This is a genomic window from Clostridium oceanicum, from assembly GCF_039521385.1.
GTDB lineage: Bacteria > Bacillota > Clostridia > Clostridiales > Clostridiaceae > Clostridium_F > Clostridium_F oceanicum.
Map to the genome: position 1 here is coordinate 346,029 of NZ_BAAACG010000006.1, position 57,671 is coordinate 403,699.

Annotated in this window: 46 protein-coding genes (2 of these 46 cut by a window edge); 43 read left to right on the plus strand and 3 right to left on the minus strand. The window is 27.6% G+C overall.

All coding sequences use genetic code 11. The annotated features are described in order from the left end of the window. The 22 genes from ABDZ71_RS05155 to speB all read left to right on the plus strand — a co-directional run. Positions 1-1,500: the 3' portion of a sigma-54 interaction domain-containing protein gene (locus ABDZ71_RS05155; protein WP_343759507.1), read on the plus strand. Its footprint begins 534 nt before the window's first position; the window shows 1,500 of its 2,034 coding nt (coding positions 535-2,034); the start codon falls outside the window, past its left edge; its stop codon occupies positions 1,498-1,500. A gap of 549 nt (positions 1,501-2,049) precedes the next feature. Continuing rightward, positions 2,050-3,165, plus strand: coding sequence for an amidohydrolase (locus ABDZ71_RS05160; protein ID WP_343759509.1), 1,116 nt, complete (start codon positions 2,050-2,052; stop codon positions 3,163-3,165). Between the two features lie 153 nt (positions 3,166-3,318). Then, positions 3,319-4,728, plus strand: a complete 1,410-nt coding sequence (locus ABDZ71_RS05165; protein ID WP_343759511.1) for a YfcC family protein — start codon at positions 3,319-3,321, stop codon at positions 4,726-4,728. Positions 4,729-5,383: 655 nt separating this feature from the next. Further along, complete coding sequence (locus ABDZ71_RS05170; RefSeq protein ID WP_343759513.1) at positions 5,384-5,593, plus strand: hypothetical protein; 210 nt, start codon at positions 5,384-5,386, stop codon at positions 5,591-5,593. 25 nt (positions 5,594-5,618) lie between these two features. Then, positions 5,619-6,701, plus strand: a complete 1,083-nt coding sequence (locus tag ABDZ71_RS05175; RefSeq protein ID WP_343759515.1) for a hypothetical protein — start codon at positions 5,619-5,621, stop codon at positions 6,699-6,701. A 524-nt stretch (positions 6,702-7,225) separates the two neighbouring features. After that, positions 7,226-8,281, plus strand: a complete 1,056-nt coding sequence (locus tag ABDZ71_RS05180; protein WP_343759517.1) for an AEC family transporter — start codon at positions 7,226-7,228, stop codon at positions 8,279-8,281. 48 nt (positions 8,282-8,329) lie between these two features. Continuing rightward, positions 8,330-9,328 carry a 2-hydroxyacid dehydrogenase gene (locus ABDZ71_RS05185; protein ID WP_343759518.1) on the plus strand — a complete coding sequence of 333 codons (999 nt, stop codon included), beginning with the start codon at positions 8,330-8,332 and terminating at the stop codon, positions 9,326-9,328. Between the two features lie 246 nt (positions 9,329-9,574). Continuing rightward, positions 9,575-10,516 (plus strand): AEC family transporter, encoded by a 942-nt coding sequence (locus ABDZ71_RS05190; RefSeq protein WP_343759520.1) that lies wholly within the window; start codon positions 9,575-9,577, stop codon positions 10,514-10,516. Positions 10,517-10,611: 95 nt separating this feature from the next. Further along, a complete protein-coding gene (locus tag ABDZ71_RS05195) occupies positions 10,612-12,183 on the plus strand; it encodes a sensor histidine kinase (protein WP_343759521.1) in 1,572 nt (523 codons plus the stop codon). Then, a complete protein-coding gene (locus tag ABDZ71_RS05200; protein ID WP_343759522.1) occupies positions 12,183-12,860 on the plus strand; it encodes a response regulator in 678 nt (225 codons plus the stop codon). The genes ABDZ71_RS05195 and ABDZ71_RS05200 overlap by 1 nt, the downstream gene beginning before the upstream one ends. A 247-nt stretch (positions 12,861-13,107) precedes the next feature. Further along, complete coding sequence (locus ABDZ71_RS05205) at positions 13,108-13,416, plus strand: PTS sugar transporter subunit IIB (RefSeq protein WP_343759524.1); 309 nt, start codon at positions 13,108-13,110, stop codon at positions 13,414-13,416. A gap of 1 nt (position 13,417) precedes the next feature. Then, the gene (locus ABDZ71_RS05210) at positions 13,418-14,806 is read left to right on the plus strand and encodes a glycoside hydrolase family 1 protein (protein ID WP_343759525.1); all 1,389 of its coding nucleotides are present in this window, start codon (positions 13,418-13,420) and stop codon (positions 14,804-14,806) included. Between the two features lie 9 nt (positions 14,807-14,815). Beyond that, positions 14,816-15,475: a deoxyribose-phosphate aldolase gene (deoC, locus tag ABDZ71_RS05215; RefSeq protein WP_343759527.1), complete on the plus strand. Its 660-nt coding sequence runs from the start codon at positions 14,816-14,818 to the stop codon at positions 15,473-15,475. 2 nt (positions 15,476-15,477) lie between these two features. After that, positions 15,478-16,770, plus strand: coding sequence for a PTS sugar transporter subunit IIC (locus ABDZ71_RS05220; protein WP_343759529.1), 1,293 nt, complete (start codon positions 15,478-15,480; stop codon positions 16,768-16,770). Positions 16,771-16,810: 40 nt separating this feature from the next. Continuing rightward, positions 16,811-17,458: a ribulose-phosphate 3-epimerase gene (gene rpe / locus ABDZ71_RS05225; RefSeq protein WP_343759531.1), complete on the plus strand. Its 648-nt coding sequence runs from the start codon at positions 16,811-16,813 to the stop codon at positions 17,456-17,458. Between the two features lie 24 nt (positions 17,459-17,482). Beyond that, positions 17,483-19,447 carry a BglG family transcription antiterminator gene (locus ABDZ71_RS05230; protein ID WP_343759533.1) on the plus strand — a complete coding sequence of 655 codons (1,965 nt, stop codon included), beginning with the start codon at positions 17,483-17,485 and terminating at the stop codon, positions 19,445-19,447. A 26-nt stretch (positions 19,448-19,473) separates the two neighbouring features. Continuing rightward, complete coding sequence (locus ABDZ71_RS05235) at positions 19,474-19,791, plus strand: PTS lactose/cellobiose transporter subunit IIA (protein ID WP_343759534.1); 318 nt, start codon at positions 19,474-19,476, stop codon at positions 19,789-19,791. Positions 19,792-19,827: 36 nt separating this feature from the next. Continuing rightward, positions 19,828-20,277, plus strand: a complete 450-nt coding sequence (gene rpiB, locus ABDZ71_RS05240; protein WP_343759538.1) for a ribose 5-phosphate isomerase B — start codon at positions 19,828-19,830, stop codon at positions 20,275-20,277. A 512-nt stretch (positions 20,278-20,789) separates the two neighbouring features. Next, positions 20,790-22,244: an aminotransferase class I/II-fold pyridoxal phosphate-dependent enzyme gene (locus ABDZ71_RS05245; RefSeq protein WP_343759540.1), complete on the plus strand. Its 1,455-nt coding sequence runs from the start codon at positions 20,790-20,792 to the stop codon at positions 22,242-22,244. A 158-nt stretch (positions 22,245-22,402) separates the two neighbouring features. Continuing rightward, the gene (speD, locus tag ABDZ71_RS05250; protein ID WP_343759952.1) at positions 22,403-22,810 is read left to right on the plus strand and encodes an adenosylmethionine decarboxylase; all 408 of its coding nucleotides are present in this window, start codon (positions 22,403-22,405) and stop codon (positions 22,808-22,810) included. Positions 22,811-22,889: 79 nt separating this feature from the next. After that, entirely contained in the window at positions 22,890-23,744 is an 855-nt protein-coding gene (gene speE / locus ABDZ71_RS05255) for a polyamine aminopropyltransferase (RefSeq protein ID WP_343759543.1), read from the plus strand. Further along, the gene (gene speB, locus ABDZ71_RS05260; protein WP_343759545.1) at positions 23,731-24,579 is read left to right on the plus strand and encodes an agmatinase; all 849 of its coding nucleotides are present in this window, start codon (positions 23,731-23,733) and stop codon (positions 24,577-24,579) included. The genes speE and speB overlap by 14 nt, the downstream gene beginning before the upstream one ends. 302 nt (positions 24,580-24,881) lie before the next feature. Here the strand turns inward: speB and ABDZ71_RS05265 are convergent, their stop codons facing one another. Further along, entirely contained in the window at positions 24,882-25,817 is a 936-nt protein-coding gene (locus tag ABDZ71_RS05265) for an HD-GYP domain-containing protein (RefSeq protein ID WP_343759547.1), read from the minus strand. Positions 25,818-26,240: 423 nt separating this feature from the next. On the opposite strand from ABDZ71_RS05265, the gene ABDZ71_RS05270 reads away from it, so the two are divergent. The 18 genes from ABDZ71_RS05270 (at position 26,241) to ABDZ71_RS05355 (ending at position 49,623) form a co-directional block, all read left to right on the plus strand. Next, positions 26,241-26,969 (plus strand): N-acetylmannosamine-6-phosphate 2-epimerase, encoded by a 729-nt coding sequence (locus ABDZ71_RS05270; protein ID WP_343759549.1) that lies wholly within the window; start codon positions 26,241-26,243, stop codon positions 26,967-26,969. Continuing rightward, positions 26,969-28,243, plus strand: a complete 1,275-nt coding sequence (locus tag ABDZ71_RS05275) for a PTS sugar transporter subunit IIC (RefSeq protein WP_343759551.1) — start codon at positions 26,969-26,971, stop codon at positions 28,241-28,243. The genes ABDZ71_RS05270 and ABDZ71_RS05275 overlap by 1 nt, the downstream gene beginning before the upstream one ends. Beyond that, positions 28,236-28,997 carry an HAD-IIB family hydrolase gene (locus ABDZ71_RS05280; RefSeq protein WP_343759553.1) on the plus strand — a complete coding sequence of 254 codons (762 nt, stop codon included), beginning with the start codon at positions 28,236-28,238 and terminating at the stop codon, positions 28,995-28,997. Before ABDZ71_RS05275 ends, ABDZ71_RS05280 begins: the two co-directional genes overlap by 8 nt. Further along, on the plus strand, positions 28,990-29,298 hold the full coding sequence (locus ABDZ71_RS05285) for a PTS sugar transporter subunit IIA (RefSeq protein ID WP_343759555.1): 309 nt from the start codon (positions 28,990-28,992) through the stop codon (positions 29,296-29,298). Before ABDZ71_RS05280 ends, ABDZ71_RS05285 begins: the two co-directional genes overlap by 8 nt. A 2-nt stretch (positions 29,299-29,300) precedes the next feature. Beyond that, positions 29,301-29,603, plus strand: a complete 303-nt coding sequence (locus ABDZ71_RS05290; RefSeq protein ID WP_343759557.1) for a PTS sugar transporter subunit IIB — start codon at positions 29,301-29,303, stop codon at positions 29,601-29,603. Further along, positions 29,603-31,120 carry a DUF4127 family protein gene (locus ABDZ71_RS05295; protein ID WP_343759558.1) on the plus strand — a complete coding sequence of 506 codons (1,518 nt, stop codon included), beginning with the start codon at positions 29,603-29,605 and terminating at the stop codon, positions 31,118-31,120. Before ABDZ71_RS05290 ends, ABDZ71_RS05295 begins: the two co-directional genes overlap by 1 nt. Positions 31,121-31,353: 233 nt before the next feature. Beyond that, positions 31,354-32,199, plus strand: coding sequence for a MurR/RpiR family transcriptional regulator (locus ABDZ71_RS05300; protein ID WP_343759560.1), 846 nt, complete (start codon positions 31,354-31,356; stop codon positions 32,197-32,199). Positions 32,200-32,955: 756 nt separating this feature from the next. Continuing rightward, entirely contained in the window at positions 32,956-37,734 is a 4,779-nt protein-coding gene (locus tag ABDZ71_RS05305; RefSeq protein WP_343759562.1) for a calcium-binding protein, read from the plus strand. 533 nt (positions 37,735-38,267) lie between these two features. Next, complete coding sequence (locus ABDZ71_RS05310; protein ID WP_343759564.1) at positions 38,268-39,803, plus strand: phytoene desaturase family protein; 1,536 nt, start codon at positions 38,268-38,270, stop codon at positions 39,801-39,803. A gap of 3 nt (positions 39,804-39,806) precedes the next feature. Further along, complete coding sequence (locus ABDZ71_RS05315) at positions 39,807-41,018, plus strand: flavin reductase family protein (RefSeq protein ID WP_343759565.1); 1,212 nt, start codon at positions 39,807-39,809, stop codon at positions 41,016-41,018. 20 nt (positions 41,019-41,038) lie between these two features. Further along, positions 41,039-42,298, plus strand: coding sequence for an FAD-dependent oxidoreductase (locus ABDZ71_RS05320; protein ID WP_343759567.1), 1,260 nt, complete (start codon positions 41,039-41,041; stop codon positions 42,296-42,298). 478 nt (positions 42,299-42,776) lie between these two features. Continuing rightward, positions 42,777-43,016, plus strand: a complete 240-nt coding sequence (locus tag ABDZ71_RS05325) for a hypothetical protein (protein ID WP_343759569.1) — start codon at positions 42,777-42,779, stop codon at positions 43,014-43,016. Between the two features lie 370 nt (positions 43,017-43,386). Then, entirely contained in the window at positions 43,387-44,505 is a 1,119-nt protein-coding gene (locus ABDZ71_RS05330) for a helix-turn-helix domain-containing protein (protein ID WP_343759570.1), read from the plus strand. Between the two features lie 372 nt (positions 44,506-44,877). Continuing rightward, positions 44,878-45,657, plus strand: a complete 780-nt coding sequence (locus ABDZ71_RS05335) for a zinc ribbon domain-containing protein (protein ID WP_343759572.1) — start codon at positions 44,878-44,880, stop codon at positions 45,655-45,657. Between the two features lie 19 nt (positions 45,658-45,676). Beyond that, a complete protein-coding gene (locus tag ABDZ71_RS05340; protein ID WP_343759573.1) occupies positions 45,677-47,122 on the plus strand; it encodes a zinc ribbon domain-containing protein in 1,446 nt (481 codons plus the stop codon). 241 nt (positions 47,123-47,363) lie between these two features. Beyond that, a complete protein-coding gene (locus tag ABDZ71_RS05345) occupies positions 47,364-48,269 on the plus strand; it encodes a helix-turn-helix transcriptional regulator (protein WP_343759575.1) in 906 nt (301 codons plus the stop codon). A gap of 122 nt (positions 48,270-48,391) precedes the next feature. After that, positions 48,392-48,847, plus strand: coding sequence for a GyrI-like domain-containing protein (locus ABDZ71_RS05350; RefSeq protein WP_343759577.1), 456 nt, complete (start codon positions 48,392-48,394; stop codon positions 48,845-48,847). Positions 48,848-48,870: 23 nt separating this feature from the next. Beyond that, positions 48,871-49,623, plus strand: coding sequence for a GNAT family N-acetyltransferase (locus ABDZ71_RS05355; protein WP_343759954.1), 753 nt, complete (start codon positions 48,871-48,873; stop codon positions 49,621-49,623). Positions 49,624-49,816: 193 nt separating this feature from the next. On the opposite strand, the gene ABDZ71_RS05360 is transcribed toward ABDZ71_RS05355, so the two are convergent. Further along, the gene (locus ABDZ71_RS05360) at positions 49,817-50,743 is read right to left on the minus strand and encodes an indoleacetate decarboxylase activase (protein WP_343759579.1); all 927 of its coding nucleotides are present in this window, start codon (positions 50,741-50,743) and stop codon (positions 49,817-49,819) included. Between the two features lie 130 nt (positions 50,744-50,873). Next, positions 50,874-53,492 carry an indoleacetate decarboxylase gene (locus ABDZ71_RS05365; protein ID WP_343759581.1) on the minus strand — a complete coding sequence of 873 codons (2,619 nt, stop codon included), beginning with the start codon at positions 53,490-53,492 and terminating at the stop codon, positions 50,874-50,876. Positions 53,493-54,221: 729 nt separating this feature from the next. Here ABDZ71_RS05365 and ABDZ71_RS05370 point away from each other — a divergent pair. The 3 genes from ABDZ71_RS05370 to ABDZ71_RS05380 all read left to right on the plus strand — a co-directional run. Next, positions 54,222-55,550, plus strand: coding sequence for a glycine/sarcosine/betaine reductase component B subunit (locus tag ABDZ71_RS05370; RefSeq protein WP_343759583.1), 1,329 nt, complete (start codon positions 54,222-54,224; stop codon positions 55,548-55,550). Between the two features lie 15 nt (positions 55,551-55,565). Then, the gene (gene grdH / locus ABDZ71_RS05375; protein ID WP_343759585.1) at positions 55,566-56,879 is read left to right on the plus strand and encodes a betaine reductase selenoprotein B; all 1,314 of its coding nucleotides are present in this window, start codon (positions 55,566-55,568) and stop codon (positions 56,877-56,879) included. A 75-nt stretch (positions 56,880-56,954) separates the two neighbouring features. Continuing rightward, positions 56,955-57,671 carry the 5' end (the start) of a glycine betaine uptake BCCT transporter gene (locus ABDZ71_RS05380; RefSeq protein ID WP_343759588.1) on the plus strand. 777 nt of this gene lie beyond the right edge of the window, so only the first 717 of its 1,494 coding nucleotides appear in the window; its start codon is at positions 56,955-56,957; its stop codon lies off the right edge, out of view.

The following is a 57,671-nucleotide window of genomic DNA, read 5'->3' on the forward strand; positions in this document are numbered from 1 at the left end:
GAAGAACTAGAAGAAAAATTTATACTTTATGCAGATACTATAATGCCAATAAGTCATGGACTTCATTCTACATTTGCTAGCACAAGTAGAATCAAGAATTTAATGAATACAGTATTAGATATTGTTGATAATGGAGTTATTATTACCGATAGAAACTATAAAATTGTTCATTATAATGAGAGCGTTAAAAAAATGTTTTCTACAAACAGGAAAAAATCTGAAGATTTTAAGTACTACAAAGATATTATTCCTAAAGAATTTTGGGATAAAATTTTAAAAGAAGAAATAGTAGAAAATGTTTTTATGGAATCTTTTGAGATACATAAGAGTTTTCTTGTAACTAAGAGGACTATAAATTTATATAAAAGAATAAATGGATATGTGATTCTTGTAAAAGATATTACGGATATTCAAAATTTAGAAAATAAATTAAGAAAGCAATTAATAGAAAAGGGATATGTAGCAAAATACAAATTTAAAGATATATCAGGAACTAGTAAAGTTTTATTAGAATGCATTAATAAAGCAAAAAAGATAGCTAAAATTGATGCGCCTGCATTGATTATGGGAGAAAGTGGTACAGGAAAAGAATTATTTGCGCAGTCTATACATAATGTTTCTAAAAGATCAACTAGACCTTTTGTAGCAATTAATTGTGCTGCCCTTCCATCTACTCTTTTAGAAAGTGAATTATTTGGATATGAAGAAGGATCTTTTACAGGAGCTAAAAAGGGAGGAAAAAGAGGACTTTTTGAGCTAGCACATACAGGAACAATATTTTTAGATGAAATTGGGGACGTTCCAATAAATGTACAAGTGAAACTTTTAAGAATACTTCAAGAAAAAGAAGTTATGAGAGTTGGAGGATCAAATATTATTCCAGTAGATGTAAGGGTAATTGCTGCAACTAACCAGGATTTAAAAGGCTTAATAGAAAAAGGTACTTTTAGAATGGATCTATACTATAGACTTAACGTATTGGGATTACATTTGCCTCCTTTAAGAGATAGAAAAGAAGATATAAAATGTTTAATAAAAGATATATTAGATGAATTAGGATACAGCAATAAAAAAATTGATGATAATGTAATGAATATACTTTTAAATTATTCTTGGAAGGGAAATGTAAGAGAGCTTAGAAATTGTGTAGAGTATATGGCTTATATGGGTGGAGACTTACTTACAAAAGATGATTTACCAGAAGATATAAAAAGTGTTAGTTTAAACACTGAAACCTCTACTATTAAATGCTTTGTATTTGATGATTTACTTTATACTGATAGAAAAATTGCTTTTTATATATTAAATCTTTTAAATAATAAAAGCTGTGGTAGAAGAGCTATTTATCAAAATGCTATTGCAGAGGGACAAAATATTTCAGAGCATGATGTTAGAAAAATAATGACATATTTAAATGAAAAAGATTTAATTATTTATGGAAAAGGTAGAAGTGGAGCTAAGTTAACTAATAAAGGGAGGGAAATTCTTAAACATTATTAGCTAATATATATAAATAAATTATTGAACATTACTGATTAAAAGAGTAGATAAGTATTAAGTATTATTAATTAGTAGGTATAAAGAAGTTTTTAAATATCATTAATTAGTAATAGGAAAAAAAGTAATTAACTATTATTAATTAAAAGAATAAATAAGTAATTAAATATTATGAATTTACGGGAGAAAGTGGGTTAAACACCCATAAATCTCCCGCTTTTTATTATATTGATTTCAAAATAACTATAAATATAAAAATTTTTTAAAATGGAAACGATTTTAAAGGATAAATATATAATTTCTTTAGTAAAAAGTTATCTATATAGTATTGGCATGGATTTTGCTACTAATAAGTATATAGGGCACATTAAAAAAATAAATAAGTAAGAATGTTAGTTTTATTTTTAAAATACTTCTTCTTTAGAACTTACTAATAGCAAACTATTAGAAAAGGCTAAGTTGTTGTATTTCATAAAATATTCCTTGTATCTTTCACTTATTATTTATTTTAATATACCTAATGATCCCACTAAGAAGTTAGGAGATGAAAAAGTGAAAACAACTGAAGAGAAGAGCTACGTGGAAAGAGCATATGACTATCTTCATACAATCCCAGAAATAGGATTTGAAGAATTCAAAACATCAAAGTATATAGCAGAGCAGTTAAAAAGTTTTGGATTTGATGTTGTTGAAGAAGTTGGTAAAACAGGAGTAGTTGGTAAATTAGATGCTACAGAGAAAGGTCCTGTTTTAGCAATTAGAGCAGATATGGATGCTTTGCAGTTTGAAAAAGATGGAGAAAAATATAATGTCCATGCCTGTGGTCATGATGCTCATTCAGCTATGGTTCTAGCTACTGCCAAAAATATAGCTGAAAAAAAAATAGAAAGGGGGAACTTAGTAGTTATATTTCAGCCAGCTGAAGAAAAGTTAGATGGCTCAAGAAGTGTAATTAAAAGCGGCTATATAGATGAAATAGAAGAAATAGTAGGAATACATTTAAGGCCTATTCAAGAAGCAAAATTAGGGGAAGCTACTCCTTCATTAGTTCATGGAACTAGTTATCAAATAATTACTAAAATAAAAGGTCTTAATGCCCATGGAGCTAGACCACATTTAGGGGTAAATGCGGTAGATGCAGCAGCTTTAGTAGTAAATTCTATAAATGCAATAAGACTTGATCCTAGAGTATCTCACTCTATTAAAGTAACAAGACTTATAGCAGGAGGAGATACTATTAATTTAATTCCAGATGAAGCGGAACTTGCTATGGATTTAAGAGCTCAAACAAATGAAGTAATGGAAGAGATGATTTTAAAAGCAAAAGAAGCAATTATAAATAGTGCAAAATCAATTGGTGCAGAAGCAATTATTGAATTTGTTGGAGGGGTACCGGCAGCTCAATATAATGATGAAATGACATCAGTTGCATATGAGGCTATAAAGGAAGAATTAGGAGAAGTTTTAGAACCATTATATACAACAGGAGGGGAAGACTTTCATTTTTATACAAGAGAAATGAATGTGAAATCAGCCTATATCGGATTAGGAGCAGATTTAACTCCAGGATTACATCATGCTGATATGACCTTTGATAAAAAAGCATTAAGTATTGGGGTAAATATACTTAATAATGTTGTAAAAAATAGATTGGGGTTAAAAAAATAAATTTAAAGTTACAAAATAGATTAGTTTTATTAAATAGGTAGATTTTAAATTACAAAGGGGATCAAATTTCTACTATAAAAACAAATTTTTTAAATTATATATTTTTAGTATATGGACTTATATTATAATTTTATATTTTTAGGGGGCAAACAAATGAAAACACAAGATGTGAAAAAACAAAAGAAAAAGTTTTATGTACCAAATACTTATACACTTATTATGATATTTATAATGATTGCGGCTATAGCAACTTATATTGTGCCAGCAGGCCAATATAATATGATTAAAGATCCAAACACAGGAAAATCTATGATAGATGCCAGCAGTTTTAGTTTTATGGAAAGAACACCAGTTAGTATAGGAGATTTTCTACTGTCTATACCAAAGGGAATGAATGCAGGAGCAGCAGTTATATTTTTAACTTTTCTAGTTGGAGGGTTTTTCCAAGTAGTTAATGATACAGGAGCTATAGATATAGCTATAAACGCATCAGTTAATAAATTACAAAAGAAAGCACTTTTAGTTATTCCTATTATTATGGTTATAATGTCTGTATTAGGATCTTTAGGTATTGTAGTTAACGCAGTTATAGCATTTATACCTATTGGGATTGCTCTATCTAAAAAACTTAAATTAGATCCATTAGTTGGAATTGGAATAATGTATCTTGGAGCATATTCAGGATTTGCAGCATCTCCAATGGGACCTTATAATACAATAATTGGACAAACAATAGCAGGTCTTCCATTGTTATCAGGGTTCGGATTAAGAGCAATAGTATGGGCAATACTTTTCTTAGTAACAACTTGGTATGTTTATCGTTATGCAAACAAGGTTCAAAAAGATCCTAATGGTGGTGTTCTTGGAAAATTAAATTGGGATGACTATGTAGAGAGTAGTAAAGAGGCAAATGATAAATTTACTATTAGGGAAGTACTTGTATTATTAACGTTAATTGTTGGATTTATAGTATACGGTTATGGAGCTTATAAATTAAAATGGGGACTTAATCAATTAAGTGCTATGATGTTAGCTGTAGCTTTAATAAGTGGACTTGTAGGAAGAATGCATCCAGATGATATGGCTAAATCCTTTATAAAAGGTGCTCAAAGCATGGTTTATGGAGCATTAGTAATCGGATTTGCAAAATCTATAACAATCATTTTAACAGATGGGCATATAATTCACTCAATCATCTATTATATGACTATACCACTTACAAAAGTTCCTCCTATGTTTTCTGCTATTGGAATGTTTTTATCTAACTTAGTATTCAACTTTGTAGTTCCTTCAGGATCAGGACAAGCAATGATTGTTATGCCACTTATGTCACCAATGGCAGATGTTGTTGGAGTTACAAGACAGATAGCAGTTTCAGCATATCAATATGGTGATGGATTCTCAAATATTATTATACCAACTTCAGGAGTGCTTATGGCAGCCTTAGGAGTTGCAAAGGTTCCATATGAAAAATGGCTAAAATTTGTTGCACCAATATTTCTTATATGGTCATCAATTGGGGTTGTAGTTATGGTTGTTGCTACTCTTATTGGGTGGTCTTAAAAAATAAAATAAAATTTATTAAGATATGAAAACTCGTTATTACTTTTTAAAAGAAAGTAATAACGAGTTTTTTAAGCAGCGAACCCAAATCTATGATTTGGTGTGAGTCGCTTACTCAAATGAAGAATGAGTTTGAGTTTCATAAATTCCGAACCCAAATTTGTAATTTGGTGTGAGTCGGTTAAGTAGAGAACCTAAATCTTCGATTTAGTGTGAATCACTTACTCATTTGAGGAACGAAAAGGAGTTACATTAGCAATATTAGTAATATAAGTAATACAGAAGAATGAATCTGAGTTACCTAAACCTGAAACTAAAATCTCTAATTTAAAGCAAATCATCTAATCCCCCATTTCAATTCTAAAATAGAAAACTGAAATTTTAGATTCTAATTAAATCATTTATTTGTGATTGGTTTTCTTTGGATATTCTTTTCTATGATACAATAAGCCTTATTTGTTATATAGGTAAAAAGGGAAATGTTTTATCAAAATGAATGTTTGGCCTTAGAAAATTTCATATTAATAGATAAACTTAGTGATTTGCTATTTACTTAAATAATTGGATATGCTACTATTGAACTAAGAATTTTTTAAGTTAATTAAATTAAATTCACTAAATTAACTTAAAAAATTATTTAAAGGGGGAAAGTTACATGAGCGATTTTTTTAAGTATATGGTAAATTTAATAGTTGATTCTATTATTGTTATAGATCTTTCAGTTTTTTTCTTGTACTATAATTCTAGTTTGAAAGCTAGTGAACTTATAGGATGTGGTCTTACCTTGTTTGTAATATTTAATGCATTTGGAATAAGACATTGGTTTAAAAATAAGGGAAAGAAGCAAATTAAGATTGTAAATTAGCTTAATATTGCATGGAGGTTTTCTTATGAAGGTTAAAGATAGCTTAAAAAATATAAGAAAAGATTTATTAAAAGAAATTGATAGTATTGATTCTCCAATGACTTTTTATAATGTTCAATATAAAATAGCTTCTGAGATTATAGAAGGGGAAAATAATTATAGAAATACTTTTTTAGAAGAGTATAGAGAGCATGTTCTTTTACTTAGAAATTATGGAGATACATTGCCTTTTAGAATATTGTCTCCTTATACTATTCAAAAATTATATGATGTAGAAAATAAACTTCATTTTTTAAGTGATGATAAAGATAATACATTAAATATATTAAATAAGGCAAAAGAGTATGCAAAAAAAGGTAGCATTGTTATAGTTGGATTTGTTACAAATTATATAAATACTTGTGATATTCTTGTATGTGACGATATAGAAAATCCTATTACTATAAATTTAGAAAAGGAAAATTCATGGGAAAATATAATTAATTTAAGTAATATAAAAAAGGAAAAAGAAATACATATATTAAATTCAAAGAAAAATATAGATTTAGCTAAAAAAGAAATATTAAATAGGCATAAATATTTAAAAGAAGAATCTATAAGCTATAACTTTAAAGTTGTAAATGATGTTGTTAAAAGATGTTTGAAAAATGAAGAAGCCTCTGGAGTAATTGATGAAGATGATGTTATTTGGGCCTTCCAATATAAAGGTGAAATACCAGAGATGCCAAAGTCAATAAGTAGCAAAATTAAAAATTATAAGTTACCTGTAGTAGGATGCCATTTTAGAGTTTTAGATGAACCAGAACTTATGATAAGTCCTCCTACTTGTTGGCCAATAGATTTTGAATGCAGATTCTTACTTATGGAAGGAAATGTAGCTTTAATGCACTATATTGATGCAGAAGGATTTAAAAAATCTAATAAACCAGAGAATTTTGTTAAAGACATTTTATATAGAAATGGTAAGCTTAAAAAGAATTGTATTGTAGTTGAAAATAATAATAAAGAAAAAATATATTCCTGTAAAGTAGTTAATAGTGTTGTTTACGGATACTCTAATATAGGAGAAACTGCAAATTTAATAATAAACTATGGCATGAAAGCTTAAAACAAAAATAAAATCCTGTAGATTCATATTTTATGAATCTACAGGATTTTTTTATCTGAGTTTTTAAAGGCAGTATTGGTTTTAAAAAATATAATTTATCTTAAGGTTTCTATTTTTATTATGTAAATAATGATATTAATCTTAAATTATTTTTGGATAATTAAAAATTAATCGTTAAATACATAACACAAATATTCCTTTTATAAAAATAAACTTGGTAATATTTAAGCTTACAGGATAAATATACATAAAAAATCTCCTTTAATAAATTAAAAAACAGCTTAATTAAGTTAAATAACTTAATTTATTTAAGTTATTATTAAAAAAATTAGTTAACATGTACTATTTAAATAAGATGAGATAGTATAAAAATTGTCAAAGAGAAAAGCTTTTCTAAATTAAAAGAGATGAATTTTATTTTGTTTTGCTTTTCAAGGTTAAAAAATAAACAAGTTACATCTAAGGATTAATACTTATATTTTTAATTTATTATTTTAATTTTAAATTTTAGGAGGTAGAAAAGAATGAACATTATGGAAATAGTTACGAAAATAGCTACGGATTCTAAAATTGTAGGAGCTATAGCTTCATCAGTTTTAATAATCTTATTTGGTTATTTTCTAAGAAAAAAGGAAGTATTTAAAGATTCAACATCAAAAATTGTAAGTGAGGTTGTTTTATCAGCTGCACTTCCAGCATTAGCTTATAACTCTTTTATGAAGGACATAGATGGTAATGCTTTAAAACAAGCAATGAATCTTCTTATATGGGGATTTATAATGTATGTATTATTAATAATTATAACAAAGGTATTATACGTTAAATTTAAAGGTGATAAAAAAGAAGTTTTAAGAGTACTTACTATATTTGGATCTACTACATTCTTTGGTATTCCAATAACACAAGCAGTTTATGGAGCTACTGGAGTAATGTATGCGTCAATACTTAATATTTCATATAGAGCTTTCTTATATTCTTATGGATATGTTAAAATGTCTGGTCTAAAAATGGATAAAGAAAACATTAAGAAAATAATTTTTAACCCTATCGTTTTAGCTACACTTTTCGGTATGATCATTTGGGTAGTACAAAAATCACTTCCACAAGTAACTATAACAGAAGGCGGAAAAACAGCAAGTTATGCTTTCTTAAGAATAGATAAAACAGCAGTATGGCTTCATACTCCTTTGACTTATCTTGCAAAATTATGCTCCCCATTAGCTTGGCTTGCAATAGGATGTAAACTTGCTAAAATCTCTTTAAAAGAAGCAGTATCTTCAAAAGAATGTTGGTACTATACACTTACAAAAGTAATATTAGTTCCTGCTTTAAATATTGTAGCTTTATATTTATTAACAGTTACAGGTATATTACAGTTTTCACATATGGCTTTAGCTACAGTTGTTATAGCAATGGCAACACCTACAGCTACAGTTGCAGCAGCATTTTCTATTAGTTTTGATAAAGAAGCACTTACCACTTCAAACTGTTCATTCTTATCAACTATATTTAGTATAGTCCTTATGCCTATATGGATTGTAGTTTTAGAAGTAATAAAACAATTAGGTATGTTTGCTTAAATTTTCAACTTAGTATTTTAAATTATTCACTTTATGGGAGGTAGAATTATGTCAACAAAGATTGTGTGTTATGGAGTTAGAGATGTAGAAGTTAGTTATTTTAATAAATTAAATGAATTTGGGTACGAAATTGAATTAGTTAGTGAATTTTTAAATTATGAAAATGCTACTAAAGCTATAGGTGCAGATGCAGTAATGATAAGAGGAAATTGTAAAGCTGATAGAAGAAATATAGAATTTTTAGCTTCAAAGGGAGTTAACTATATTCTTACAAGAACTGTTGGATTTAACCATATAGATTTAGATGCAGCAAAAGAATTTAAAGTTAGAGTAGCTACAGTTCCAGTTTATTCTCCAAATGCTATAGCAGAACTTGCAGTTACACTTTCTATGATGCTTTTAAGAAATACAGCATATGCTGCAAGTAAAACTAGAGAAAAAGATTTTACTGTAGATTCTAGAATGTTTAGTAAAGAAATAAGAAATTGTACTGTAGGAGTAATTGGAACTGGTAAAATAGGACTTACTAGTGCTAAACTTTTTAAAGGCCTTGGTGCAAAAATGATTGCATATGATGTTTTCCAAAGCGATGCTGCAAAAGAAGTAGTAGAATTTATGAGCCTTGATGAAGTACTTTCTAAAGCAGATATAATTACAATACATGTTCCATACATAAAAGGTGTAAATTATCATATGATTAATGAAGAATTTATATCTAAAATGAAAGATGGTGCTATACTTATAAATACTGCAAGAGGAGAACTTCAAGATACAGATGCTATATCAGAAGCTTTAGAAGAAGGAAAACTTGGAGGATATGGTACAGACGTATTTGAAGGAGAGTCAAGCTTTTTCTCTAAAAATTTAAGAGGAAGAGAACTTGAAAATAAAGCAGTAGATAAGTTGGTTTCTATGTTCCCTAAAGTTATCGTAACGCCACATATAGGATCATTTACAGATCAAGCTTTAACTAATATGATCAGTGTTTCATATAACAATATGAATGATTTTATTACATCTGGAAAATGTGGTAACGAAATAGCTTAACTTATAAATCACTAGAATTTTTCTAGTGATTTATTTATATATAAGGTAAGTTATGTATTAGATTTATTTGTATATAAATTAAAAAATAAAATCATTAAAAATACTTATGCGAAAAATGTAGAAATATGTTATGATGTTTTAAAATATAAAGTTGTCCATAAATATTTAAAAGGATTAAAAATAATACTTATAAGGGTGTACAAAAAAGAATATTTTAGTAAGGGATAACAGGAAGGAACAAAATAGATGAGTTTTGTTATGAAAATAGTATATTTTGTTATTGACTTGATTGTACCATTATATGTTGGATATCTGTTGGCTAAAAATAAAAAAGGTAATGGAAAGATATATGATAAGATGCTTTATGGGAATATATGGGCAATGGTTCCCCTAATGGGAATTCTAAGTTTTTGGTCTATTAATTTAAGTATAGATATAATATGGTTGCCTATTATTGGAGTTATAATGCAAATAATACCTGCTTTACTTGGAATTTTAGGAATAAAAAGATATAAAGAACCTTCAGTTCAAGGAAGTTATATTATTTCAGTTATGTTATCTAATCGTAAAGTTGCAGGGTCACTTTCTGTGTTTATTTTATTTGGTGAAGTTGGATATGCATACGCACAATTTGTTTTAATGCTAAGTAGCATTACAGTTTATATGATCTGTTTTCCTATAGCTCAATATTTTTATAGAAAGCAAAGGGGAGGTAAACAAAATAAAGTTTCATTAAGAAAAATACTTATTAATAAAAATCAGTTGCCTATTGTTGGCATATTTATTGGTATTATTTTAAATATGTCTGGGATTAAACGTCCAATAATTCTTGGAGATTTATTTCATATAATTATACATATTAGTGCATGGATGTCCTTAATACCTGTAGGATATTCCCTTAATTTTGGAAAGATAAAAAAATACAAAGGAGAAGTATTAAGAATTTCAGTGATTAAATTTATAATAACACCTCTTGTAACATTTTTAATTGCAAAATTAGTAGTTTCTGATCCTATTATGATAGCTACTATAGTTATTCTTGCCTGTTCTCCAGTAGCTATAAATGCAGTGGTAACAGCTAAAGTTAACAAAATTAATGTGCATTTAACAATGGCCTCTTTTATTGGCACTATGATTATATATTTAATTTTTGTATATCCAGCAATTTTATTATTTTTTAATCATTAGATAATTAAATATAAAGTTAAAAAACTATTAACAATATATGTATTGAATTTGGCGAAAAATGTAGAAATATGTTATAATATTTTAAAATATATAAAGTGGTGATAACTATAAAAGGTAAATTTGAAAGAAAGATAGTAATAAGATCAATTCTTATAGCAGTTATACCTATTATAATATCTTACGGTATATTTTTATATGATAGAACTACATCAATAAACGAAAGCATAAGAGAAAACTTATATACTATAGCTTTTACTGTAAGTAATATTGATAAAGTAGGGGAAAAACTCTATAAAAAAGAAAATGATATGACAATACAAAAGATTGCAAAAAAGTATGTAGATAACGTAGATAACGCAGATATAATAGTAATTGCAGATATAGATGGAAGAAAATATTCTCATAATGATGTAAGTCAAATAGGAGATATATTTATAGGAAAAGATAAAAAAGATGTATTAGAAAAAGGAACTGCTTATTATGCAGTAACTGAAGGATCTATAGGGGTTACCTTAAGAAGGTTTGAACCAGTTTTTTATCATAATAAAAGAGTTGGCTTTGTTATGGTAGGTAAGTATAATAGCAATGTAAAATGGCTTACTTGGGAAACTCAAATATTATACTGTTTATTACTTATCATTATAATATTAGCTACATTAGTTTTTTCTAGATACTTTGTAAAAGGCATAAAGGAATCTATGCTTAATATGGAACCGGAAGAGATAGCAAGATTGTATAAAGAAAAGAAGATAATTATAGATACTATAAGTGATGGAATAATAGCTTTAGATAACAATAATAATGTAGTTGAAATAAACGAAAACTGTTCTATACTATTTGAAGATTTTTCTTTGGAAAGAGTACTAAAAAAGGTAAAACCATATTTGGAATCAACGGAAGTAATTAAAATGAGAGAAATAAGAATTAATGGTAATAATCTTTTTGTAACAATCAATCCTATATATGAGCAAGGAAAATATTTAGGAAAAGTTATTATATTTACAGATAAAAAAGGAATAAAGAAAATTGCCAAAGAAATAACTGGAGTAGATGAAATTGTTAAGGATTTAAGGGCAAGTATTCATGAATTTAAAAATAAACTTCATGTTATATTAGGACTTATAAATATAGAAGAATATGATGTAGCTAGAAAATATATAAGAAGTACTCAAAAAACTCAAGAAAGTAATTACCAAAAGTACTCATATATAGAGGATTATTATATTAGGGCAATGATAACAAGTAGGCAGCTTATGGCTAAAGAAAAGAACATTAAATTTAGTATATCAGAGGATTCCTGTCTTTATGAAAAGCATGGTCCAATTTGCAATGATGATCTTATAACTATACTTGGAAACCTAATAGAGAACGCTTTTGAGGCCTGTGTTTGTGAAAATAATGACAATAAAGAAGTTAAAGTTATATTAAAAGAGGATGATGAAAAAATATATATTGAAGTTATAGATAATGGAGTGCCAATACCTTTTGATATAAAAGAAAAGATTTTCCAAAGAGGAGTTTCTTCAAAAAATACTAATAAGAAAAATTCTGGAATAGGACTATATCTTATAAAGACTAAAGTAGAACTTCACGAAGGAATTATAAATTTAAAAGAAGAGGAAAATAAAAAAAGATTTATAATAACTTTATTTAAGGAGGAAAGATAATGAAAAATGTAGTCATTGTAGAAGATGATCCTATGGTTGATTTAATAAATAAAAGTTATGTAAATTTAATAAAAGGATTAAACTATTTGGCTTCTGTTACAGAAGAAGAAGAAATAATAAATATATTAGATAGTGAAAATGTAGATTTGATTATTTTAGATGTATATCTTCCTAAGAAAAGTGGACTAGAAATATTAAAAAGCTTAAGAGCAAAAGGATACCTTGTGGATGTTATAATGGTAACTGCAGCTAACAGCAGAGAAGAGATTAAAACAGCCTTTGCCTATGGAGCATTAGATTATCTTGTAAAGCCCTTTGAATTTGATAGATTTAAAGAAGCTATAAAAAAATACATGTCTATAGAAAAAGTTTTAGGTAATAGTAAAGAATTTAAGCAAAAGGAAATAGATAATATTTCATGCCTTGAAAAACAGCAAAAATTACATCTTCCAAAAGGACTTCAAAGAAGAACATTAGAAAAGATAACTAAGGTTTTAGAAAAAAACACATCTAAAACTTGGACTATTAGAGAGGTATCTTGCAAAACAGATATTAGTAATGTTACTGTTAAAAAATATATGGACCATTTAGAGAATATAAATAGAGTTAAGGTTACCCCCTTTTATGGTAATGTAGGAAGACCAGAATATAATTACATATATTTAAAAGATAAATAAGAAATGGGTAGTTTATAATAGTTTCATTTTAAATAAAATATGGAAATTTTAAATATTAACTGATGAAAGTACTAAGGAGTTATGTATATAATACCTTAGTACTATTTATATAAAAAATTATCTGAATTTTAGAAAAATAGAATTAAAATAATTTCCGCTTATCCATATGATTATGGAAAAAGAGTTTGTTTAAACATTTACATAGATATAATACAATTGAACTATAGAAAATAAGAGGAGGGTTCATATGAATATATTATTAGTTTGCTCAGCAGGGATGTCAACAAGTTTGTTAGTAAGTAAAATGAGAAAAGAAGCAACAGCACAAGAGAAGGATTATAAAATATGGGCATTATCTATAGATGATGCATACGAGGAATATGATGATGCTGATGTTATACTTTTGGGACCACAAGTAACCTTTTTGTTAGATGAAGTAAAAAATGAATCTAAAAAGCCAGTAGAAGTAATTGAAAGAACTAATTATGGACTTTGTAATGGTAAAGCAGTTTTGGTTCAAGCAGAGACTTTATTTAAAGAAAGTGAGGAAAAATAATATGAATTATGAATTTCCAAAAGATTTTTGGTGGGGAGCTGCAATATCAGCAACACAAGTAGAAGGTGCAGGTTTTGAAGAGGGAAGAACAGCAAGTATTTTTGATGAATTTTTTAAAAATGATCCATGGAGATTTGAAGATATGAATCATGGTCCAGAAAAAGCTGTAGATTTTTATCATAGATATAAAGAAGATATAAAGAAGGCAAAAAAAATTGGTCTTAAAACTTTAAGATTTACTATATCCTGGTCAAGAATTTTACCACAGGGTATAAAAGGAAAAGTAAATGAAAAGGCGGTTGAGTTTTATAATAATGTAATTGATACTCTTATTGAAAACGATATTGAACCATTTGTTGGATTAATGTGTTTTGATCCTCCAGCCTATTTAAAGGATGGGGAAAAACTTTGGGATAGAAGAGAAGTGGTAGAAGAGTATGCATTTTACGGGAAAACTTGCTTCGAAAATTTCGGTAAAAAGGTTAAAAAGTGGTTTACTGCTGTAGAAGGAGCGGTGCACATAGAATTAGGATACCAAGGCTACTATCATCCTCCATTAGTAGTAGATTTAAAAAGATTTTTTCAAGCTTCCTTTAATTTTTTATTAGGTTCAGCAAGATGTATAGAGGAGTATAAAAAATTAGGATTAGACGGAGTTATTGGAACAATAAATGCTGTATATCCTGTTATACCTATGGGAACTCACAAAAGAGATTTAGATGCAGCTAAATGTGCAGATTTAATTAAAAATAGATTTTATTTAGATACATTTATAAAAGGGAAAATACCAGAAGAATTATTTGAATTTTGGGAGAAATACGATTTAACTCCTCAGTTTAAAGATGAAGATTTAAAGGTTATTAAAAATAACACAATAGAAATCTTAGGGGTAAATTATTATGATCCTGTTAGAGTAAGAGCACCTAGATTTATTAAAAATCCTGATGCACCATTATCTTTAGAGCATTTCTTTGAACAAGTTCATACAAACGGTGGAAGAAAAGCTTTTGGAAGAGAAATATATGAAAGAGGCCTTTATGAAGCACTGATAAAAATAAGAGATGAATATAATAACATACAATGCTATATATCAGAAAATGGTGTGAGAATGAAAGAAGAAGGTAGATTTAGAAATGCTGAAGGCGTTATAGAAGATGATTATAGAATAGATTTTATAAAAAATCATTTGATTATGTTACTAAAAGCTAGAAATGAAGGTTGTAATGTAAATGGATATCATCCTTGGACGCTTATGGATAACTGGTCTTGGATTAGATCTATGACTTATAGATATGGTCTTATAGAAGTAAATAAAGATACAATGGAAAGAACAATAAAGAAAAGTGGATATTGGTACTCTGATACAATAAAAAACAATGGTTTTAATTAGGAGGAGAAAATGAATATATCAAAAACAATAGATCATACGGTGTTAAAGACCTTTACTCAAAAAAAGGATATAGAAAGATTTTGTCTTGAAGCAAAAGAAAATAATTTTGCTTCAGTGTGTATAAATCCATGTTGGATTTCTTATGCAAAAGAATTGCTTAAAGATACTGATGTTAAAGTTTGCACTGTTATAGGGTTTCCTATAGGTGCAAATGATACAAAAGTAAAAGCCTACGAGGCTAGTGTTGCTATAGCAAATGGTGCTGAAGAAGTGGATATGGTTATAAATGTGGGAAAACTTAAGGATAGGGAATTAAGTTATGTAGAAGAAGATATTAAATCAGTAGTAAAAGAAGCAAAGGAAAAAGCTTTAGTAAAAGTTATAATAGAAACTTGTTTACTTACTGAGGAAGAGAAAGAGATAGCTTGTAGATTAGCGGTAAAAGCTGGTGCTGATTTTGTAAAGACATCAACAGGATTTTCAACTGGGGGAGCAACCGTTGAAGATATAAAACTTATGAAATTTATAGTAGGGGATAAGGCTAAAGTTAAAGCTAGTACAGGAATTAATTCTTTAGAAGATGTAAAAAAAATGATGGAAGTTGGTGCTACAAGGTTTGGTACAAGTAAAGGAGTTAGAATATTAAAAGAGTATAAAAGGGAGGAATAAATGTGGAATCAAAAGTAATAGGGTTATTAGAAAAAAAGTTAATGCCAATTGCTAATAAAATGAACAGAAATAAATTTCTCGCATCTGTTAAAGATGGTTTTTTAATTACAGTTCCAATAATCATATTTGGAGCTATATGTACCATTATTCCAAGTTTACCTTATTTAAATAAAGTTATAGGAGAAACTGGAGTTGATACTTTAAGAGGTTTATTAGGACATGCATCTAGTATAACTATGAATCTTACAGCACTTATCATATCTTTCAGTATTGCTTATAATCTATGTAGACGTTATAAGGTAGATTCCCTCTTTGGTGGATTTATTGGATTGCTATCATTTTTAATGCTAATACCTTTTTCAACAGAAGTAGAAGGCAAAATTATAGAAGGTGTTATTCCAGTAAGTTCTTTAGGAGCTCAAGGAATGTTTCTTGCAATGATAGCTTCTATTTTTTCAGCAATAATTTATAAAACAATAGTCAAAAAGGGCTGGACTATAAAAATGCCCGAGGGAGTTCCAGAAGCAGTATCTAGATCTTTTTCATCTCTTATACCTATGACAATTACATTAGCTGCATTTTTACTTATTAGAATAGGTTTTACATATACAGGGTATAAAGATGCACTTACATTTATTTATCAAATATTGCAAATACCTTTAATGGGACTTGGAAATAATCTTATATCAACTCTTATAGCAGTATTTTTTATAAATTTATTTTGGTTCTTTGGATTACATGGAACTATAATTGTATACTCAGTTCTTGATCCTATTTGGATGTCTTTATCACAACAAAACTTTGATCTTATTGCTTCAGGACAGCAAGCAACAAATGTAATAAATAAGCAATTTATAGAAACGTTTTTTAATGGATTAGGTGGTCCCGGTGGCATATTTGGAGTAGTTTTAATATTACTTTTCATATGCAAAAGTAAGCAGTTAAAAGAACTTGGAAAGCTTTCAGCTCCAGCTAATTTATTTAATGTAATGGAAACAGTAGCCTTTGGTCTTCCAGTAGTTTTAAATCCAACGGTAATAATTCCTTTTATACTGTGTCCTTTAATAACAACAACAATAGCTTATTTTGCAACCATATCTGGATTAGTTCCAATAGCAACAGTAGCAGTACCTTGGACAGTTCCGCCTATTATAAATGGAATAGTAGCTACTGGATCTTTAGCAGGAGGAATATTACAAATAGTTAATATAGCTATAGCATTTATAATATGGCTTCCTTTCATAAAATCCTTAGATAGACAAGCTTTAAAAAATCAATTAGATAAAGATAAATAAATTAATTTATTAAGAAAACAGATAGAAAGGAGAATTTATTTTGCCAAAATATTATGCGTCTATGATGTGCGCAGATATGAAAAAATTAGAACAAGAAATATGGAGTTTAGAAGAAGCTTTAATTGATGGATATCATTTAGATGTTATGGATGGATCATTTGTTCCTAATTTTGCATTAGGATTAGGGGATATAAAAGCAATTAGAAAGCTTACTAAAAAAACATTAGATGTGCATCTTATGATTAATAATCCAGAAAATCATATAGATTTATTTATTAACTTAGGTGCAGATATGATTTCTTTTCATTTAAATTCAACAAAGCATGTAGATAAATTAATAAATAATATATCAAGTAAAGGAGTTAAGGTTGGAATAGCATTAAATCCATCTGAAAGCTTAGAAGAACTAAGATATATCATAGAAAAGCTAGATTTTGTACTTGTTATGGGTGTTAATCCTGGTTTTGCAGGACAAAAATATATAGAATATACAGATGAAAAAATAAGGGATTTAAAAAAATTAATTGACTCAAGAAATTTGGATGTGAAAATTTATTTAGATGGAGCAGTTACAAAGGAAAGGGTTAAATATCTAAATGAAGAAGGTGTAGAAGGATACATACTAGGTACATCTTTATTATTTAATAAACCTGAAGATTATAAAAGTATAATAAAAAAGATTGTTTAAATTATAAAGGAGTAATGTATAACTATGAGTTTAATCAAATTATCTAGAAAAGATAGGATATTATTTGATTTGATAGATAGGCAAGGTTATATAAGTTCAGGTGCGTTATCAAAGAAATATGGCGTGTCTGAAAGAACTATTAGAAGTGAAATAAAAGTTATAAAAGAATATTTAAGTAAAAGAGAATTAACTTTAAAAAATATAAATAACAAAGGATATTTGATATGTAAAGATAAAAGAATTGATATAGAAAAAATAGAAGCTATAAAAAAGAAGCTGTTATCAAATAAAAATGATTCTATACCTAATACTTCTAAAGATAGGGTTGTATACATATTAAGAAGATTTCTTCTTTCTAATGATTATATAAAAATAAGTGATTTGGTGTCAGAACTATATGTAAGTAAAACTACAATTTCAGCAGATATAAGATTAGTTAAAGAAAAGCTAAAAGAATTTGACTTAAATATGAAAAACAAATCACATCATGGATTAAAAGTTATAGGAAAAGAAGAAAATGTTAGGCGGTGTATATTAAAATATAGCTTAGATTCAAGTGAAAATAGTATTTATAAAAAAACTTTTAAACTTGAAAACAATGCTCTTAAAGATATAGACATAAATAAAATAGAGAGAATAATAAAAGAAGAAGTAAAAAGAGTCAATTTTCAAATCTATGATATATTTTTAAATAACTTAATAATTCACATAGCTATTACTATTAGAAGAATAATAGATAACTGTTATGTTCAATGTGATATAAACGTGGAAAATAAAAATTTAGATAAAGATATTTTGCTTTCAAATAATATAATAACCAGGTTAAGTGATGAATTTAATATTGATTTTCCTGAAAGTGAGAAAAAATATATATTAGTTCATATAGCAGGTAAAAAAATTACTAACATAGTAGAATCAGAAGATATTTTTTCAGATGCTACTTATATACTTACAAATAGATTATTAGGTTTAGCAACTCAAGTATATCATTATGATTTTATTTCTGATCATATATTAAGAAAAGATTTATATGTGCATTTAAAAGCAGCTCAAAATAGAATGAAATTAAAAGTTAAACTTAGAAATCCTATGATAAAAGAAATAAAGAAGAGTTATCCTTTAGCATTTGAAATAGCTATATATATGTGTAGCGATAAAGATTCTGGATTAAATAATTTATCAGAAGATGAAATTGGATATATAGCACTTCATTTTGCAGCAGCAATAGAAAGATCTAAAGGAAGAATTATTAGTGGAAAAAATAAAAAAGTCCTTATTACATGTGCATCTGGAATAGGTACTGTTAGATTACTAGAAGTGAAGCTAAAAAATGAGTTTAAAGATTATATAGATATATATACTGCAAATGCAAATTTAGATTTGAAATATATTGATAGTACTAGATATGATCTTATTTTAACAACAGTACCTATCAATTTTGATAAAGATAATGTACTTTATGTTAATGCAATACCAAGCAAAAGAGAAATAGAGAAAATAAGAAGAATTTTATTTAAAAAAGAAAAGCCAAAATCTTATGATATGAGGCACATTTTTAATAAAGACTTGTTTTTAGTTAAAGAAAGAGTAACTAGTAAAAAAGTTTTAATAAAAGAAATGTGTAATAAATTAGTAAAAGAAGGATATACAGGAGAAGATTTTTATAAAAAGGTAATTGAAAGAGAGGAAGTTGTAGGAACAATTGTTGGAGATTTATTAGCTATCCCACATCCTATAAGGTCATGTGCTAAGAAAAGTACAATCTCTACTTGTATATTAAAAGAACCAGTTAAATGGAAGAAAGATAGAGAAGTTCAAGTAGTATTTTTATTAGCTATAAAGTATAAGGAAGCAAAATCCTTTGATAAAATATATGATTTAATTGTAAATATTGTAGAAGATATAGAAAATATAAATAATTTAATAGAATGCAATGATTATGATACATTTATCAAAGAAATTGAAACAATAAAGTATAAAGAAAAATAAGTTTTATTATATAAGGAGATATTGATATGTTAAATGAAAATACTATATTTACACTAATACTTCATAGTGGGGATGCCAGAAGTAAATCTATGAATGGTATAAAATTAGCTCGTCAAGCAAATTTTGATGAAGCATTAGAATTAATAAATGAAGCAGGAAAGGATTTGAATAAAGCTCATCAAATCCAAAGTGAGTTAATTAATAATGAAATTAATGGGAATAAAACGGAAATTTCCTTGTTAATGGTACATGCTCAAGATCATTTAATGACTTCAATGGTAGTTAGGGATTTAGCTAAAGAAATGATACTAATGAAGAAAGAAGATAGTTGTAAATCAGTTTAAAAACTAAAATGTGATTTCTTTTAAAGGAGGAAGTATATGAAGATAGCTATTGGCAATGATCATGTTGGATATGAGTTGAAGTGTGAAATTGTAAAATACTTAAAAGAAAATAATTATGAAGTAACAGATGTAGGTCATTATGATTCAAATAGAACTGATTATCCTTTATATGCTAAGATGGTTTCAGACTTAGTGGTTAAAGGTGAGGTAGATAGAGGAATACTTATATGTGGTACAGGAGTAGGAATATCTATAGCAGCTAATAAAGTTAAAGGTATAAGAGCTGTTTGTTGTAGTGAACCTTATTCAGCTAAATTATCTAAAGAGCATAATAATACTAATGTGTTAGCCTTTGGAGCTAGAGTTATTGGTGTAGAATTAGCTAAAATGATAACAGATTCTTGGCTAAATGCTGAATATGAAGGTGGACGGCATGGTAAAAGAATCGATATGATAAAAGACATAGAAAATTCACAATTTAAGTAGTGTTTTTTATAAAAATGATTCATTTAAATGTACAAGTAAAATACATGAGAAATCAAGCCATAATAAATGATGGTTTGGTTTCTTATGTATTTTAGTACCTTATTTATAAAGCTTAACTAATTATAGTATATGAAATTTAATTAAGTACTAATTTAACATATTTTATATTATCCTTTGTAATTCTAGTTTGATATGAGTCTAATAATGAATATAGGTAGATTATAAAGAATATATTAAAGAGTAAATAAAATTAAATATATACACTATACATAATTTTTAATTTAATTTTAATTATTTTAAAAAAATATTGACAATAGCTAATTAATAATATATCTTAAATTATACTATTAGTTATCTTAAGGGGATTTCAAATAAATAACTAGCTAGTATGATGATGTTCTTGTAAGTTACTACTTTATTAAAAATTACTAAATATTTACTAATTTTTAAGTTCATATTTATTTTTTTATGTGCCCTGTAGCATTAATTTATAAAAAAAGGTGGTTATATATATGCTTAAAAATCAAAATAGAACTCCTTTATTTGATGCTTTAAAAAGTTATGATGAAAGACAAGTTATTCCTTTTGACGTACCCGGTCATAAACATGGAAAAGGTCTTAAGGAATTTACTGAATATGTAGGAAATAAAGTTATGGAGATAGATGTAAATTCAATGAAACCTCTTGATAATGTAAGTAATCCTATAAGTGTTATAAAAGAATCAGAAAAACTTATGGCAGAAGCTTATCTTTGCGATGATGCTTTCTTTTTAGTCAATGGTACTACAAGTGGAGTACAGGCTATGATTATGAGCGTATGTAGTCCTGGAGATAAAATAATAATTCCAAGAAATGCTCATAAATCAGTTACTAATGCACTAATTTTAAGTGGAGCGGTGCCCGTTTATATACAACCTAAGACAGATTCAAGACTTGGAATAGCAATGGGAGTATCTAAAGAGAGTATAGAAAAAGCAATAGAAGAAAATCCAGATGTTAAATCAGTGTTTCTTATAAATCCAACTTATTATGGAGCTACTTCAGATATAGAATCTATAATAGAGCTTTCTCATAGAAAGGGTATATCTGTTTTAGTAGATGAGGCCCATGGAGCCCATTTCGCCTTTCATAAAGATTTTCCCAAAGATGCAATGAGTCTTGGGGCGGATATGGCTGCTGTAAGTCTTCATAAAACAGGAGGATCTTTAACTCAAAGCTCTGTGCTTTTGTTAAATGAGGGTTTTATAGATAAAAATACTGTAAGGACATTTATAAATCTAACTCAAACAACAAGTGCTTCATATTTACTTATGTCAAGCCTTGATGTTACAAGAAAGATGTTAGCTACAAAAGGAGAAGATATATTTACTTATATTTTAAATATTACAAGAAAGGCTAGAGATGAAATAAATAATATTAAAGGTTTATATTGTTTTGGAAAAGAGCTTGTAGGAAAAGAAGGAGTATATAATTTTGATGAAACAAAGCTTGGAGTTAATGTAGCAGGACTTGGAATTACAGGTTTTAAAGCCTATGACATTTTAAGAGATGAATACAATATTCAAGTAGAACTTGGAGATGTTTTTAATATACTTTCTATAGTAAGTGTTGGAGATAGTGAAAAATCCTTAAATGCTTTAGTTGATGCTTTAAAAGATATGAGTAAAAAATATTATAAAGGTGAAGAAATGAAATTTAAAGGGGTAGTACTTAAAAACCCGGAAGTTATAGTATCACCTAGAAATGCTTTTTATTCTAGAAAAAAACTAATAAAGTTAAATGAGGCAGAAGGAGAAATAAGCGGAGAATCTATTATGGCATATCCACCAGGAATTCCGATAGTTACTCCAGGAGAAAGAATAACCAGGGAAATGATTGACTATGTAAAGTTTTTAAAAACTCAGCATAGTATGTTAACAGATACAGAAGATCCATATGTTCATAACATTAAAGTTTTAGGTGTATAAGATATATCTTATGGAATACATGGTTTTGTTCTTACTTAAGAAAATTATAATTTTTCTAGTGAATTTATTATGTTGAAAGTAAGAGGATTCAATAAGTGAGAAGGCTGTGTAAATGTATCATTAAAATCAAGTAATAAAGGAGAAGACTAGGGATGAAGATAGAACAATTAGGAAGACATATTTTGGTAGAGTTTTATAATTGTGATAAAAAAATTCTAAATAATAATGACTTAATTGAAAAATATATGAATGAAGCTGCAATAAAATCAAATGCAACTATAGTTCAAAGTTGTTTTCACACCTTTAATCCTTGGGGAGTAAGTGGAGCTGTTATAATACAAGAGTCACATTTAACAATTCATACATGGCCAGAATATGGATATGCATCTGTTGATTTATTTACTTGTGGCGATAGTGTAGATCCCTGGATAGCTTTTGAATACTTAGAAAAAAATTTAAAAGCTGAAAGAAGCGAATCAACAGAAGTTGCAAGAGGAATTGTAGATAAGATAAAGAGTTTTTCAAAGGGAGAATATAAAGAAGTGAAGTTTAAGCCAGATGTTTAAGAAAAATATTTTGAACATTTGGAATTTTATCTAAATAATGACATAATATAAGAACGTGGATTAATTAGGAGGGACCAAAATGGAATTATGGTATACAGAGAACCATACAGATAACGTAAGATTTTCAATGAAAGTAAAAAAACAACTTTATTCTCACAAAAGTCCGTTTCAACAAATAGATATTTTTGAAACAGAAGAGTTTGGTAAATTACTTACTATAGATGGACTTGTTATGATAACGGAAAAGGATGAATTTATATATCATGATATGATAGTACATGTTCCAATGGCAACTAATATGGATATAAAAAATGTTTTAGTAATTGGAGCTGGAGACGGTGGAACTGTACGAGAACTTACAAGATATAAAACTATTGAAAAAATAGATATGGTTGAAATAGATGAGCTAGTAGTTAAAGCATGCAAGAAATATATTCCACAAACAGCTTCTAAACTTGATGATAAAAGGGTCAACCTATATTTTGAAGATGGAATTAAGTTTGTAGAGGGAAAAGAGAATATGTATGATTTAATAATAGTAGATTCTACAGATCCCATAGGTCCAGGAGAAGGGTTATTTACAAATGAATTTTATAATAACTGTTTTAAAGCTTTAACGGAAAAAGGAATATTAGTAAATCAAAATGAAAGTCCTTACTATGATAGAGATGCAAAGGAAATGATAAGGGCACATAAAAAAATAAAGAATATTTTTCCAATATGTGAAGCTTATCAATATAACATACCAACTTATCCATCAGGACATTGGTTATTTGGATTTGCATCAAAGAAGTTACATCCTGTAAAAGATTTAGATAAAGATAAATGGAATAGTCTTGGATTAAAGACTAAATATTATAATACTGATATTCATGTTGGATCATTTATGCTGCCAACTTATGTTAAGGATATGTTTAAAAATGGGATTAAGTAAAAATGTATCAACTTTTATAGGATTTGATAATGAATATGATGAATCTAACATAGTTGTTTTTGGAAGCCCTTTTGATGGTACAACTTCCTTTAGACCAGGAACAAGGTTTGCTTCAAGTGTAATGAGAGGAGAGTCTTATGGACTTGAAACATATAGCCCCTATTTAGATATGGATTTAGAAGATAAAGCTATATTTGATGCTGGAGATTTAGAACTTCCTTTTGGAAATACGGAAAAAGTTTTAAGAAAGATAAATAAATTTTCTAAAAAAATATTAAAAGATAAAAAGATTCCTCTTATGATTGGGGGGGAGCATTTAGTAAGCCTTCCTCAAGTGGAAGCTGTATATGAAAAATATAAGGATATATATGTAATACATTTTGATGCTCATACTGATTTAAGAGATGAATATATGGGAGAGACTTTATCTCATGCATCAGTTATGAGAAGAATATGGGATTTTGTTGGAGATAACAGAATATATCAATTTGGAATAAGATCAGGAGAAAAATTTGAATTTAACTGGGCAAAAGAACATACTTATTTAAATAAATTTAACTTTAATGGACTTAAAGAGGCAGTAGAAAAAATTAAAGATAAGCCAGTGTATATAACCATTGATTTAGATGTTTTAGATCCATCTGTTTTTCCAGGAACAGGTACACCAGAGCCTGGAGGAGTATTTTTTAATGATATTATGGATGCTATAAAAACTATGAAAGGTTTAAATATTGTAGGAGCAGATATAGTAGAGCTTTCTCCTCATTATGATCAATCTGGTGTATCAAATGCTGTTGCATGCAAAGTACTAAGAGAGCTTTCACTTATAATTTAATATTTTTATTTTACAAATAAAAAATAAATGTGAAATTTTCTTAAAGTAGGTAGTTTTGTATATATAATTGGAAATATTTTCTATATAAATAAGAGTATCTTTTTAAGTTAATTAAATTAATAAAAAAATAAACCTTATATAATAGTTGTATTTTAAATTTATTATATAAGGTTTTTATTTCTGATAAGACTATAAACTTTTTAGTAGTTTTATTAAGCACGTTTAAATAAATAACTAGTCAGTATACTAGTTATTTATTTTCATATTTCTTAGATTAAAAATAAGTTGATTTTATTACCCTTTTATAATCTATGTATTAAGTTTTCTTGTAAAAATTTTTCGGGCAAACAATTTTCTACTTCATCTTTAGGAATATTTCTAAAAATATCAAAAATAAAATCATCTAAATGTTTATTGCACATCTTTTTCATTAACTTTAATGCATCTTCATAGAGCTTAGGAGAATTATAAGGCCTTTTTGTTACTAAAGCTGAATATACATCTGCAACACATATTATTTTAGATTCTAAAGGGATATCTCCATCTTTTATCTTAAAATAACCATTACCATCTACTCTTTCATGATGGTATAGTATCCATTTAGATATAGGTTTTAATCCATCTATAGAGTCCACTATATTTTTAGAATTCAGAGGATGCATTTTTATTATTTTCATTTCTTCATCAGTTAATGCTCCAGGTTTATTAAGTATATCTTTAGGAACTCCAAGTTTTCCTATATCATGGAGAAGTCCAGCGTAAAATATAAAGTCTTTTTTAGAGTTATTGTAAAGATAATTTGGCAAATTATTATATATTAATAAGGATAAGTTTGCTACATGCTCTGAATGACTTTTTGTATAATGATCTCTTGTGTCAATAGCATTTGCAAGAGCTTTTATTGTTTGCAGGTAAGTTTTATTAATTGTTGTTAAAAGAATTTTTTTTATATTAATACCAATAAAAACAAATATAGATCCTAAAAGAAATATAACAGATATAGAAGTTACATTTGAATGTAAATCATATAGAGATTTAATAGACATAAAAAGATGTCCAATAATAAATAGAACTATCATTGCAACGTGTAATTTATAGTAAAAAAGAGATTTTTTTTCATTATTATTTAAAGAGATAATTATTAAATTATAAAGTGGAAGACTTTTTATTAAATTTAGAATCATAATTACAGTGCTAAGTGAAAATAAAATAAAATCTATAGTAAAAACAGTATTCAAGAAATAACCCTCCTTAGGTATATGAAAATAAATAATAAATGAAAAATGTCTGTTTTATTCTGTTAAATAAATAACTTTACATTTTTTATTAGTATAAACTTACAAAAATAAATATTTTTTAGTGAAGTAAGTAGTTGTTTTATAGAGTTATATAAAGTGCCCTTAGTATATTATATCGAATAATGACGAAATTAATATAGAATATATGATTATAATTTTGAAAATTGAATATTTTTTATTATTTTATTTAAAAATTAATAAAAAATATGTGAAATATTTAAAGTATAAGAAATTTATCAACTTTAAATTAAAAGTGAAAATACTTTCAAAATAATTTTATAATTATGAAATTATTTTGAAAAATTAAGAAAGTACTTTCTATATGTAGTAGTAATATTGAAAATAAAAACATAAGCTAATATAATGTTTACATACACAAGATGTAAAGGATGTGATGAGTTGATAAATTTAAAAAATAGGTTAGTAGTATCTTGTCAGGCTCTAAAAGAAGAGCCCCTACATTCATCATTTATAATGGGAAGAATGGCATTAGCAGCAAAAGAAGGTGGGGCTGGAGGAATTAGGGCAAACACAAAAGAGGACATACTAGAGATTAAGAAAAATGTGGATTTGCCTATAATTGGTATAGTCAAGGCGGAATATAAAGACAGTGAAGTTTACATTACGCCAACAATTAAAGAAATTGAAGATTTAGTAGAAGCAAAAGCAGATATAATAGCTATTGATGCTACTGATAGACTAAGACCTAATGGTGTAACATTAGATGAATTTTTTAAAAAAATTAAAGAAAAATATCCAGAATTAGTTTTAATGGCAGATTGCTCAACTTACGAAGAAGCACTACATGCCGATGAATTAGGATTTGATTTTATAGGAACTACACTTGTTGGATATACTGAAAAAAGTAAAGGATTTAAAATACATGAAAATGACTTTGAACTTATAAGAAATATATTATCTAAAGTCAAAAGTCCTGTAATAGCTGAAGGAAATATAAATACGCCAGAAAAAGCTAGACGTGTTTTAGAATTAGGGTGTTACAGTGTTGTAGTAGGATCAATAATAACTAGACCTCAACTTATTACAAAAGGATTTACAAAAGAAATAAATAAAATAGGAGTTGAAAACTAATGATGGAGAAAATTGAAAAATTATTTCTACCCCTAGCAAATAGGTTATCTTCTAACAGATATTTATCTGCTATAAGAGATGGATATATGTCTATTTTATCAATACTTATTGCAGGATCTTTTTTTATACTAATAAATAATGTTATTATAGGTGAAAATGGATTAACCAATAAATTGTTTGGCCAACCTTTTAAAGGAGCAACTGAACTTGGAAATGCTATTATACCAGCTACTATGTCAATTATGGCAATACTTCTTACTTTTACAATATCAAAAGCACTTTGTGAACATTACAAAGAAGACACATCAATAATCCCATCTATTGCTATAGTAGTACTTTTTATATTAATGCCTATAAAATTTGATAAAGGATTAGGTATAGAATATATAAATACTTTCTACACTGGTGCAGCAGCAATGTTTATGGCTTTTATAGCTTCTATCGCAACAGTTGAAATAATAAGAGGACTTTCAAAAATAAAGGCAATAACTATCAAAATGCCAGAAAGTGTCCCACCTTCAATTGCAAAATCTTTTAATAAATTAATACCAATTTTAATTACACTAATAATATTCGGAATTATCAGATTAATAACAAATACTTCAGGAGCAGCTCTTAATGATGTAATATTTAAAGTTATACAAAAACCATTCACAGGTCTTGTTACATCAAACGTTGGTCTTGTAATAATTTACATAATATATATGTTAGTATGGGGTCTTGGAATACATTCAGCATTTATTTTCGGGGCAATACTTGAGCCAATATACCTAGCTGCTATTACAGAGAATATGAATGCAGTTCAAGCAGGCTCTGCTATGCATTCTATAATAACAAAACCTTTTGTTGATTCTGTTGCCTTTATGGGAGGAGCAGGAAATATGTTAGCTCTAATCATAGCAATATTTATAGTATCTAAAAGACAAGATCAAAGGGCTATATGTAAAGTTGGTATAACTCCATCATTATTTAATATATCAGAGCCTATAATGTTTGGACTTCCAGTAGTTATGAATCCAATTTTAATTATACCAATGATTTTAAGTACATTGATGGGACTAGGTGTAGGGATTTTTGCTACAACAATAGGATTTATGCAGCATACCTATGTTTTAATTCCATGGACTACACCGCCCATATTAAGTGCATTTTTCGCAACCGGCGGAGATTTTAAGGCAGCAATTGTGGCAGCTGTTATACTTGTGATTTCTGTATTTATATATATGCCATTTGTAGCAATAACTAATAAACAAAGGAATGAAATTAATGGATAAAGTTTTATGTTTTGACTTAGACGGTACACTTATTAATGGAAAAAATGAAATAATAGGTGGAGAGGATACTTTAAAAGGACTTAAAAATCTTCAAGATAGAGGATATGAGTTAGTAATAACTACAGGTAGATTAGAGCATGATATATATCATATAAATAAAAAACATCATTTAAATATAAATGTTGCAGTTTCTCAAAATGGTGCAGTTGTAAACAAAAATAAAGAACTATCTGCAAAACTTTTAGATAAAAAGGAAGCTATAAATATATATAAGTATCTAAAAACTAAAGATTTAAGAGTTGAATTAAATACTGTAAGCAACAGATACTGGCATGATGATAGAGATCCTGATTTTCCTAAAGAATATTATGATTCATCTAATATAAAAGAAGATTTTAGTGACATAATTAAGTATCAACCTACAATATTGTTTTTGGTAATAGGAGAAAAAGAAAAAATTAAAGAAGTTCAAGATTTTATTAATTCTAATTACAATAAAGTTGAAGCAGTTAGAACTTCAGAAGGTTCTCTTGAAATATTAGCTAAAGGTGTTTCTAAAGGAACTATAGTAAAAAAATTGTTTCCAGATAAAGAGATAATATCTATTGGAGATTCTGAAAATGATTTTTCATTATTTGAGTTATCAAATAGATCTTATTATGTGGGACAAGGAGACTGTAGTAAAGCTAGTTATAATTTTAATACAATAGATAAAGCTATAAAACATATAATTAAGGAGGACAAGAATGAATAATAATGAACAAGTATCTTTTAATATAATATCAAATGTTGGTTATGCAAAGTCTTTATATATGGAAATACTAAATAAATGCGAAGAAAAAGACTTTGATCCTATAAAAGATATGTTTGATGAAGCAGATAAATATTTGCTTTTAGGTCATAAATCCCATGCTGATTTAATTCAAAAAGAAGCTAGTGGGGAAAATACAGAGTTTTCTTTACTTTTAATGCATGCAGAAGATCAATTAATGAATGCTGAAACTATAAAACTTATGACTCAAAAATTTTATAATTTGTATAAAAAGGAGAGATAGTTATGAAAAAAATACTATTAGTTTGTAATGCAGGAATGTCAACTTCTGTTTTAGTTGAAAAAATGAAAAAAGTTGCTATAGAAAAAGAAATTGAATGTAAAATATGGGCTCTTTCAAGTGTAGAAGCTAAAAGTGTTAATGAAGATGAGGTTGATGTAGTTTTAGTTGGACCGCAATTAAAATTTGCTATTAATCAAGTTAAAGAAACATTCCCCCAAAAACCTGTTGCTGTGATTGATATGAGAATATATGGAATGGTTGATGGAGCAGGTGCTTTAAATCAAGCACTTGAACTTATAAAGTAATGAAAGTTTTATTTGTTCCATTAGATGAGAGACCTTGTAATCATAAATTTCCTCAATTAATAAATGATATCCGTGATGATGTAGAATTAGTGGTACCATCATTAGATTTACTAGGATATAAAAAAAAGGCAACAGATGTAGAAAACCTATGGAAATTTGTTTTTGAAAATGCATCAAAATGTGACTATGCTATTTTATCTATAGATACATTAGTATATGGTGGGTTAATACCTTCAAGAATTCATAATTTGAGTTTTGAAAAAGCAAAAAGCTATCTTGAAAATATAAAAGAATTAAAGAAAATAAATCCTAACATAAAAATTTATGCTTTTAATTGTATAATGCGTTCTCCTCAATATAACTCTTCTGAGGAAGAACCGGATTATTATGAAGATTATGGATATAATTTATTTAAAAGGGCTTATTTGATTGATAAAAAAGAAAGAAACAAACTTACAAAAGATGAAAAAAAGGAACTTAAATCTATAAAAATTCCAAAAGAGATTCTAAAAGATTATGAAAATAGAAGAAATTTTAATTTGGATATAAATATAGAAGTAACTAAGTTAGTTAAAGAGGGAGTAATCGACTTTTTAACAATTCCTCAAGATGATTCTAGTGAATATGGATATACTGCTATTGCTCAAAGAAAAGTTATTAAATTTATTGAAGATAACAAATTAGAATTTAATATTAATGTATATCCAGGAGCAGATGAAGTTGGATGTTCTCTTATGGCTAGAGCGTTAAATGATTATTTAGATAGAACTTTGAAAATATATCCTTTTTATGCATCAACATTAGGTCCTACTATTGTTCCATTATATGAAGATCGTCCTATGAACGAAAGCTTAAAATATCATGTTAGAGTTTGTAAAGCTGAAATTGTAAATAGTGAAGATGAAGCGGATATAATTTTAGCTATAAACTGTCCAGGTAAAGATATGCAAGAATCTTTTGATCAGTTAAATAGATTAGATTTAACTTATAGTTCTCATAGAAATTTACAAGACTTTGTATATAAAATAAAAAAATATATAGATAAGGGTAAAAAGGTTATAGTTTGTGATTCTGCATTTTCTAATGGTGGTGATTTAAAACTAATAGACTTTATGGATAGACTCTCAATATTAGATAGAATAGTAGCTTATGCAGGATGGAACACTAATTGTAATACATTAGGAACTACCTTAGCTACAGGAATATATGGATTTGATCATGCTAAAAACAATATAAATATAACTAAAAATATTGTGTATAGAATTGTTGAGGATGTTTTATATCAATCTGTAGTTAGACAAAATGTAATAGAAGGCTTTTTAAAAGACAATGGACTTTCCATATATGATTTTAAAGATAAAGGAAAAGAAGTTGAAAGAGAAATTAAGGATATGCTTAGGGAAGAATACAATAAACTTCAAATATCTAAACTTCATGATATTGATATTAAAAGAGTATATATGCCATGGAAAAGAATGTTTGAGGTAGGATTAGAAATTTCAATAGATAAAAAATAATTGAAGATATAAATCTATTTGTTATTATATTATTAAGGTATATAAAGTTAAATAATAAGTCTAATATGGAATATGTATTTTGTGATATACAATGACTTGGATACTTATGAAGGTTATGTATGAGTAGGTTCTAAGAGAAAAGTATATTGCAAAAGAAACTACTATATTGACTAGTTATTTATATGATGTGCTATATAATTACAAATAGATTTTTAATTATAAAAGGAGAAAATATGAAACATTATGATATAAGTGTAATTTCCCTTTTAGAATCTGTTTATAGTAATTTTACTGATTCTGAAAAGAAGATTGCAGATTATTTTATTTATAATAGAGATAAGAAAGATTTTTCAGCTACAAAAGTTACTAAAGAACTTTTTGTATCTAATGCAACATTAACAAGATTCTCTAAAAAATGTGGGTTTAAAGGGTATAGAGAATTTATTTTTGAGTATCAAAAATCCCTTGTAGAAAACTATACAAAATCTAATAACTTAACTCAAAAAATTTTTAATACCTATGACAGTATTTTAAAAAAAGGATATTCTCTTATAAATGATAATCAAATTATAGATATATGCAATCTAATAATTAAAAGCAAAAAAGTATATGTATATGGAATAGGAAGTTCAGGGGTTGTAGCTAGAGAATTTAAAATAAGATTTATGAGACTTGGGCTTAATGTAGAGTACATAGTAGATGAGCACATTATGAAAATGAATGAAGCAATATTAGATGAAAATAGTTTAGTTATAGGAATAACTCTTAGTGCAAAGAAAGGTATAGTTAGAGAATCTCTTAAAGTTGCAAAAGATAAAAAAGCTAAAACTGTTATAATTACATCAAATAATGATTATAAACTTCATGAATTTTGTGATGAAGTTTTGCTAGTAGCTGTTGCTAAAAATCTTGAGAGAGGGAATATCATTTCACCACAGTTTCCAATACTTTTAGCGGTAGATGTTTTATATGCTCAATTTTTAAATCTTGACTACAAAACCAAAACAGAAATATTAATGAATACAGTATCTAAAGTAAAAAGAGAAGAAGAAGAAATTGAAAAGAGATACGAACCCTAGAGAAAAATATACTATAGAACTTAAAACCAATAAATAACGTTTTTAAAAATAATTACTATAAGTAATTAAATTTTAAAGGCGTTTTTTATTATTAAGTATCTAATAAATTTTTTAGTAAATTTATTAGGTTAAAAGTAAGAGGATTTAATTTAAAGTATAATTTATATGGAAATATATTTATAAGTAAATTTAAAATGGGTTAAATGGAGTAAGATATATTGTTTACAAATATTTTACTTAATAATATGGAAAATTTAACTTAAAATTGTTACAATATAATTAATTTTCACTTAATTAATAAATGAATATATTTTTATTCATTTATGGAAAAATTTATAATAATAAGATGTTAAAAAATATAACTTATTTATTAACTTAAATAAAATGTTTTTATGTTTTCAATGGTATTAAATGTTAATATCTCTTATATAGTTAATATACTATTGATTGTATAAACATGGATTTAATTTTGATAATCAAAATATTATAAAATAATAACTAATTTTACATTAACCAAAGTAAATTTCTGTTTTAACTTAATATAACTTGTTTTGTTAGTTGTTTTTTATATTGAAAATGCTCAATTTAAATTTACTTGTTTTTTAGATTTAAAATGTCTTGTAGTATTTTCAAATGAAAATTTAACTGGCAAAACAGGTTAATATATAAACAATAAATTTTTATGATAGGAGGGAATACATAAAAAATTATTTACAAAAGATTATTAGTACACTTTGTATAAAAGGGGGATAAAAAGTGGAAAACTTTATAGAAGAAATGGAACTACAAGAATTAGATAAATTTGATGTATCAAATATGGAAGACATACCTCAGGAGATTTTTGAAGATAAGAATATTAATGATCTTTTAAAAGATTTTGTGGAAAATGCAAAAATTCAGTATGATATAGATCCTGTAACAATAGAGGAAGTAAATCAACTTAGTTTTAAACTTCAAGTAGGATTTTATGGAGCATATGCAACCATAGCAAATGGCCTTTATACAATAGGAGCCAGATTTAAAAGTGATACATCATCAGGAGTAAATACAATAGAACATAGAGATATAAAATCTATAGTTGATAAGTTTATATCACAACCGGGAAGTTTTATTATACTTTCAAATACAATTTATAAAGCTATTAATGAAGCTTTAAACGGTGATAGTGATGATTTAGGAAGAGTTGCAGTAGGATTAGTTAAAGATGGAGTTTCTTGCATATTTAACATAGGAAAATTTGTAGATGGTATTATTACAGCCAAATATGATTTAAGTCTTGATGGATCTACTTGGCTTGAAAGACTTAAAACCTATTATACTACCGTAGGGGATATAAATGCTTATCAGCCTCATTATGCCTATGATTTAGAAAAAAATACTCTAACTAGATATACTAGAGATTTAAAAGGAGCTAGCGAAATACCTACTAATGATTCAGATGATATAGTTATAAAAAATTTATCACCTTTAAATGATTCTGACACAGAAGTTATAGAGACCTTAAGACCTATAATACATGGGTCAAATCCATCATCAGAAATAGCAGGAATTGATAATGATGTTGTTTTAACATCCCATAAACCAATAGATCCAGATATGCCAACACCTAATACAAATCCAGGGAACTTTAAACCAATAGTAAATGGTGGAGATGTAACATCTGAAGTTGCTGGAATTGATGATAACATAAGACTACTTTCATATAAACCAATAGGTTCAGGAGCAGATAGTGTTCCTATGCCTCAAAATTCATATCTAAAAAATGTAAGTCCAGTATTAAAAGGAATTTTTACTTATGGTGGATTAGGTCTTGATTTTTTAGGAGCCGGATTATCAGTATATGATTTTATAAAAGCAGCTGATGATGGAGAGATTAAACAAGAACATGTCCATTATTTAGCTTCTAGCATAATGGGACTTGGATCTAGTATAATGTCCCTTGCAAGAGGACTTTCAATGACATCAACTGTTATGGGAATAGTATCAGCTATGGCTAGTATAGCTTATAATATAGCTGCAATTAACCCGGATGATCCATTATCAACAGTAGATGCTATAACTAATAGTTTTGGATTAGGTTCAATAGCAAGTTCTGCAGTAGCATCTAAAGAATATAGTGATGCTGCAGATGCTACAAATAGTAATACAGAAAAAAGAATATATGAAACTTTAGCTTATATAAAAAAATTAGACGCCATTCCTATAGCAAACTGGTTTTCAACTATATACACTAATGTAGAATTAGATGATATAAAAGATGAAATACTTAGTGAATTTGGTGGTGTAGATACAGATGCAACAACGGAAGAAAAACAAAGAGCTCTTAGTAATGCTTTAAGACAAATAATAAATGAGAAATACCATGAACCTTTAGAAGGGTATTCTAACGAACTATTAGAAAAAACAAATGCAGATGTAGTCCAGATTGCAACTCTTGCTACCTCAGACGATACTGCATTAGGCCAATTGTTTAAAGATGCTGAAATTCCAGGAGAAAAACTCTATAGCACAGTTTATGAAATAAAAGATGGTCAAGGTGGAGATCAAACACATCAATTGTATGATAATAACTATATTTTAGATCAACAAAGCAATAGAACAGTAGTTGCAACAGAAGTAGGATCATCTATAAACTTAGGTTTATTTGGACTTGATTATGTAAATAATAGGATATTAGTTGTAGATTATCGTAATGAAGAATTAAGAAAGCTCTATGATAGGTTAAGACAAAAAGGTACTCCAGGAGAAATACGTACAAATGATGAAGCTGCACTTCACTCTGCTGAATATGAGAGCAATGAAGGCTCTGCAAGAGTAGATTTAAATATCCAAGCTACAGATTTTTATAAGGGAATGGATAGTAAAATTTATGCACCTTTAAATGATGTAATGAAAACCAAGGTTACCTTTGGATCAGGAAATGATAATTTGAAATTTAGTAAGATTGAAAGGGTATCAGGAGATTCTTCAAGATTAGTTAGTACTATAGCTCATGGTGGAGAAGGATATGATTCTGTTTCATTAGAAGATATACCTGAAACTTCTAACAAAGTTTATGAGTTTAAATATTTTGCAGAAAGTAATGTATTAAAATCTATAATAACACCAGAAAATCCAACAGATATAATATTAGATGATTTTGAAAACATATTTTTACCAGGAGAAAATGCTATAAATAAAGTAAGTTTACATGGAACTAATAGCTATTATAGAAAGACTAATCTTATTACAATAAATGGAGAGAGTGCTTCAAGAAACGAAATAGATTTTAGAGGTCTTACAGGAATGGGTCTAAGATTTATAGGTACACATAAAGGTAATCTAGTTAATGGTACAGAGGAAAATGATGAACTTTATGCAACATTAACACAAGATGATGATGTATCTTATGGAACTTCAACTTTACATGGTTTTGGAGGAGCTGACAAAATAATAGGAAGTAAAGGCGCAGATTTTCTCTATGGAGATGATGGAGATGATGTTATTCACGGTAATATGGGAGCTGATACTGTAGAAGGTGGGAAAGGCGACGATAGAATATACTATTATGAAGGTATGGCAAAAGTTGATGGAGGAGAAGGTAATGATATATTAAATTTAAGTGAGCTTAAAGAAGCTGTACAATTAACTTCCACATTAAAAGATGCAATAAACTTTGATGCTACTGGATTTGAAGGTGTAGTTGGAACAAAATTTAATGATACATTGCATGCTTTTTGTAATGCTAACTCTACATTAGTAGGGGGAATGGGTAATGATACCATTGTTGACAATGATCATGAAGGATATTTAATGGGAAGCGAAGGTAATGATACAATAGATGGAAATGGTGGAGATGATACTATACTAGGTGGTATAGGTTCAGATACTATACATGGTGGTACAGGAAATGATAAAATTTTTGCAGGACTATATTCATTATATAAAAATGATATATATGGAGAAAACACTGTATACGGAGAAGAAGGAGAAGATACTATATATGGAGATAGCGGAGTAGACAACATATATGGTGGATCGGAAAATGATTATCTAAATGGAAGAGTAGGAAACGATCTTTTAAAAGGAGGAGAAGGAGAGGACGTTTTAGAAGATTTATCCGGATCAAATAGATTATATGGAGAAGCAGGAGATGACACTATAAGGGTTGCATCAAATAATGAAATAATAGATGGTGGAGAAGGCATAGATAAAGTAGATTACTCTAAAGTTTCTGAGGAAGATGGAGGTATAACATTAAATTTACTTGAAGATAAGGTTACTTTGAAAAATGTAGAAAACAGAGTAATAAATATTGAAAATGCTATAGGTACAAATTCTAGTGATACTATAACAGGAAATAATGAAAGAAATAACCTAGAAGGTAGAGCAGGAAATGATAAAATCTACGGAAGAGGTGGAAATGACTTTATACTAGGAGAAACTGGAGATGATACTTTATATGGTGAAGAAGGCAGTGATACTTTATCCGGTGGCAGTGGCATAGATATTCTTCATGGAGGAAATGGAGACGACAGATTAAAAGGTGATAGCGGAAATGATACTTTATATGGTGGAGCTGGAATAGATACACTTATTGGTGGTATAGGATCAGATACTCTTTACGGAGGAGAGGGAAGAGATTCTTTTGTATTAACTAGAAACTTTGAACAAGATACAATAAAAGATTATTCTTCAGATGATAGAATAGTATTTGATATAACAACAGGAATTTCATCACTAGAAGATATTACTTTCCAAAAACAAGAGGATTCTTTAATTTTAAAACAAAGTACTTCTAATAGAGTAGTTGTAGAAAATTATTTTAATACTGAAAATAATGATTTAAATATTAATATAGGTGATACAGCTGTTAATCAAAATGATATTAATGAAAAAATAAACTCTCTAACAGGCGGAATACCAGCGGATGCTATATTAGGAGATGATACATCTAATGTCCTTCATGGTAATGGTGAAGACAATGTTATCTATGGATTTAAGGATGTTGATGTTTTATATGGCGAAAGTGGAAATGATGAAATCTATGGCGGCGAAGGAAGAGACTCCATTTATGGTGGTGACGGAAATGATTATATATATGGAGAAACTGGCAGAGATGGGTTGCAAGGTCAAAATGGAGATGACCATATATTTGGTGGAGAAGGCGATGATACATTAGAAGGTAATAGTGGAAATGATACTCTATATGGTGGTTTAGGAGATGATCAATTAAGAGGCGATGAAGGTATAGATACCTTTGTATTTGGTAAAGATTTTGGTAATGATACAATCTATGCTACTTATAAAGGTCTTGAAACTCAAGATATATTAGTATTTGAAGAGGAAAGCGGAGTATCTTCTATTAATGATTTACAATTTACAAAAAGAATGGAATGGAATGTATTTAACACTGCACAGCATCAATCATTAATTATAAGTACTGGAAATAATTCTATAAAAATAAAAGAATGGGATGTTTCAGGATACAATTCATTGAATATGCAAATAGGTGGAGAAAACATAACTGCTAATATAAACAGTTTAGTATCTTAAAATAAAAAATATATAAATATATTTATGTAAAAATAAATTTGTCTAGTTAGTGTAAAGTGAAAATTTAAAATAAAAAAAACAACTGGTTTATGAAAAGTTCCCTGATTAGGTAGGGGTTACTATTTATAATATCAGTTGTTTTTTATTATCAGGGAAATAATAAATTTTTCTATTAAATTTGTTATGTTAAAAATAAGTAGATTCAATTAATAAAAGAATTATATAAGATTGTACCATGAAAAATTATGATTTCTTAGTAAAGGAAATAACTTTTCTAATAATATGTGATTTTGCTTTTTTATTTTTTAAAAGTAATATTTTTAGTTCCATTTTAATAAATATATAGTCATCTTAGAAATTTCTATATTTATTTAAATAGTAATATTTTTAGAAAAAATTAAATATATATATACTTCTCTTACAAATTTGTATTTTTATTTAGAAGAATTTAAATATAGCTAAGTATAAAAATTAATATAGTAATAAACATAAAGGTAATTTAATATAGATTATTTTTAAAAGGGGGATAAAAAATGTCAAGTAAATATGATGCTGTGATAATTGGGGCAAGTCTTGGTGGATTATCTGCAGCTCTACAGCTTGGTATGAAAGGTAAAAAAGCTCTTATATTAGAGCAACATAATTTACAAGGTGGACTTGCCACAAGTTTTGTTAGAGGAAGATTTGAATTTGAGGCAACTCTTCATGAACTTCAAAGTGTTGGAACAGAGAATAACCCTAGAAAAATAAGAAAGTTTTTAGATGAAGCAGGAGTAAAAGTTCATTGGATACAGGTTCCAGAAGCTTATAAACTTGTATATAAAAAAGAAAATATAAATGTTGTTATGCCCTATGGAATCCATAAAATGATTCAAACCGTTGAAAGGGAAGTTCCAGGAAGTAAAGAAAAAATGACAGCACTTATGAAGACTTGTAAAGAGATATTAGATAGTATGAACTATTTTGGAGATATAGGTGGAGCAGATAAATTAAGTAAATTAGAACTTTTAAAAAAACATAGTACCTTTGTAAAAACAGCAGGGTATACTGCAAAAGAAGTAATTGATACCTTTAATTTGCCTAAAAAAGCTATTGATTTAATAACTCCTTATTGGATATATGTAGGAGTTCCTCTTTCTAGGTTATCTTTTACGGTATGGGCATATTTAATGGCAGATTATTTTGAAGGAGGAGCAGTAGTTTGTGCTCATAATTCTCATGCTTTAAGTCTTTCAATGGAAAAAAGAGCGGAAGAGATGGAAAGCACAGTAGAACTTAAAACTAGAGCTCATAAAATACTAGTTGAAAATGGAAAAGTAAAAGGAGTTCGTACAGATAAAGGTGATGAAATAAAGTGTAATCATGTTATATGTGCATCCTACCCAAATAATGTTTATAGAAATATGATAGAACCTATAGAAGAAGTACCTAGAGAAGCTATAAAACTTACTAATGCAAGAAGAATTGGGGTATCAGCTTTTACTGTGTATTTAGCACTAGATTTACCACCGGATAAATTAAATATTGATTCTTATAGTTATTTTGTAGCAGATACTATGGATACAGATAAGATTTGGGAAAATTATAAAACTATTGAACCGCCAAATTATATAACAACTATAGTTCTTAATAAGGCAAATCCAAAATGTTTTCCAGAAGGTACAACAGAAATGAGTATTACTGCACTTCCAAAAGCAGATGGATGGATGAATATTAAAAAAGAAGATTATATGGATGTTAAAAGAAATTATGCTAAGGCAATGATAGATAAAATGAGTGAAGTTTTAGATGTTGATTTATATGAGCATATTGAAGAAATAGAAATAGCAACACCAGAAACTATAGCAAGATATACTGGCTCTTATAATGGTTCTGTATATGGATATGAGCATGTAATATGGGATTCATTAGTAGCTAGAATCTCTAAGGAAAGAGAAGAAAGATATATAAAAGGTCTTGAATTTATAGGAGCTCATGCATCTATTGGCAATGGTTATGCTCCTAATATTACCTCAGGGAGAAAAGCAGCTTTAGAAGTTTTAAAAGACATAAAAAAAGGAGGTGAATAATAGATGAAAGTTAAAGGCTTTTTTCATGATATAAAAGGAACAGATAGAATATTAAAAATAAGGCATGAAAATATAGAAAGAAGTAATGCTGAAAAAATAAAAGCTGATCCTATAAGAAGATTAGCAAAAGAGTTACATCCAGATAAGATGCTTTTAGAGATAGTTAAAATAGAAGAACTTAAATGGGATGCTAAAACCTTTAGATTTCATGTAAGTAAAAGTTCAAAAGTTAAATTTATACCACCATTTCAGGGGGGGCAATATATAAGTTTTAAATTTAAAATAGGTAAATCCTATACAACAAGGCCCTATTCTATATCTTCTGCACCTTTTGAAGCGGGAGATTTAAATGAAGATAAACCTTTTGTAGAGGTTACTATAAAGAAAAAAGAAAAGGGATTTATAAGTGAGTATATTTGGGAGAATTGGAAAGTAGGCAGTGAAATTGAAGCAACTATGCCTTTAGGAGAGTTTTATTATGAACCCTTAAGAGATTACGATACTATTGTTGCAATTGCAGGGGGATCTGGAATCACGCCATTTCATTCTATGGCAAGAGAAATTGTTTATGGAAAATTAAATGCAAAAATGAAACTTTTCTATGGTAGTAGACTTGAAAAAGATATTTTATTTAAAGAAGAGTTTGAAAATCTTCAAGAAAAATCAGATGGAAAGCTTCAAGTTATAAATGTTTTAAGTGATGAAGATTCTACATTTGAAGGTGAGTCTGGTTTTATAACTTCAGATATAATTAAAAAATATTCTGATATAGAAAAAAGTAGCTTCTTTATTTGTGGACCTCAAGTGATGTACAAATTCCTTTCAAAGGAACTTTTAGATTTAAATCTTAAAAGAAAGCAAGTAAGAAGAGAGGTTTTTGGAGAAACCCATGATGTGTATTCTTTTGTAGATTTTAAAGAAGAGGCAAAGGGTAAAACCTTTAATATAAAAGTCCATATAGGTGAAAAAACTATTGATTTAAAAGGATATTCTGGTGAAAGTGTACTTACAGCCTTAGAAAAAGAAGGAATTAGACATGATTCTCATTGTAGATCTGGACAGTGCGGATTTTGTAGATCCCGTCTTTTAAGAGGCGATGTATATGTAGTTTCAGAAAATGACGGAAGACGTGAGGCAGATAAAATTGAAGGATATTTTCATCCATGTTCATCATATCCCTTATCGGATATAGAAATAAAGATACCACAATACTAAAATTTTAGGGGGATTTAATTATGAAAAATTTTAATGAGAGAATTTGTGTAGTAGGTGGAGGACCATCAGGGGTAGCAGCTGCATGGTTTTTACAAGAAAAAGGATATAAAGATGTTACAGTACTTGAAAGGTTAGATAGATTAGGAGGAAAATGCAATTCTCCAGAATATAGAGAGAAAAATTTTGAAATGGGAGCTATAATGGGAGTTCCAAATTATCATGTAACTAAAGAACTTATGAAGGTTGCAGGAGTTGAAGCTGATGGACCAAAACTTGATAGAAAATTCTATGATGCAAACACTGGAGAAGAAATGGCTGGTATAAGTAAAGAAGAAATGCCAGCTTTAAAAGAGCAAATGAAAAAGATGGGTGAACTTTTAGCTACAAAATATAAAGGATATACCAAACCAGGTCATGCCAATATACATCCAGATTTAAAAGAAACTTTTTATGATTTTTGTATGAAAAATGAAATTCCACTTTGTATGAAAGTTTGGATTAATCCTTATACTGCATATGGCTATGGATATTTTAATTTAGTACCAGCAACTTATGTGCTTCAATATCTTGATTTTGAAACAATGGATCATTTTCTAAAAAAAGAACTTTTAACATGGAAAAATGGAACTCAAGATATATGGGAAAAACTTGCGTTAAAACTTAATAGACATCCTAGAATGTGCACAAAAATAGATAAAGTAGTTAGAAAAGATAATAAAGTATATGTATATACAAATATAGGCAAAGAAGAGTATGATAAAATAATTTTCACTTCACCACTTCAAGATTTACATCTTTATGCAGATGTTACAGAAGATGAAGAAAAATTATTTAGCAAAATAAAATATGAAGATTATAAAGTTTTAGCAGCAACTGTTGAAAATTATCCTGAAATATCAGGTTATATGCCTCAAAATATGATAGAATCAAGAGCTGGACATATAATGGTTTATTATGATAGATGGGTAGACTGTAAAGATCAAATAATAACTTCTTATGTTCTTGGGAATCCTCAAGAAAAGGTATTTGAAGAAGATTGCAAAAATTTAATAGTAGAAGATATGGAAACTAGAGGAATTAAAATTAAAGATATAGTAATGTTTAAATCTTGGAGATACTTCCCACATGTAAACTGTGATGAATTAAAACATGGTTGGTATGAGAAAGTTGAAGGAATGCAAGGAAACTTAGGAACATATTATGGAGGAGAAGTAATGAACTTTGGTGATATTGAAGAATGTGTTTCCTATTCTAAAGACCTTGTAAATAGATTTTTCTAGAAATATTAAAATAAATAACTAAAAGACGTTTTTAAAGACAACTATTAATAGTATTAAATAGTGTTAGTTTTTAAAAACGTCTTTAAATTGTGTGTTTTTTAATCGTAGTTTTTAAATTCTAAGTTTTTTATTTTTTTCAATGGTAGTTTTTTAAATTTATCATTTTCAAAATATATGTTTTATTTTTTAAAGAAATTTATATGGTTTATTAGTAATAATATTTAAAAAAGTTTAATAGTAATAATAGGATGAGATTAGTTTTAGGAAAATATTTAACTTTCTATAAATGTTAGGCACATTAAAATAAATAACTAGTCAGTATGCTAGTTTGTTTTGTGAACTACTTCTTCCTTGGAACCTACTAATAGCACAACTATTAGCAAAGCCCAAGTCATTGTATTTCACAAAATATCCGTTCCATCTTTGAAGTGTTATTTATTTTCATATGCCTTAGTAAAAATATAAAGGGGGAAATTTAATGACAGATATGTTAAATAAACTTACTTGGGAAGGCAATAGTAAAATGATGTATAAAACGATTTTAAAACATGTACCTAAAATACTTCAAGGTGGAATAGAAAGATTAGTAGAAAACTGGGTTTCTAATAACAATGTAAAAGTAGTTACAGAGGATATAGTTTTTAAAGTGGTAAAAGAGGTTGCACCAAAGCAGGCAAAAGAAAAATTAATACCAGAGTTAAATAAAATGAGATCTTAAAAGGTTACTTAGTGAAATCTTCTTACATTAGTGTAAGGAGATTTTTTAATTATTAAGGAATCTATAAATTTTATAGTAATTTAATCTTCTTAAAAATAAATCAATTCAATTAATAATAGAGTTGTGTAAAAATAGAGTTATGTAAAATTATACTATGAAAATTTATAACTTCTACATTTAAGTTTTTTTATCTGTTTTAGAAAATTATACATATAAAGCTGGGTAACAAATGTTTAAAGGTTAAAAATATATGGTTTTCATAAAATATATATAGTTTCTTGTTAGTTAACTTTATAAACTAAAGTTAACTACAAACCCTTTGAGGTTGACTTTATATGAATATATAATAAAAGCAATAGGAGATGATTAAATGAAAGAGATAAATATTGGAAAAGTTATTATTGCTAAACGTAAAGAAAAAGGGATAACACAAAAGGAATTAGCAGAGTATATTGGGGTTTCTAAAGCTTCTGTTTGTAAATGGGAAATAGGTCAAAGCTACCCAGACATTACTTTTTTACCTAGACTTGCAGCTTATTTTAATATTAGTATTGATGATTTAATTGGATATGAAAAACAGATGACAAAAGATGAAATAAAAAAGTTATATTATAAGCTTTGTTCTGATTTTACTTTAAAACCCTTTGATGAGGTTATTAAAAACTGCCGTGAAATTGTAAAAAAATATTACTCTTGTTTTCCTCTTTTGTTTTATATGGGAGCATTAATTATAAATAATTCACCACTTTCTAAAGACCCTAAAAAAATATCATCTTTAATTGAAGAAGCTAAAGCTTTGTTTAATAGGATAAAAACAGAAAGTGAGGATGTTGAACTTGCAAACAGAGCATTATATATGGAAGCTTATTGTTTTATTATGCTAAAAAAACCAGAAGAGGTATTTATTAAATTAGTTGGAAAAACAGTTAAGCCTAAGATGTCACCAGAATTATTTATGTCTACAGCTTATCAAATGACAGGTGAAAATGATAAAGCAAAGGAAACTATACAGATAATAATTTATCAAAATATTGTTGAACTGTTTTCTATATACCCATCATTTTTAGATTTATATAATGATGATAAAAATCATTTTGAAAAGGCATTAAATCAAATTATTGATATAGGAGAAATATTTAAAATTAAAAAACTCCATCCAACAATGCTTTTAGGGGTGTATCTATCAGGTGCTCGAGGGTTTATAGCTTTTAAAGATAATGAAAAAGCAATTGATATGATACAAAAATATGTAGATCTTATAACAAGCGATATTTATCCCATTAAACTTAAGGGAGATGACTTTTTTGACTCTATTTCTAATTGGCTTTCAGATTTAGATTTAGGTACTAAGGTACCTAGAGATGAAAAAGTTATTAAAAAAAGTATGGTAGATTCAATAATTAATAATCCTATGTTTAATGTACTTTCAGATAATCCTAGATTTGAATGTATAAAGGCAACTCTTAAAAATAACTTTTGTGAAAAATAGCGGATGAAAATAGATAAAAAATAGTTGTTGTATTTAAATTATAACTATAGAAATAACCCCTTTAAGTAACTATGTATACTTGAAGGGGTTAGGTTGTTAATCTAAATTTTAAGTGATAACTACAGTCTATAATTCCTTTGTTGAATTTTGTTTAATCGGATAAAAAAATATCTAGAATTGTTAATAAATTATTGAATGTGTATATATTTTTTGTTAATATAATAATGCTTGTAATTTTTTCCTTTATTTTATATATTAATGTATAAAAGTAAAAGAATTTATTTAATTAATATTTTTGGTTATATGCTAAAAAATAGAATTAAAGACAAGCATAAAAGTAAGGATATTTGTTAAGGAAGAAAGGTGATTAGTTTGTTATATTGCAAGAAATGTGGTAATAAATTAAATGAAGGAGATATGTTTTGTGGTAATTGTGGACAACCAGTAGAAGAAAATGACTCAAGTTATGACAAAAAAGAAAAAAATAATATTGATGTAGAAAAGATTATGAAAGATGTGACAATGAAGGAAAATGTTAATTATTTACTTAATATGATAGTTAAACCTATGGATTCTTTAAAAAATCAAATGAATAAATGTACAGATGCTTTTTTTTATGTGTTGGCTTTGGTTTTATCATTAATTATATCAGTAACTCAGATATTAATTATAAAAATTGGAGTAAAGAGTATTATGAGGTTACTTGGAGAACAAGGAGGCATATTTAATTTATTTAACCCTGGGAATTATATGGATGAGATAAATGGTATGTTTACTAAAATGTTTATACAATCGGCTATATGGTCTATTATTAATTTAATATTTTTAACTTTAATTATATCTGGAATTATAAAAGTTATGAAAAATATTAACTTTAATGAAATATGGAAAAAAGTATTTAAAGTTTTAGTGTCTTGCATGATACCATTGGTATTTTTCTATTTTATAGGTGCAATATCTTTAGCTATTAGTATTTATATATCTATAATATTTATTTTTATAGGTGGACTTATATACATAATAGGTTTGTTTAAAGGATTAAATTATCATTTGAAATTGAATGAAGATAAATGCATATATGTTGTTGCTATGGGGATTTTAATTAACTTATATTTAAGTACTAAGATTATAGGATTTTTAATTACAGCATAATTAGAGGGAGAGAGTATATATGAATTTTTGTACTAAATGTGGCCAAAGGATTGAAGAAAATGAAAATATTTGTCCAAGATGCGGAAAGAATTTAGAAGACAATAATGTAGATGTAAAAAAAGAAGATAATAAATTAGTATTAGAAAAGGAAGATAATAGCACATTAGAAATTAATAAAAAACAAGGAAGTACTAAGAGCAGTGGAAAGACTTTAAATAATTTTTATCTACGTAATAAAAAACATAAAAAAGCAGCAATTATTTTGGTATCAATAATAATTTTACTCTTAATAGGTTATAAAGGTCTTAACAAGTATTATTCAAACCCTCTTAAAATAGTAAGTGAGTTTGAAAATGCAATTGCAAAAAATGATAAAGCTAAAGTAGCTAAGATGTTATACTGTGAAAACTCATCATTAGAAATAGATAAAAATAATGTGGATAGTTTTATTAAGTATTTAAAAGATAAACCTGCTTATTTAAATAAAGTAGTTAGTGAATTAAAACAGGATGCAGGTCTTCTTAAAACTGATACTTCTAAAGATGTATTTAATGGATTTGATAGTACAAAAGAATTATCTATTAATAAAAAAGGATCTAATTTAGTAATCTTTCCTGCTTATAAAATAAAAGTAAATCCATATTTTATAGATTTAAATGTTAAATGTAAAGATGCAAATATAACTATTAATGATAAAAAATTAGTAAAAACTGACAAAAAGGAATTTAAAAAGCAATTTGGTCCATATCTTCCAGGTAAATATACTATAAAAGCACAAGTGAAAGGTAAATACGTCTCCATAGATGATAGTAAAAGTATCGATACATCAACTGGAAATTCAGATGGTAAAATATCAGTAGAACTTTTAGAAGATGCTAAATATGTTAAAGTAGATTCAAAGGAAAAAAATGCTGAACTTTTTATTAATGGTAAAGATACGAAAACTAAAGTTTGTAATGCTGGAGAAATTGGTCCTGTAGATGAAGATACTAAGTTTTATGCAATACTTAAAAATGATAAAGGTACATTTAAAAGTGAGGAATCAACTGCAGAATATGGTGATTTAATAAGTTTAAGTTTCTTAGGAGCTGAAGCAATTTCTTCAGAAGTAGAGGGACAGCTTACTTATTTAATGAATGATTTTACTAGTAAGTTTGTACAAGCAGTAAATAATGGTGATTTTAGTTATATAGAAAAATATTTATATAAAGATAGTAAACTTTATAATGAAGACAAGAAGTTTGTGAAAAAATATCATGAAGATGGTATATCAGAAGACTTATTAACATGTAGTCTTAAAGATTATACATATGATGATAAGAAAAAAGAAGGAACAATAAAAACTGAGGAATCATATAACATTTATTATAAAGATGGAAGCAAAAAACATAAACAATTCAATACAAAATATAAATTTAAATATAACGAAAAAATAGATCAGTATCAGTTAACTGAGATGCTTTAGTATTAGATATTTGAAGAACTAGTGTTATTTACACTAGTTCTTTTTATTAAGAAAATATGAAATATAGCTTAATATTTGAATCAAATAAAATGGTATTTATAAAAAGAAATGATTAAAGTTAATTAAATAAAATCTTCTTATTGTAACGCAAATAATTTTTTAGTAGTACAGTCCTTTTTATTTAATATGACATATATATGTCATATTTATCTGATATTATATATATGAGGTGACAATATAAATGCAAATTGATAGATTGTTTCAAATAGTATATATATTATTAAATAGAGAAAAGGTAACTGCAAAGGAACTTTCTGAGACCTTTTCTGTATCTACAAGGACAATATATAGGGATGTGGAAACTCTTTCTTTAGCAGGGATACCTATTTATACAAACAAGGGAAAAGGCGGAGGAATAAGTTTATTAGACAATTTTAAAATTAATAAATCAGTTTTGTCAAATGAAGAGCAAAATAATATATTAGTTGGGCTAGAAGTACTTAAAGCTACTGAATATGAAGATGTTAATGGAGCCATTTTAAAATTAAAAAATTTGTTTAATAAAAATAATGATAACTGGATAGAAGTTGATTTTTCAAATTGGGGAAGTTCAAAAGAAGATAAGGTTAAATTTGAAGCACTAAAATATTCATTAGTAAGTTGTAAGACTATAAAGTTTGATTATTATAATTCATCAGGAGATAAAACAAGTAGAGATGTAAACCCTATTAAACTAGTGTTTAAACACAAATCATGGTATTTAAAAGGATTTTGTTTATTAAAAAATAGTTATAGAACTTTTAAAGTTCATAGGATGAAAAAAGTAATAGTAACTGAAAATACTTTTGATAGAGAGAATTATAATTTAAAGGAAGAGAAATCCAGCTATGAAGAGTCTAGAAGTTTAATTAATTTGAAAGCAGTATTGAACCCAAAAGTAAAATATAGAATTTATGATGAGTTAGACGAGAAGTGTATAACTAAAAATTCAGATGGAAGTTATACTATAGATATTATAATGCCAGAGAATGAATGGTTATATAATTATATAATATCCTTTGGTGAAAATATTAAAGTTATTAAGCCTACCTATATAAATGATATTATAAAAAATAAATTAGAAAAAATTTTAAAAAGTTACAAATAATTTCTTAAACAAGACATACTGTTGTCATATTACATTCATTATACTATATTTAGATTTTAAAAATATATTGAGAGGAAAGTATAATGAATTTTTAATAGGTTTTCATTATATAAGGTGATAGTATGGAATATAAAATAGTAAGATTAGATAAGAAAATTGTTGTAGGAAAGTCAATTAGAACAACAAATGAAAATGGAAAATCAATGAAAGATATTGAAAAGCTATGGGGAGAGTTTATAGAGAAAGGTATATATGAATCAATTAAAAATAAGTCTAACGAAAAAGGTATAGGATTATATACAGAATATGAAAGTGATAAATCAGCTCCTTATACATTTATGTGCGGATTAGAAGTAGATGAAATTAATAATGACAATTTTGATACAAAAATTATAAATAAAGGTAAATACGCAAAGTTTACTATTAAAGGTGATCCCAAAAATAAAGTAGGAGAGGCTTGGAATGAAATATGGTCTATGGATTTAGATAGAAAATATGATACTGATTTTGAACTTTATCATAATGATTCAAAAGATATGAATAATCAAACTATAGATATATTTATATCATTAAATTAATAGTTAAAGGTAGGTGAAATAAAATAAGCATTATAACAGTAACAGAAAATAATATTGATACAGAACATATTTGTTGTGCTATATCAGATAAAAAAGGTGATAACTCTGCTTCTAGTAAAAAGTTATGGATGAAAAAGCGATTTAAAGATGGATTAGTTTTTAAAAAACTTGACGAAAGAGGAAAGGTATTTATTGAATATATACCTGCTGATAAAGCTTTTGCTCCAATTGTAGCGGAAAATTATATTTATATAAATTGTTTTTGGGTATCTGGAAGATTTAAAGGTAAAGGTTATGGAAATATTCTTTTAAATGAATGTATTGAAGATGCCAAAAATAAAGGTAAAGATGGATTAGTTGTTTTATCATCAAAGAAAAAGAAGCCTTTTTTATCAGATCCTAACTTTCTAAAGTATAAGGAATTTAAAGTTTGTGATAATGCTGATCCTTATTATGAATTATTATATTTACCATTTAATGAAGTGTCAAAAAAACCTAGATTTAAATCTTGTGCTAAAAAAGGAACTATAAATGAAAAGGGGATAGTTTTATATTATACTAATCAATGTCCTCATACAGAAAAATATGTTAGGGTAATTGAAAAAATAGCCATTGAAAGAAATTTAGATTTTACTATAAAAAAGATAAATACATTAGAGGAAGCACAAAATGCTCCCTGTCCTTTTACTACATATACTTTGTTTATAAATGGAAAATTTAAAACAAATGAGATACTTTCAGAAAAAAAGTTTCTTAAAATATTAGAATTAAAATAATAGAATAGTCTTTATTTACTAAGTTACATTAATAATTATTAATGTAACTTGAGTTTAATAAATTTAAAGTAAAATTTTAACAAAAAAGTAAGGCACATTCAAATAAATAACTAGTATACGGACCTGTTATTTATTTTCATATGCCTAAAGTCTATGATTTATAGTGATATTATTATAAATCATAGACTTTATATTAACCAATAACACAAGTAATTCCAATAGATTCTATTATATCTTTAATATGATTCATTTTATTAAGAGAAGGAGGTTCAATGTTAGGAATTTTATATTTCATTCCTAATTGTTCATACTTTCCTTGTCCTAATTTATGATAAGGTAAAATATTTATCCTTTCGATTTTATTTTCCAAAGAAAATTTTGCTGTTTCCTTTATATTTTCATCATCATCATTTAACCCAGGAATTATTGGAACTCTTATGACAACAGGCTTATTTTTAGATATAGTGCTAATGTTTTCAAGGATTAAATTGTTAGGAACTCCTGTAAGGTCTTTATGTCTTGTAGAGTTCATATGTTTTATATCTATTAAAAATAAATCTGTAAGATTGATAAATTCTTTTACAATACTAGGTTTTAAAAACATAGCGCTTTCTATTGTAGTATGAATGTATTCTTCTTTGCAGGCTTTAAGAATTTCTAGTGCAAACTCATGTTGATAAGTGGGGTCTCCTCCAGAGAGTGTTATGCCGCCCTTATTTCTATAATAAGGCATATCTCTTTTAATTATTTTTATAATTTCATCTACTGTCATAGATTTTCCTGTAACTTTTAATGCATCATCAAAACAGGCATCTTTGCAGTTTAAATTAACACAGTTTATACATTTATGTTTATCAAATTTTATTATTAATTTCCCTTTTGAATCATAATCTGATCTAATTGCATCTTTAGGGCAGGATTTTATACAATCTAAACATTCAGTGCATTTTGTTTTATGATAACGAATTTCTTTAAGTGGATTTTGACCTTCAGGATTAGCACACCATAAGCATTTAAGTGGGCAGCCTTTTAAAAATATAATAGTTCTTATACCAGGTCCATCATGGAGGGAAAAACTTTGAACGTCAAAAACCATACCTTCTTTTTCATAGTTTATCAATATTATTCACCCTTTATTTTAAGTATTAATATTATCATATATCCTAAGAAAACAAATTAGGATTTATTAGAGAAGTTAGAAGTTTTCCTAGGAATATATGCTTTTATAATCTAAATAGGATTATGTTTTTTTAAAATCCTGTGGATCCATATTCTGTACGAGCAATGATTTCATCTTGTATTGGTTTTCCAAGTTCTACCCAATAAGCACTAAATCCAGCTACACGAACAATTAAATCGCGATATTTTTCTGGGTGTTTTTGTGCATCACGGAGCATTAAAGAATCAACAATATTAAATTGAATATGATATCCACCTTGTTCAAAGTATGTTTTAACTAAGTCTATTAATTTATAAGATCCCTCAAGTTTTTTTATAGCATTAGGATGTATTTTCATGTTTAGTTGAACACTTCTCATTTTAACAGAATCTAATTTTACACCAGAACTTAATAAAGCAATTGGACCATTTACATCAGTTCCAGGAGTAGCTGATAATATGCCATCAGTTAAACTAACTCCAGCAAGTCTTCCATCAGGAGTTGCTCCACATACTCGTCCAAAAGGACCGTGGGCTGATATTGATAAAGCAGCTGGAAGCCAATTAAGTCCTAAATAGGTAGTTTCTGAAAGACAAGTGTTGTTAAAATGATTCCATAATTCAACAAATATATCATCAACATAATCTATGTTGTTACCAAATTTAGGTGCATCTAAAAGATTTTTATGAAGCTTTTTATATTTAGAATATATTCTTTTTTGTTCTAACATTGAAAAGTTTCCTATCTTATCAGCACGTTCAAAGCCGAAATTTTCTGACATTGCAGTTTTTATTTCCGTTAGAGTATAAGATCTATCTTCAAAAACTAGTTTCTTGATTGCAGAGAGACTATTTGCTACATTCACCATACCAGAGTTTAGTAAAGTTACACTTTTATTGTAACGTGCTCCATTAGAATCTAAAGGCTTTCCTTTAGATACACAATCTTTAACTAATACAGAAGCCATAATAAGAGGATTTATTTCTCTGTGAACTGCCATTACATAATTCCAGTAGTGCATATATATCCTTAAAAACTTTTCTTCTACGTAAAACCATGCTTTTTTTAATTCATCAAAAGTTTCAAATTCACCTAAAGGCTCAAATAGTCGTATTCCCGTTCTAGGATCAACTCCATCATTTAAAACTATTTCAAGGCATTTAACTTCATTGAAAAATCCAGGATGACAAATTCCATGGCAAGTACCTTCCATTTGAAGTTCAACACATCCACCAATGGCTACATCTCTAGCATCTTCGATAGTTATGCCTTCTTCTCTATGATTTTGAAGTAAATGTTCAATAGATTTTTCATTATTAAACCAAGCAGGATATCCAGCACCAGTTTTGGTACATTCAGCGGCTTTTATAAGTAGTTTATTGCTAGTTTTAGAATTTACCATAATTCCTAAAGTAGGTTGGGTAGTTTGCATGCTTGTACCAGCTTCAAGAATAATTTCTTCCAGCTCGTTGTCACAGCATTTTCCATGTTTATCAACGCCACCAACTACCATGTGTTGAAATAAGTTACCAGATGCTAAGGCTTCCCAGCTTCTAGGAGATACATATTCTTCACTTGAAAATTTGATTCTCATAAGTTCCATAAGTTCAACTACTTTTTCTCTAGTAATACGTTTTATTTTAATATCTTTTTTGTATAATGGATATAATAATTGTCCCCATCTTCCAGGAGAAAGTCCTACTATAGGACCATCTAATGCTACTGCAATATGGGCTATCCATGCAGCTTGCAGGCCTTCACAAAAGGTTCTTGCAGGATTTTTAGGAACCCATTTTAAGGCTTTAGCCATTTTTAAAAGTTCAATTTTTCTTTTTGCATCTTCTTCTTTTTCAGCCAATTTTAAAGCTTTTTTTGAATAGTTATCAGCCCAGTTTATAACACCTTCACAAACTAATATAGTAGCTCTCCAAAACATTATTTTTTCAGATACTTCTCTAGTAGTTGGAAGAGTATTTTTTATTTTTTTTGTGCAATCTTTAATAACAGAATTTAGACCTTTATTTACAACTATATCGTAGGCAGGAACAAAGCGTCCTTCCATAATAGATACAAGGCTTGGAGGATATAATACTGATTTAAAAGCATTAGATAAATCTTCATATTCTGGCATAGTATCTTTTAAAAACTTATTGGCTTCATCTTCTATACATTTTCCTTCCCAGTATTTGCAGCATTCTTTTAGTGGTTTTATATCTTCTTTATCCATACTAAATATACCCATTTGGATAAATTTATCATCTTCTTTATGTTTTCTGCCACCGCCCATGCCAACATCATAAATATTATCATCTACTCCAGTTGCATTTTTTATCATATGAGGATAAAATTTTTGGCTGTATTGTAGATATACTGGTGCTCCTCTCATATACCTAGTTTTTTGCATAGTTATAAGTTCATCTTTTAAAATTACAGGAGTTATATTTTCAATAGCATATTTATAGGCTCTAGCTCTTCTTATTAGTAAAGGTTCACCTTCAGATGCTTTCCATTCTTTTGTATATAAAATACTAAATTCAGGATCTAACATGCACCTTGAATCTAAAAAAACTTTTTTTATTCTCTTTCCTCTTTCAGTTGTCGGTTCTTTTTTTACTTCCCTTGTAATATAGCTATCTTCTTTAAGCTCTTCATCAGTAGGAGGCCATTTAGGTGTTTTTAAATTTTCAAAATCTAAAGTGCTGGTTTTCATGTAGTTGCTCCTTTCTTTATATAAGGCACATTAAAAAATAAATAAGTCAGTATCCTAATCTATTTTGCAAACTACTTTTTCCTTAGAGCCTATTAATAGCAAAACTATTAGTAGAACCTAAGTCATTGTATTTTACAAAATATTCGTCCCATCTTTGAATTACTACTTATTTTAATATGCCTAAAACAAATTATTGATAGTGGTTTGTATTAGATTAATACAAAAATTATTATTTATGGATTTTAAATTTACTGTAACTTAGATAAAGGCATAATGAAATATAAATACAAAGATATTGTAACATTAATTTACAATTTATAAAATATTTACATATGAAATCCAGGTTTTAATTTAAATATTTATATTAATTTAAAAGGAATTTTTTAATTATTTAAAAGTATTTATACAGAATAAATTTAGCAAATAAGAGGGACACTTAAAATTAGTAATAAAATATTATGTTTTATTTATTTACAAATTTAGCCATGGTTAATATATAACTAATTAGTCTGTCAGCCTATTTTGTAAACTAGCTTTTTCTTTTAATCTACTAAACATATTAAAAAAACCAGTATGCTAGTCTATTTTAAAAATTACTTCTCTATTAGAACCTACTAATAGCAAAACTATTAAGAGAAATAAAGTTATTGTATTTTACAAAATATATGAGATGTTTTTAATTTGTTATATATTTTATAGGGCAAAAATATAAAAAAAGGGGTGTAGAATATGGATTTGAAAATTGGAAATTTTTTTGTGAAAGATATCCAGTTTGGAGAAACTACGTCTTATAATGATGGAATTTTAACTATAAATAAAGAAGAAGCATTAAATTTTGTTAAGGAAGATGAGCATATAACAGATGCAGACCTATTAATAGTAAAACCAGGAGATGAAGTTAGACTTGTTCCTGTTAAAGAAGCTATTGAACCTAGAGTTAAAGTAGAGAGTGGAGAAACAATATTTCCAGGATATACTGGGAAAGTAGCTCCTGCTGGTAATGGAATCACTCATGCATTAAAAGGCTGTAGTGTTTTAGTAGTAGGCAAACACTGGGGTGGATTCCAAGATGGTCTTATAGATATGTCAGGAGAAGGTGCAAAATATACTTATTTTTCAAAATTAAAGAATATAGTACTTGTTGCAGATACTGATGAGGATTTTGAAAAGCGTGAACAACAAAAGAAAAATAGAGCATTAAGAATGGCAGGACACAAACTTGCTGAATATATAGCAACTTGTGTTAAAGATTTAAAGCCAGAAGAAGTGGAAAAGTATGAATTAGATGAAATTACAAAAAGAAATAAAGAAGTTTCAGATTTACCATCAGTAGTATTAGTAATGCAACCACAATCTCAAATGGAAGAAATGGGATATAACGATTTAGTTTATGGTTGGGATGCAAACCATATGGTTCCAACTTTTATGCATCCAAATGAAGTTTTAGATGGTGCTGTTATTTCAGGAAGTTTCATGCCTTGTTCTTCAAAATGGTCAACATATGACTTTCAAAATAATCCAACAATAAAAAAATTATATAGAGAACATGGAAAAACCATTAATTTTTTAGGAGTTATAATGTCAAACTTAAATGTTGCATTAGAACAGAAAAAACGTGCAGCTTTATTTGTAGCTCAAATGGCAAAATCTCTTGGAGCAGATGGTGCAATAGTTGCAGAAGAAGGATATGGAAATCCAGATGCGGATTTTATAGAATGTATAGTAGCTTTAGAAGATATTGGAGTTAAAACCGTAGGAATAACTAATGAATGTACAGGAAGAGATGGTCAATCTCAACCATTAGTTACATTAGATGAAAAAGCAGATGCAATAGTTTCTTGTGGAAATGTTTCTGAACTTATAAAACTTCCTCCTATGAAAACTGTTATAGGAGAACTTCAATCTTTAGCAAGAGATGGCTTATCTGGAGGTTGGGCAGATGATGAAATATTAGGTTCATCAGTTAAAGAAGATGGTTCAATAATAATGGAAAACAATGCAATGTTTTGTGGAGACCAAGTAGTAGGATGGTCACCTAAGACAATGAAAGAATTTTAGGGAGGTGCATTTTATATGAAAAAAGCAGTACTATATTTAAATCAATTCTTTGGGCAAATTGGAGGAGAAGATAAAGCAGATTTTGCTCCAGAAATAAAGGAAGGTTTAGTAGGACCTGCTACAGAGCTTAATAAAAAACTTAAAAATGCTGAAGTTACTCATACAGTAATATGTGGAGATAACTTTATGGGATCTAATAAAGATGAAGCAGTGGAAAAAATCCTTGGATTTTTAGAAAGTATAGAATTTGATATATTTTTTGCAGGACCTGCATTCCAGGCAGGTAGATATGGAGTTGCTTGTGGTAACATATGTAAAGCTGTTAAAGAAAAATTCAATGTTCCAGTTATAACTTCTATGCATGTGGAAAATCCAGGAGTAGATATGTTTAAAAAGGATATGTATATATTTAAAGGTGGAAATAATGCTGGTAGGATGAGAAAAGATATAAAACCTATGGCGGAATTTGGAGATAAAATCTTAGCTGGAGAAAAATTATTGTCAGCAGAAGAAGAAGGGTTTTTTAAAAGAGGAATAAGACATCAAGTTTGGCTTGATAGTGAAAAGCCTGCAGCAGATAGAGTCGTAGAAATGATGATTAAAAAATTAAAGGGTAAAGAATTTGAAACAGAACTTCCAATTCCAAAACTAGATAGAGTAGAAATTGCAAAGCCAATAAAAGATTTAAGTAATGCTAATATAGCTTGTGTAACAACAGGTGGAATAGTTCCAGTAGATAACCCAGATAGAATTCAATCAGCTTCAGCTACAAGATGGGGAAGATATGATATATCAGCTTTAGATGATTTAGAAGGTGGAGTTTATAAAACTATACATGCAGGATTTGACCCAGCTGCAGCAGATGCAGATCCAGATGTTATAGTACCTTTAGATGCTTTAAGAGCATATGAAAAAGAAGGCAAAATAGGGAAAGTACATGAATATTTCTATTCAACAGTAGGAACAGGAACAACAGAAGCAGAAGCCTCTAGAATGGCAAAAGAAATAGTAGAATATTTAAAAGAAGCTAAAGTAGATGGAGTTGTATTAACTTCTACATGAGGAACTTGTACTCGTTGCGGTGCAACAATGGTAAAAGAAATAGAAAGAGCAGGATTTCCAGTAGTTCAAATGTGTAACTTAATACCAGTTGCTAAAACTGTTGGAGCAAATAAAATGGTACCAACAATATCTATACCATATCCACTTGGAAATCCAAAAGATCCAAAAGAGGAGCAATGGAAATTAAGATACCATAGAGTAGGAGTAGCATTAGATGCTTTAACTACTGACATTGAAGAACAAACAGTATTTGATGTTAAAATCTAATAAATATAATTTATTAGATCTAAAACACTGGTTTTTTAAGCCAGTGTTTTAGATAAATATGAAGGAGCTGTTTTAATGAATGAAAAAAAGATAGAAGATAATAAAGTTTTTATAGGATCTTTAATAGTAGTTTTTTCAATAGTTTTATGGGGATTATTTGCTCCCGGTAATTTTTCAGATGTTAGTAATTCTGTTTATGGATTTCTAACAGGAAATTTTGGCTGGTTATACCTTATGGCAATGTTTTTCTTTGTATTATTTGCATTAATATTAGCATTTAGTAAATATGGAAAAATAAAGCTTGGGCCAGATGATTCAAAACCAGAATATAAAACATCTTCATGGTTTGGAATGCTATTTGGTGCAGGAATGGGCATAGGTTTAGTATTTTGGGGAGTTGCAGAACCACTTTATCATTTTACTAGTCCACCTTATGGACTTAAACCAGGAAGTGTAGAAGCTGCTAATTTTGCAATGAAAACTTCTTTTACTCATTGGGGTTTTCATCCTTGGGCAAGTTATAGCATAATTGGGCTAGCTCTTGCATATTTCCAATTTAGAAAAAAAAGACCAGGTCTTATAAGTAGCATTTTTATACCTCTTATAGGTGAGAAAAGAGCAAAAGGAACTTTAGGTAAAGTAATTGATGGGTTTGCAGTATTTGCTACAGTTGCAGGAGTTGCAACTTCTTTAGGACTTGGAACTCTTCAAATAAATAGTGGATTTAACATGTTATTTAATGTGCCTAAAACTACATTAGTTCAATTAATAATAATAAGTGTTGTTACGGTA

Coding starts and splice junctions, on each gene's coding strand:
- ABDZ71_RS05165 (WP_343759511.1), top strand. CDS start 3,319: ATGAAAACACAAGATGTGAAAAAACAAAAGAAAAAGTTTTATGTACCA.
- ABDZ71_RS05170 (WP_343759513.1), top strand. CDS start 5,384: ATGAGCGATTTTTTTAAGTATATGGTAAATTTAATAGTTGATTCTATT.
- ABDZ71_RS05175 (WP_343759515.1), top strand. CDS start 5,619: ATGAAGGTTAAAGATAGCTTAAAAAATATAAGAAAAGATTTATTAAAA.
- ABDZ71_RS05180 (WP_343759517.1), top strand. CDS start 7,226: ATGAACATTATGGAAATAGTTACGAAAATAGCTACGGATTCTAAAATT.
- ABDZ71_RS05185 (WP_343759518.1), top strand. CDS start 8,330: ATGTCAACAAAGATTGTGTGTTATGGAGTTAGAGATGTAGAAGTTAGT.
- ABDZ71_RS05190 (WP_343759520.1), top strand. CDS start 9,575: ATGAGTTTTGTTATGAAAATAGTATATTTTGTTATTGACTTGATTGTA.
- ABDZ71_RS05200 (WP_343759522.1), top strand. CDS start 12,183: ATGAAAAATGTAGTCATTGTAGAAGATGATCCTATGGTTGATTTAATA.
- ABDZ71_RS05205 (WP_343759524.1), top strand. CDS start 13,108: ATGAATATATTATTAGTTTGCTCAGCAGGGATGTCAACAAGTTTGTTA.
- ABDZ71_RS05210 (WP_343759525.1), top strand. CDS start 13,418: ATGAATTATGAATTTCCAAAAGATTTTTGGTGGGGAGCTGCAATATCA.
- deoC (WP_343759527.1), top strand. CDS start 14,816: ATGAATATATCAAAAACAATAGATCATACGGTGTTAAAGACCTTTACT.
- ABDZ71_RS05230 (WP_343759533.1), top strand. CDS start 17,483: ATGAGTTTAATCAAATTATCTAGAAAAGATAGGATATTATTTGATTTG.
- ABDZ71_RS05235 (WP_343759534.1), top strand. CDS start 19,474: ATGTTAAATGAAAATACTATATTTACACTAATACTTCATAGTGGGGAT.
- rpiB (WP_343759538.1), top strand. CDS start 19,828: ATGAAGATAGCTATTGGCAATGATCATGTTGGATATGAGTTGAAGTGT.
- ABDZ71_RS05245 (WP_343759540.1), top strand. CDS start 20,790: ATGCTTAAAAATCAAAATAGAACTCCTTTATTTGATGCTTTAAAAAGT.
- speE (WP_343759543.1), top strand. CDS start 22,890: ATGGAATTATGGTATACAGAGAACCATACAGATAACGTAAGATTTTCA.
- speB (WP_343759545.1), top strand. CDS start 23,731: ATGGGATTAAGTAAAAATGTATCAACTTTTATAGGATTTGATAATGAA.
- ABDZ71_RS05270 (WP_343759549.1), top strand. CDS start 26,241: ATGTTTACATACACAAGATGTAAAGGATGTGATGAGTTGATAAATTTA.
- ABDZ71_RS05275 (WP_343759551.1), top strand. CDS start 26,969: ATGATGGAGAAAATTGAAAAATTATTTCTACCCCTAGCAAATAGGTTA.
- ABDZ71_RS05280 (WP_343759553.1), top strand. CDS start 28,236: ATGGATAAAGTTTTATGTTTTGACTTAGACGGTACACTTATTAATGGA.
- ABDZ71_RS05285 (WP_343759555.1), top strand. CDS start 28,990: ATGAATAATAATGAACAAGTATCTTTTAATATAATATCAAATGTTGGT.
- ABDZ71_RS05290 (WP_343759557.1), top strand. CDS start 29,301: ATGAAAAAAATACTATTAGTTTGTAATGCAGGAATGTCAACTTCTGTT.
- ABDZ71_RS05295 (WP_343759558.1), top strand. CDS start 29,603: ATGAAAGTTTTATTTGTTCCATTAGATGAGAGACCTTGTAATCATAAA.
- ABDZ71_RS05300 (WP_343759560.1), top strand. CDS start 31,354: ATGAAACATTATGATATAAGTGTAATTTCCCTTTTAGAATCTGTTTAT.
- ABDZ71_RS05310 (WP_343759564.1), top strand. CDS start 38,268: ATGTCAAGTAAATATGATGCTGTGATAATTGGGGCAAGTCTTGGTGGA.
- ABDZ71_RS05315 (WP_343759565.1), top strand. CDS start 39,807: ATGAAAGTTAAAGGCTTTTTTCATGATATAAAAGGAACAGATAGAATA.
- ABDZ71_RS05320 (WP_343759567.1), top strand. CDS start 41,039: ATGAAAAATTTTAATGAGAGAATTTGTGTAGTAGGTGGAGGACCATCA.
- ABDZ71_RS05325 (WP_343759569.1), top strand. CDS start 42,777: ATGACAGATATGTTAAATAAACTTACTTGGGAAGGCAATAGTAAAATG.
- ABDZ71_RS05330 (WP_343759570.1), top strand. CDS start 43,387: ATGAAAGAGATAAATATTGGAAAAGTTATTATTGCTAAACGTAAAGAA.
- ABDZ71_RS05340 (WP_343759573.1), top strand. CDS start 45,677: ATGAATTTTTGTACTAAATGTGGCCAAAGGATTGAAGAAAATGAAAAT.
- ABDZ71_RS05345 (WP_343759575.1), top strand. CDS start 47,364: ATGCAAATTGATAGATTGTTTCAAATAGTATATATATTATTAAATAGA.
- ABDZ71_RS05350 (WP_343759577.1), top strand. CDS start 48,392: ATGGAATATAAAATAGTAAGATTAGATAAGAAAATTGTTGTAGGAAAG.
- ABDZ71_RS05365 (WP_343759581.1), bottom strand. CDS start 53,492: ATGAAAACCAGCACTTTAGATTTTGAAAATTTAAAAACACCTAAATGG.
- ABDZ71_RS05370 (WP_343759583.1), top strand. CDS start 54,222: ATGGATTTGAAAATTGGAAATTTTTTTGTGAAAGATATCCAGTTTGGA.